Annotated in this window: 50 protein-coding genes, 1 pseudogene and 1 riboswitch (2 of these 52 cut by a window edge); of the genes and pseudogenes, 32 read left to right on the forward strand and 19 right to left on the reverse strand. The window is 34.4% G+C overall.

Annotation, left to right across the window (positions count from 1 at the left end):
* Nucleotides 1-230: the end of an AAA family ATPase gene (locus JFT89_RS30340; protein WP_242488415.1), read on the forward strand. 1339 nt of this gene lie to the left of the window's left edge; 230 of the gene's 1569 nt are visible here — the last part of the coding sequence; the start codon falls outside the window, past its left edge; the stop codon is at nucleotides 228-230.
* A gap of 94 nt (nucleotides 231-324) precedes the next feature.
* Nucleotides 325-1713, forward strand: a complete 1389-nt coding sequence (locus tag JFT89_RS30345) for a DEAD/DEAH box helicase (RefSeq protein WP_242488416.1) — start codon at nucleotides 325-327, stop codon at nucleotides 1711-1713.
* 89 nt (nucleotides 1714-1802) lie between these two features.
* On the opposite strand, the gene JFT89_RS19355 is transcribed toward JFT89_RS30345, so the two are convergent.
* Together JFT89_RS19355 and JFT89_RS19360 are read right to left on the reverse strand one after the other, a co-directional pair.
* Complete coding sequence (locus JFT89_RS19355) at nucleotides 1803-2498, reverse strand: hypothetical protein (RefSeq protein WP_002063591.1); 696 nt, start codon at nucleotides 2496-2498, stop codon at nucleotides 1803-1805.
* A 14-nt stretch (nucleotides 2499-2512) separates the two neighbouring features.
* Complete coding sequence (locus JFT89_RS19360) at nucleotides 2513-3622, reverse strand: mandelate racemase/muconate lactonizing enzyme family protein (protein ID WP_002063593.1); 1110 nt, start codon at nucleotides 3620-3622, stop codon at nucleotides 2513-2515.
* A 93-nt stretch (nucleotides 3623-3715) separates the two neighbouring features.
* On the opposite strand from JFT89_RS19360, the gene JFT89_RS19365 reads away from it, so the two are divergent.
* Nucleotides 3716-5002 carry a transcriptional regulator gene (locus JFT89_RS19365; RefSeq protein ID WP_201040464.1) on the forward strand — a complete coding sequence of 429 codons (1287 nt, stop codon included), beginning with the start codon at nucleotides 3716-3718 and terminating at the stop codon, nucleotides 5000-5002.
* Here the strand turns inward: JFT89_RS19365 and nhaC are convergent.
* Nucleotides 4999-6420 carry a Na+/H+ antiporter NhaC gene (gene nhaC, locus JFT89_RS19370; RefSeq protein ID WP_002063594.1) on the reverse strand — a complete coding sequence of 474 codons (1422 nt, stop codon included), beginning with the start codon at nucleotides 6418-6420 and terminating at the stop codon, nucleotides 4999-5001. The two genes, JFT89_RS19365 and nhaC, sit on opposite strands and share 4 nt — an antisense overlap.
* Nucleotides 6421-6710: 290 nt before the next feature.
* Between nhaC and JFT89_RS19375 the strand changes: the two genes are divergently transcribed.
* Nucleotides 6711-7826, forward strand: a complete 1116-nt coding sequence (locus tag JFT89_RS19375; protein ID WP_002063595.1) for a M20 peptidase aminoacylase family protein — start codon at nucleotides 6711-6713, stop codon at nucleotides 7824-7826.
* A 151-nt stretch (nucleotides 7827-7977) separates the two neighbouring features.
* A complete protein-coding gene (locus JFT89_RS19380; protein WP_002063596.1) occupies nucleotides 7978-8586 on the forward strand; it encodes an SAM-dependent methyltransferase in 609 nt (202 codons plus the stop codon).
* 50 nt (nucleotides 8587-8636) lie between these two features.
* Here JFT89_RS19380 and ahpF read toward each other — a convergent pair whose 3' ends face one another.
* From ahpF to JFT89_RS19405, 5 genes are all read right to left on the reverse strand, one after another.
* Nucleotides 8637-10163, reverse strand: coding sequence for an alkyl hydroperoxide reductase subunit F (gene ahpF / locus JFT89_RS19385; RefSeq protein WP_002063597.1), 1527 nt, complete (start codon nucleotides 10161-10163; stop codon nucleotides 8637-8639).
* A gap of 14 nt (nucleotides 10164-10177) precedes the next feature.
* Nucleotides 10178-10741, reverse strand: a complete 564-nt coding sequence (gene ahpC / locus JFT89_RS19390) for an alkyl hydroperoxide reductase subunit C (protein WP_000924420.1) — start codon at nucleotides 10739-10741, stop codon at nucleotides 10178-10180.
* A 580-nt stretch (nucleotides 10742-11321) separates the two neighbouring features.
* Nucleotides 11322-11759: a DUF3978 family protein gene (locus tag JFT89_RS19395; RefSeq protein WP_016096989.1), complete on the reverse strand. Its 438-nt coding sequence runs from the start codon at nucleotides 11757-11759 to the stop codon at nucleotides 11322-11324.
* Nucleotides 11760-11930: 171 nt separating this feature from the next.
* Entirely contained in the window at nucleotides 11931-12698 is a 768-nt protein-coding gene (locus JFT89_RS19400) for a response regulator (RefSeq protein ID WP_016096990.1), read from the reverse strand.
* Nucleotides 12686-15634 (reverse strand): histidine kinase, encoded by a 2949-nt coding sequence (locus JFT89_RS19405; protein ID WP_016096991.1) that lies wholly within the window; start codon nucleotides 15632-15634, stop codon nucleotides 12686-12688. Before JFT89_RS19405 ends, JFT89_RS19400 begins: the two co-directional genes overlap by 13 nt.
* 448 nt (nucleotides 15635-16082) lie before the next feature.
* Between JFT89_RS19405 and mtnK the strand changes: the two genes are divergently transcribed.
* From mtnK to JFT89_RS19420, 3 genes are read left to right on the forward strand one after another with little or no spacing between them, the layout of a single operon-like run.
* On the forward strand, nucleotides 16083-17312 hold the full coding sequence (mtnK, locus tag JFT89_RS19410) for an S-methyl-5-thioribose kinase (RefSeq protein WP_201040465.1): 1230 nt from the start codon (nucleotides 16083-16085) through the stop codon (nucleotides 17310-17312).
* Nucleotides 17313-17324: 12 nt separating this feature from the next.
* Nucleotides 17325-18365: an S-methyl-5-thioribose-1-phosphate isomerase gene (gene mtnA, locus JFT89_RS19415; RefSeq protein ID WP_033706345.1), complete on the forward strand. Its 1041-nt coding sequence runs from the start codon at nucleotides 17325-17327 to the stop codon at nucleotides 18363-18365.
* Between the two features lie 51 nt (nucleotides 18366-18416).
* Nucleotides 18417-19058 (forward strand): L-fuculose-phosphate aldolase, encoded by a 642-nt coding sequence (locus tag JFT89_RS19420; RefSeq protein ID WP_002063603.1) that lies wholly within the window; start codon nucleotides 18417-18419, stop codon nucleotides 19056-19058.
* Between the two features lie 44 nt (nucleotides 19059-19102).
* On the opposite strand, the gene JFT89_RS19425 is transcribed toward JFT89_RS19420, so the two are convergent.
* From JFT89_RS19425 to JFT89_RS19435, 3 genes are read right to left on the reverse strand one after another with little or no spacing between them, the layout of a single operon-like run.
* Nucleotides 19103-20110 (reverse strand): FecCD family ABC transporter permease, encoded by a 1008-nt coding sequence (locus tag JFT89_RS19425; RefSeq protein ID WP_201040466.1) that lies wholly within the window; start codon nucleotides 20108-20110, stop codon nucleotides 19103-19105.
* Entirely contained in the window at nucleotides 20107-21147 is a 1041-nt protein-coding gene (locus JFT89_RS19430; protein ID WP_002063605.1) for a FecCD family ABC transporter permease, read from the reverse strand. Before JFT89_RS19430 ends, JFT89_RS19425 begins: the two co-directional genes overlap by 4 nt.
* A 48-nt stretch (nucleotides 21148-21195) precedes the next feature.
* The gene (locus tag JFT89_RS19435; protein ID WP_000732562.1) at nucleotides 21196-22113 is read right to left on the reverse strand and encodes an iron-hydroxamate ABC transporter substrate-binding protein; all 918 of its coding nucleotides are present in this window, start codon (nucleotides 22111-22113) and stop codon (nucleotides 21196-21198) included.
* A 330-nt stretch (nucleotides 22114-22443) separates the two neighbouring features.
* Between JFT89_RS19435 and JFT89_RS19440 the strand changes: the two genes are divergently transcribed.
* Nucleotides 22444-23493, forward strand: a complete 1050-nt coding sequence (locus JFT89_RS19440; RefSeq protein WP_016096993.1) for an NAD(P)/FAD-dependent oxidoreductase — start codon at nucleotides 22444-22446, stop codon at nucleotides 23491-23493.
* 231 nt (nucleotides 23494-23724) lie between these two features.
* Here the strand turns inward: JFT89_RS19440 and JFT89_RS19445 are convergent, their stop codons facing one another.
* Nucleotides 23725-24093 carry a hypothetical protein gene (locus JFT89_RS19445; RefSeq protein WP_002010187.1) on the reverse strand — a complete coding sequence of 123 codons (369 nt, stop codon included), beginning with the start codon at nucleotides 24091-24093 and terminating at the stop codon, nucleotides 23725-23727.
* 182 nt (nucleotides 24094-24275) lie between these two features.
* Here JFT89_RS19445 and JFT89_RS19450 point away from each other — a divergent pair, with 182 nt between their 5' ends.
* From JFT89_RS19450 to JFT89_RS19480, 7 genes are all read left to right on the forward strand, one after another.
* The gene (locus JFT89_RS19450) at nucleotides 24276-24515 is read left to right on the forward strand and encodes a helix-turn-helix domain-containing protein (protein ID WP_002010190.1); all 240 of its coding nucleotides are present in this window, start codon (nucleotides 24276-24278) and stop codon (nucleotides 24513-24515) included.
* Nucleotides 24516-24763: 248 nt separating this feature from the next.
* On the forward strand, nucleotides 24764-25267 hold the full coding sequence (locus JFT89_RS19455; RefSeq protein ID WP_002063607.1) for a hypothetical protein: 504 nt from the start codon (nucleotides 24764-24766) through the stop codon (nucleotides 25265-25267).
* Nucleotides 25268-25293: 26 nt separating this feature from the next.
* Nucleotides 25294-25743: a hypothetical protein gene (locus tag JFT89_RS19460; RefSeq protein WP_016096994.1), complete on the forward strand. Its 450-nt coding sequence runs from the start codon at nucleotides 25294-25296 to the stop codon at nucleotides 25741-25743.
* Nucleotides 25744-25921: 178 nt separating this feature from the next.
* Nucleotides 25922-26590 carry an LSm family protein gene (locus JFT89_RS19465; protein ID WP_002063608.1) on the forward strand — a complete coding sequence of 223 codons (669 nt, stop codon included), beginning with the start codon at nucleotides 25922-25924 and terminating at the stop codon, nucleotides 26588-26590.
* A gap of 233 nt (nucleotides 26591-26823) precedes the next feature.
* Entirely contained in the window at nucleotides 26824-28089 is a 1266-nt protein-coding gene (locus JFT89_RS19470; protein WP_002063609.1) for a hypothetical protein, read from the forward strand.
* Nucleotides 28090-28232: 143 nt separating this feature from the next.
* Nucleotides 28233-29459 carry an ATP-binding protein gene (locus JFT89_RS19475; protein WP_201040467.1) on the forward strand — a complete coding sequence of 409 codons (1227 nt, stop codon included), beginning with the start codon at nucleotides 28233-28235 and terminating at the stop codon, nucleotides 29457-29459.
* Between the two features lie 229 nt (nucleotides 29460-29688).
* Entirely contained in the window at nucleotides 29689-30072 is a 384-nt protein-coding gene (locus tag JFT89_RS19480) for a hypothetical protein (RefSeq protein ID WP_033706346.1), read from the forward strand.
* Nucleotides 30073-30097: 25 nt separating this feature from the next.
* Here JFT89_RS19480 and JFT89_RS19485 read toward each other — a convergent pair whose 3' ends face one another.
* Nucleotides 30098-30730, reverse strand: coding sequence for a cyclase family protein (locus JFT89_RS19485; protein ID WP_002063612.1), 633 nt, complete (start codon nucleotides 30728-30730; stop codon nucleotides 30098-30100).
* Between the two features lie 85 nt (nucleotides 30731-30815).
* Nucleotides 30816-30928: riboswitch (SAM riboswitch) on the reverse strand.
* Between the two features lie 149 nt (nucleotides 30929-31077).
* Between JFT89_RS19485 and JFT89_RS19490 the strand changes: the two genes are divergently transcribed.
* Both JFT89_RS19490 and JFT89_RS19495 read left to right on the forward strand, forming a co-directional pair.
* Nucleotides 31078-32187 carry a PRK06851 family protein gene (locus JFT89_RS19490; RefSeq protein ID WP_016096996.1) on the forward strand — a complete coding sequence of 370 codons (1110 nt, stop codon included), beginning with the start codon at nucleotides 31078-31080 and terminating at the stop codon, nucleotides 32185-32187.
* A 111-nt stretch (nucleotides 32188-32298) separates the two neighbouring features.
* Nucleotides 32299-33081 carry a nucleotidyltransferase domain-containing protein gene (locus tag JFT89_RS19495; RefSeq protein WP_016096997.1) on the forward strand — a complete coding sequence of 261 codons (783 nt, stop codon included), beginning with the start codon at nucleotides 32299-32301 and terminating at the stop codon, nucleotides 33079-33081.
* A gap of 166 nt (nucleotides 33082-33247) precedes the next feature.
* On the opposite strand, the gene JFT89_RS19500 is transcribed toward JFT89_RS19495, so the two are convergent.
* Together JFT89_RS19500 and JFT89_RS19505 are read right to left on the reverse strand one after the other, a co-directional pair.
* Nucleotides 33248-34549, reverse strand: coding sequence for an MFS transporter (locus JFT89_RS19500; protein ID WP_002016702.1), 1302 nt, complete (start codon nucleotides 34547-34549; stop codon nucleotides 33248-33250).
* 142 nt (nucleotides 34550-34691) lie between these two features.
* Nucleotides 34692-36218, reverse strand: coding sequence for an FAD-dependent oxidoreductase (locus JFT89_RS19505; RefSeq protein WP_002016701.1), 1527 nt, complete (start codon nucleotides 36216-36218; stop codon nucleotides 34692-34694).
* 579 nt (nucleotides 36219-36797) lie between these two features.
* Between JFT89_RS19505 and desB the strand changes: the two genes are divergently transcribed.
* The gene (gene desB, locus JFT89_RS19510; protein WP_016096998.1) at nucleotides 36798-37883 is read left to right on the forward strand and encodes a Delta(10) desaturase DesB; all 1086 of its coding nucleotides are present in this window, start codon (nucleotides 36798-36800) and stop codon (nucleotides 37881-37883) included.
* Nucleotides 37884-37933: 50 nt separating this feature from the next.
* Here desB and JFT89_RS19515 read toward each other — a convergent pair whose 3' ends face one another.
* From JFT89_RS19515 to JFT89_RS19525, 3 genes are all read right to left on the reverse strand, one after another.
* Nucleotides 37934-38626, reverse strand: coding sequence for an amino acid ABC transporter permease (locus tag JFT89_RS19515; RefSeq protein ID WP_002151598.1), 693 nt, complete (start codon nucleotides 38624-38626; stop codon nucleotides 37934-37936).
* Between the two features lie 93 nt (nucleotides 38627-38719).
* Entirely contained in the window at nucleotides 38720-39514 is a 795-nt protein-coding gene (locus tag JFT89_RS19520) for an ABC transporter substrate-binding protein (RefSeq protein WP_201040468.1), read from the reverse strand.
* Between the two features lie 121 nt (nucleotides 39515-39635).
* Nucleotides 39636-40358: an amino acid ABC transporter ATP-binding protein gene (locus JFT89_RS19525; RefSeq protein ID WP_002063621.1), complete on the reverse strand. Its 723-nt coding sequence runs from the start codon at nucleotides 40356-40358 to the stop codon at nucleotides 39636-39638.
* A 376-nt stretch (nucleotides 40359-40734) separates the two neighbouring features.
* Here JFT89_RS19525 and JFT89_RS30915 point away from each other — a divergent pair.
* The 9 genes and pseudogenes from JFT89_RS30915 to JFT89_RS19565 form a co-directional block, all read left to right on the forward strand.
* Nucleotides 40735-40923, forward strand: a pseudogene (locus JFT89_RS30915) (HAMP domain-containing protein); the annotation flags it as partial.
* A gap of 12 nt (nucleotides 40924-40935) precedes the next feature.
* Entirely contained in the window at nucleotides 40936-41862 is a 927-nt protein-coding gene (locus tag JFT89_RS19530; protein WP_483862147.1) for a methyl-accepting chemotaxis protein, read from the forward strand.
* A gap of 153 nt (nucleotides 41863-42015) precedes the next feature.
* On the forward strand, nucleotides 42016-42465 hold the full coding sequence (gene argR / locus JFT89_RS19535) for an arginine repressor (RefSeq protein ID WP_000711835.1): 450 nt from the start codon (nucleotides 42016-42018) through the stop codon (nucleotides 42463-42465).
* Between the two features lie 268 nt (nucleotides 42466-42733).
* Nucleotides 42734-43966 (forward strand): arginine deiminase, encoded by a 1233-nt coding sequence (arcA, locus tag JFT89_RS19540; protein WP_000682324.1) that lies wholly within the window; start codon nucleotides 42734-42736, stop codon nucleotides 43964-43966.
* A 30-nt stretch (nucleotides 43967-43996) separates the two neighbouring features.
* The gene (argF, locus tag JFT89_RS19545) at nucleotides 43997-44995 is read left to right on the forward strand and encodes an ornithine carbamoyltransferase (protein WP_000930304.1); all 999 of its coding nucleotides are present in this window, start codon (nucleotides 43997-43999) and stop codon (nucleotides 44993-44995) included.
* A 99-nt stretch (nucleotides 44996-45094) separates the two neighbouring features.
* Nucleotides 45095-46510: an arginine-ornithine antiporter gene (arcD, locus tag JFT89_RS19550; RefSeq protein ID WP_002016693.1), complete on the forward strand. Its 1416-nt coding sequence runs from the start codon at nucleotides 45095-45097 to the stop codon at nucleotides 46508-46510.
* 37 nt (nucleotides 46511-46547) lie between these two features.
* Entirely contained in the window at nucleotides 46548-47510 is a 963-nt protein-coding gene (gene arcC / locus JFT89_RS19555) for a carbamate kinase (protein ID WP_002016692.1), read from the forward strand.
* 201 nt (nucleotides 47511-47711) lie between these two features.
* Nucleotides 47712-48401, forward strand: a complete 690-nt coding sequence (locus JFT89_RS19560; protein ID WP_001081909.1) for a Crp/Fnr family transcriptional regulator — start codon at nucleotides 47712-47714, stop codon at nucleotides 48399-48401.
* 157 nt (nucleotides 48402-48558) lie between these two features.
* Nucleotides 48559-49242, forward strand: a complete 684-nt coding sequence (locus JFT89_RS19565; RefSeq protein ID WP_016097001.1) for a hypothetical protein — start codon at nucleotides 48559-48561, stop codon at nucleotides 49240-49242.
* 122 nt (nucleotides 49243-49364) lie between these two features.
* Here the strand turns inward: JFT89_RS19565 and JFT89_RS19570 are convergent, their stop codons facing one another.
* On the reverse strand, nucleotides 49365-50699 hold the full coding sequence (locus tag JFT89_RS19570) for an FAD-binding oxidoreductase (protein ID WP_033706348.1): 1335 nt from the start codon (nucleotides 50697-50699) through the stop codon (nucleotides 49365-49367).
* A 391-nt stretch (nucleotides 50700-51090) separates the two neighbouring features.
* Here JFT89_RS19570 and JFT89_RS19575 point away from each other — a divergent pair, with 391 nt between their 5' ends.
* From JFT89_RS19575 to JFT89_RS19590, 4 genes are all read left to right on the forward strand, one after another.
* The gene (locus tag JFT89_RS19575; protein WP_201040469.1) at nucleotides 51091-52755 is read left to right on the forward strand and encodes a glycoside hydrolase family 13 protein; all 1665 of its coding nucleotides are present in this window, start codon (nucleotides 51091-51093) and stop codon (nucleotides 52753-52755) included.
* A 202-nt stretch (nucleotides 52756-52957) separates the two neighbouring features.
* Nucleotides 52958-54595, forward strand: coding sequence for a PTS transporter subunit IIBC (locus JFT89_RS19580; protein WP_002063625.1), 1638 nt, complete (start codon nucleotides 52958-52960; stop codon nucleotides 54593-54595).
* A gap of 4 nt (nucleotides 54596-54599) precedes the next feature.
* Nucleotides 54600-55391 carry an endonuclease/exonuclease/phosphatase family protein gene (locus JFT89_RS19585; RefSeq protein WP_016097003.1) on the forward strand — a complete coding sequence of 264 codons (792 nt, stop codon included), beginning with the start codon at nucleotides 54600-54602 and terminating at the stop codon, nucleotides 55389-55391.
* A gap of 306 nt (nucleotides 55392-55697) precedes the next feature.
* Nucleotides 55698-57671, forward strand: partial view of a YhgE/Pip domain-containing protein gene (locus JFT89_RS19590; protein WP_201040470.1) — the 5' portion only. 1005 nt of this gene lie beyond the right edge of the window; 1974 of the gene's 2979 nt are visible here — the first part of the coding sequence; it begins with the start codon at nucleotides 55698-55700; the stop codon falls past the right edge of the window.

Raw genomic sequence — 57671 nt, forward strand, 5'->3', positions numbered from 1 at the left:
CAAAGGAGAATGGAAAAGGGTTTATACAACAACTAGAAGAAGAGAGCGAAATAATAACATTAGAAAACTGGGAAAATGCGGTTAAAGATTTTCAAAATGTTTTTGAATCGATACGTAAGAAAAAAGAAGAACTTCAAAAATTCTCTAATAATTATAAGGGGAATTTATCTTTGAGTGACTCATTAGAAAAAAGAAAGAACAAATCCTTATATTTGAAGAAGAGAAAATAAAGATAGATAACAGATGTGAGTATTTAGAAGTACAAAGAAAGCTGACAGAGCAACAAATTCAAATGGTACCTAAGCTATCTTTTTTAAAAGGCTTTTGGGCAAGAAAAACGTTAAAAAACGGGAGTTAGAAAAGGAATTAAATGATATTATTTCTGAATTAAAGGGAAAACAGGAAGAAGCTTATTTAAAAGGGGAACAAATAAAAGATAATAAGAAGATAATAGAGAAAATAAAGGTAGAGAATTCTATTTTTATAGAGCAACAAAATTATTATAAAGAACAAGGTATAGTACTACCGAGTGAAGAGTATTGGTCAAATTTAAAAGAGGCATATGAATATCGTCAACTAAATACAATTTGGCTTACTGATGAATTGAACTTTGAAAGAGGCTTGCTGTTTTTAAAGGCTATGAAAATTCATAAGTTACTACTTGCGTTCAATTTTAAAGCGATTAAATCCACTATACGCTTACTTAATAATCGCACAAAGTTAAATTTGGATGATGCGGAGAATAAAAGGTATTTAAAAAATATTTGGGAAACAATTCATTTAATTACCCCTTTAATCAGTACGACTTTTGCAAGTTTTAGTTCTATGTATAAAGGTATAGGAAAGGATAGCATTAATTATCTATTTATAGATGAAGCAGGACAGGCAAGTCCGCAACAGGCAGCTGGTGCTATGTGGAGAGCAAAGAATGTAATAGTAGTCGGGGACCCCATTCAAATTGAGCCAGTTGTCACAATCGACCAAACAATTTTAGGTGATATTAGAAAATATTTTAGTATAGATAATAGATATATTGATATGGGAAGTTCTGTTCAAACATTGGCAGATTTAGCAAATCCATATGGTACATTTAATAATTCTCGACAATGGATTGGAACACCATTATGGGTTCATAGAAGGTGTTTAGATCCAATGTTTACAATAGCTAATGAAATAGCTTACGAAAATAAAATGGTATTAGCTCAAAAAGAGCGAGGAAAGAGTGTGTGGTTTGACTGTAAAGGTTTGACTACAGATCGCCAATTTGTAGAGCAACAAGGAAAATTAGTAATAGAGCATATTGTGCGCCTATGGACAAATATTTCAAAACCGCCAAATGTATACATAATTTCTCCTTTTACTGCAGTAAAGGATAGTATGAAACAAGAGTTGGAAAGTAAATTGAAGGATATGAACATCTCTCGTACGTTAATTAAAAATTTCTTGAAAAACTCTATAGGTACTGTTCATACATTTCAAGGAAAGGAAGCAGATGTTGTTTATTTTATAACTGGAACAGATATGAATAGCGATAGTGCGGCTAATTGGTCATGTTCGAAGCCTAATTTGTTAAATGTTGCAGTTACAAGAGCCAAAAAGGAATTTTATGTGGTAGGTGATTATAAACGATTTTCTCAGAAACCGTATTATAAATCTATAGTAGATAATGTAGATGAGGTTCAGAGGGAAAATATCCATTCAATGAATAAGTAAAATTATTTATAGGTTATGGGTACATTAATTCAAATGACCAATGAAAAATAAGATGCATTGGTCATTTGTTTTTTTATAATAATAGGTGATTATTTGGAGAATTTAACGAAAAAAGTATTATCTAGTTTTAACATCTCATACCCACGATACCCCTCCGAAAGCAACGCCTGCTGTTCATCAGCATCACTCATCGGAACATCTTTAACATCCGTCCAATCTCTTTCTGTGTCCTTACGCAATTCCTTCACAAAAACATACCGCATACTCCCGCCATACTTCTCCTTCAGTGCAGCAATTTCCATACCTTGCGCAAACTTATCTTTTAAACTAGGGATGTTGAAAGGTGCAACGGTGCAACAAACATAGTCGTACTGGCTGTCTTCTTTTTGTAATTCATCCATGATGACTGTGGCTAATATTTTTTGCATGCCATTTCCTCGGCAGTTCGGATGAACGTTTGAGATTTCTTGATAGATGACGCGGTGTAGCTGACTTTCTGGTAGACCAATATCAAGCCCTAAATGTTCATCGTCGATAGGAGGGACTAGTAGGGCACGAAATGCGATGAGCTCGTTTTGTATAAACGCCCCGATCATCATGCCGTTTCCTTCTAGAATGTATTGAAATTCTTCTAGCGAGAGTGGTTGTAAACGACCTTTATCTTCTAGCGCTTCAACTATAACGTTTTGTAATGATAAAATTTGTTCGATGTGCTCTAGTGATAGTAATGTAACGTGAAATGGTTGTTCGTTTTGTTTTAATGTTCCTTCGTAAAGAATCGTCATGCGTTAGTCCTCCTTTAGCGTACAACGTCTTGAAAGACGGTTAGTTCTTGTAATGTATTTTCGTTTATTTCAATGCCGAGTCCCGGCTTTTCGTTTAAGCGAATAAATGGTACGTCGTAATGTAAGTTTCCGATGTCTTTCGTGAATTTTAATGGTCCTGTTAGCTCGACGCTAGTAATGATTTTTTTTGAGAAAGCGACATGGAATCCTGCGGAAGAGGCAACAGATGATTCGACCATGGATCCAACTTGGCATTCAATGCCTGCCATTTCAGCTTGATGAGCGAGTTTTACAGCTGGATATATGCCGCCGCATTTCATTAGTTTTATATTCACTTTATCAGCTGCGTCTAATTTAATAATTTGGCGCATTTCACGAGAGCCTTTTAGTCCTTCATCAATCATAAGCGGAAGATCTGTTTTCGAACGAATATGAGCCATTGCATCAATATCGTCTGCGACAACAGGCTGTTCAATCCAGTCGATGTTTAAATGACCTAATGAACGAAGTGCTGTTAATGTGTTTGCGCTATTTTTCCAGCCTTGGTTTACATCAACACGAATCGCGATATCATTTCCTACACGTTCACGTACAGCTTCAATTCGTTTTACATCTTCTTTTACATTCGTGCCGACTTTCATTTTGAAAGATTGGTAACCTTTCTTAATCATGGAAGCCGCTTCTTCAGCCATATTTTCTGGATCGGCGATACTTAAGACGTGAGTGACAGGAAATTCTTCATGGTAGCGTCCTCCAATTAATTGATATACAGGTTGATTTAGTTTTTTACCCAGTATATCAAAACAAGCGATATCAATCGCAGCTTTCGCAGTAGGAATACCGTAAATTGTATTGTCCATCATATCGTGTATTTTTTCGATATTCATTGGATTTTTCCCAATTAGAGCAGGAGCTAGTGTATGTTTTAAAACATGGAAAGTACTTTCCCATGATTCACCTGTAACGTGATCATCAGCAACGCCTTCACCGTAACCGATAATGCCTTCATCTGTTTCCATTTTGACGATAATAGAAGGCATATCAGAATAAGAACCATAACTAATAACAAACGGATCGCGAAGTGGTAAACGAATTGCGTAAAGATGAATAGCTGTAATTTTCATTGAATAAAGACCCCTTCCTGTTTACAATGGTTTTGTACATTTGATATAGTTGACGTTAAATAGTCGTTAATTGATGATAAGGAGTTAGAGAAAATGATGATAAAAATTGCAGTTGTCGGTTCAAAAAAGTTTATGGAGAATCTTTTACCTATTGCTCATAAACTAGAAGAGATAGAGATTGATCCATATATTTACCTTCACCCGGCAGAATCTTCCGAAATATTAAAACGTTTAAAACCTTTAAAACCTTGTGATGTTATCTTTTTCTCAGGTGCTTTACCTTATTATATGGCAAAAGAAATAAGAGAACAATTACCAATTCCAAGTGTATATTTGCAGCAAGACGAGACAACTGTCGCATCTTCACTTCTTTCTATATTATATCATCAAGGTATTCAACCTCATAAAATTTCAATTGATTTAGTAGATCGTTCGTTTATTACAAATGTGTTCCATGACATCGGTCTAAAAGAAACGCCGCAAGTGATGGATTATGAAAATATGTTATGGAGTAATGATGAAATTAAGAGAATCATTGATTTTCATTTAGCTAAATATCAATCAGGAGAGGTTGATTTAGCTTTAACTAGTATTCACGCTGTCTACGATGAACTTCAAAAAATAGGTATTCCTTCAGAGCGCATGATAGATCCGACGCAATCAATTATACATGGGTTAAAAGATGCAAAAATAAAAGCTGAGTTAGCAAAAAGCCATTCAGCTACTGTTGGTGCTTGTATTATATCCTTTATAGAGTTACAAGAAAGCTCGCTTGAACAATTAAATGTAATTTCAAAAGAATTACGTGGTTCATTTAAACAAGTTGATGAAATGACTTTTATTTTGTATACAACTCGTGGTGATATTGAATTGAGTATAAAAACAAATACGATAGCTCGTTTATTTATGAATATAGAAAGCGCAGTGTCTGTTGGATTTGGTTACGGTAAAACAGTAAATGAAGCGGAAAAAAATGCAAAAATCGCTCAAGGTTTCGCAAGGAATAATCCGATAGAACGCTGCTTTTATATACTAACAAGTGATAAAGAATTATTTGGTCCGTTCCCGAAAGAACAGAGAGTACAAAGTTTAAAAAACGATAATCCAGAATTAATGAAAATAGCGAAGGAAACGAAGCTTAGTCCTGCAAACTTATCAAAAATCATTCAATTTAGTCAATCGCATCCATCATTGAAATTTACAGCGGCCGATCTTTCTGAGTACTTACAAGTGACTCGGCGATCGACGGAAAGGCTGTTAAAGAAATTAGTTGATTACAGGTATGCCAATATTTGCGGCGAGGAAATGCCCTATCAACAAGGGCGCCCTCGCGCAATATATGAGCTGAATTTACCGTTGTATTCGTTTCAAAAATTTTAAGCTTCTAGTTGTGCTTTTTGTTTTTTCAGTAGGTCTGCTTTCTCAATATCAGATAGCTTCGTAATTGTGAAGCCAGTTATACCATAAATGATTGAGATAATAGGTACGATGAAATTCAATATAGCATAAGGAGCATATTCGAATGCACCGACTCCAAGTGTTGCGAGTATAAATACACCACATGTATTCCAAGGTACGAAAACAGAAGTTAATGTTCCACCATCTTCTAATGCTCTGGATAAGTTTTTAGAATGTAGTCCTTTTTCTGTGTACGCATTTGCATACATTCTTGAAGGAACAACAATCGAAATATATTGTTCAGAGCAAGTAAGATTCGTTGCAAAGCAAGATGCGATAGTAGAAGCGATAAGTCCTTTTGATGATGTCGCTAATTTTAAAATTTGATTTACAATTGAGCGAAGAATGCCAGTATGTTCTAGTACTCCTCCGAAAGTCATAGCGACAATTGTCATAGAAACTGTATTCATCATCGAATCTAAGCCACCGCGGTTAAATAGTTCGTCTACTAGCTTGTTTCCAGTGTCTATGACAAATCCAGTTTGGAGTGCACCGACAGATGCTGAGACAGAACCACCTTGAATAAAGACTTGTGATAAAAATCCTAAAATAATACCTACGAGAATAGCTGGTATAGCTGGTACTTTTTTAGCGACCAATACCATAACGACTACGGGTATGATTAATAGGAAAGGCGAGATAACAAAGTTTTGTTGCAATACTTGTAACGTTTGATCGATGCTTTTTGCATCAATATTGTTATCACCGAAGCTTCTTCCTAATAAAGCATAGACGATAAGAGTAATAATTAAACCTGGAATTGTAGTAAATAACATATGACGAATATGTACGAATAAATCTGTATTTGTTAATCCTGCGGCTAAGTTTGTTGTGTCTGAAAGCGGTGACATTTTATCGCCAAAATAAGAACCGGAAATTATAGCACCGGCAACCATTGGAGCTGGGATTCCCATACTTAGGCCAATTCCCATTCCAGCAACACCGATTGTTCCCATTGTAGACCAAGAGCTACCGATTGCTAATGCAACGATAGAACAAATAATTGTAATTGAAACTAAAAATAGTGATGGAGTTAAAAGTTTTAAGCCGTAATAAATCATAGTAGCGACGATTCCGCCGCCAATCCAAGCACCGATCGTTAAACCTACAAGAATAATGATAACGATAGCGGGTAATGCAAGGCGAATTCCTTTATACATCGATTCTTCAATGTCATTCCATTTGTAACCGTATCGCCAAGCGACGATCGAAGCAACGGTTGTACCGATAATAAGTGGGACGTGAGGGCTTTGTTCTAATACAACAATTGTAACCATCATAACTGCAACTGTAATGATAATAGGGATTATTGCTATGCCAAAAGGTATTTCTCTTTTCATAAACTGCCTCCTCATTATGTATGTTTGTATTTTTAGAATTGTCGCAAAATAGACGTTATTAAGTTATAATAACTAAAAATAGATGTAAGCGTCAATATACAAACAGAAAATATCGAATCTTCTATTTGTATGGATATCTTTATAAGGTGAGTTGAAAATCGGGTATTAACGGTATTAAAAAATAAATAATTGACTTTTTTCTTAAAATTCAATATGTTCATAAAAACATCTGTTTTTCATAAGTATAATTAATCTGAATGGTTTGTAATTAGGGGAAGGAGAATGAAGCTTTGAAAACATTAGAACTACAAGAGCGTTTAACTGAAATTTTTCAGCATTTACATGAAAACCCTGAAGTAAGCTGGAAGGAATATGAAACGACAGCTTATATTACTAACTTTCTAAAAGAAGAAGGAATTTCATATAAAATATTTGATGATTGCCCTGGCGTGATTGCTGAAATCGGAAGAGGGAATCCAGTTATCGCGATTCGTGCTGATATGGATGCACTATGGCAAGAAGTAGACGGAGAATTTAAAGCGAATCACTCATGCGGCCATGATGCTCATATGACAATTGTGATGGGCCTTATTTTACAATTGAAAAATATGAGATGGGATAGCGGTACTGTTAGATTTATTTTTCAGCCGGCAGAGGAAAAAGGAAATGGTTCCTTAAAGATGGTAGAGAAGGGCGCCGTGGATGATGCTGATTTCTTATTTGGTGTTCATTTAAGGCCGATTGAAGAACTGCCTTTGAAACAAGCAGCCCCATCTATTCGTCACGGAGCTGCAGCATTTTTAGAAGGGATGATTCATGGAGATGATGCACACGGGGCACGCCCACATCAAGGTATAAATGCAATTGATATCATTTCGATGATCAATATTGGATTGAAAAATATATGGTTACCGCCGCAGACGTCTTATTCTGTTAAGATGACGAGATGCCAAGCTGGTGGTGATAATCTAAATATTATTCCAGGTAACGGACATTTTAGTTTAGATGTAAGAGCAGAAAATAACATATTGCTAGATGAATTGAAGCGAAAAATAGAGCAAGTAATTCAGTCAGCTGAATCAATGGGATCTAAACTTTCTTATGAGTGGATTGATCTCGCACCAGGAGCTGAAGTGTCAGAAGAAGCTGAGCGTTTCATGCGGAAAGGCATTCTTGAAGTGTACGGGGAAGAGGGATGTACTGGACCACTGTATACGACAGGAAGCGATGATTTCCATTACTATACAGTGAAAAGACCCCATTTAAAAGCTGTCATGCTTGGACTAGGGGCGAACTTACAACCTGGATTACACCATCCGTATATGAAGTTTGATCATAGCTGTATAATGGATGGAGTAGAAATATTGAAACAAACTGTATTGAAAGTATTAGAAGACAGGGGCTAGAAAGCTCCTGTTTTTTTGGTAGGAATTTGTTGTTAAGTCGATATATTCGATTTCGCGATATTATAATTTCACGTACCAATTAATTTGATAAAAATGAGCATTCAGTACGTGGTGTATAATAATAGTAATATTTCTTAATAGGAGCAAACGAATGAACGAACAATATTACGATGCTGTATTAAATATAAAAACTGTCGGCGAGCAAAAAGGATTTAATAAGTCTATGCATTATCACCGTTATGAACCGACGCCATATAGCGGATTAGATGAGTTGTTGAATCAATATGAAATAAGAAGTAGCGATCGAGTTGTAGACTTTGGATGCGGAAAAGGACGATTAAATTTTTACATGCACCATAAGTGTGGTGCTTCAGCGGTTGGAATTGAAATGAATGAAGAGTTTTATAAAGAAGCAATGGATAATCGTGATCGTTATGCACGAAAGGTAAGAAACAGTAAAGATAAAATTCAATTTGAATGTTGTTTAGCACAGGAATATGAGATTGATCCACGTGATAACCGGTTTTATTTCTTCAATCCATTTTCTGTCCAAGTGTTTATGAATGTAGTAAATAACATTTTGCTTTCAGTAGAAGCGGTGGAGAGAGAAATTGATATTATTTTATACTACCCTTCTGAAGATTATATTTTCTTCTTGGAGAATCAGACTGCATTTGAATTGAAGAAGGAAATAAGATTACCGGGTGCTTATGAGAAAAATGGGAATGAGAGATTTTTAGTTTATACATTAGGATTATAAAAAAAGCAGGTGCCTTGGCACCTGCTTTTTTAAAACTCAGGTCTATATAATTAGTTACGGATTAAGTAATCAAATGCACCTAAAGCTGCATTCGCACCTGAACCCATAGAGATGATGATTTGTTTGTACGGATTATTTGTACAGTCACCTGCACCAAACACTCCTGGTACGTTTGTAGCGCCGTGCTTGTCTGTTACGATTTCACCGCGAACGCGTTCAACTGTTTCGCCTAACCAGTCTGTGTTTGGCACAAGACCGATTTGAACGAATACACCTTGTAATTCAACGTGATGAACTTCTTCAGTTTCACGATCGATGTAAGAAATACCGTTTACTTTATCAGTACCAGTGATTTCTTTCGTTTGAACGTTTTTCAGAACAGTTACGTTAGGTAAGCTGTTAAGACGTTCTTGTAATACAGCATCAGCTTTTAATTCTGGCATGAATTCAAGAACAGTTACGTGCTTAACAATACCTGCTAAGTCGATAGCTGCTTCAATACCAGAGTTACCACCGCCGATAACCGCTACATCTTTTCCGATGAATAATGGACCGTCACAGTGTGGGCAGTATGCTACACCTTTGTTTTTGAACTCAGCTTCACCCGGTACGCCAACATTACGCCAGCGAGCACCTGTTGAAACGATTACGCTCTTACTTTTCAGAATAGCGCCGTTTTCAAGTTCCACTTCAATAAGTTCTTTTTTCTCTAAACGTTTCGCACGTTGTAGATTTATTACATCGATGTCGTATTCTTTTACGTGCTCTTCAAGGCTTGCTACTAGCTTAGGACCTTCAGTGTGTTTCACGCTGATGAAGTTCTCAATACCCATAGTATCCATTACTTGACCACCGAAGCGCTCAGCAACGATACCAGTGCGGATGCCTTTACGTGCTGCATAAATTGCTGCACTTGCACCAGCTGGGCCGCCACCAACAACAAGAACATCGTATGGATCTTTATCAGAAAGCTCTGATGCATCTGGACCGTTACCCATTTTAGCTAAAATTTCTTCAAGTGTCATACGACCGCTTCCGAAAGATTCGCCGTTTAGGTAAACAGTTGGTACTGCCATGATGTCTTTACTTTCTACTTCCTCTTTGAATGCAGCGCCATCAATCATAGTATGTGTAATACCAGAGTTTAGAACGCTCATCACGTTAAGAGCTTGTACAACATCAGGACAGTTATGACAACTTAGGCTGATATAAGATTCAAAATGATATTCGCCTTGAATGTTTTTGATTTGATCGATTAATTTTTGTTCAACTTTTGGAGCACGTCCACTAACTTGTAGTAAAGCTAACACTAATGAAGTAAATTCGTGTCCTAATGGAATACCAGCGAATACGACACCAGTGTCTTCGCCAGGGCGATTTACGCTAAAGCTTGGTGTTCTCTCTAGTTCAACTTTTTCTACTGTAATCTTAGATGACATAGTAGCTAATTCATCTACTAGAGATAACATATCTTTAGATACGTTATCGTCTCCTGCGCTTACTTTAAGTAAAATATCGTTCTCCATTAACTGAAGGTATTGGGATAGTTGTGTTTTTATATCTGCATCTAGTATCATTTTGATCGAACTCCTTAGATTTTGCCTACAAGGTCAAGGCTTGGTTTAAGTGTTGCAGAACCCTCTTGCCATTTAGCTGGACAAACTTCACCTGGGTTGTTACGTACGTATTGAGCTGCTTTAATCTTGTTAACAAGAATACTTGCGTCACGGCCGATACCGTCAGCATTGATTTCCATAGATTGGATAACGCCGTCTGGATCGATGATGAATGTACCACGAGCAGCAAGACCTTCTTCTTCCATTAAAACGTTGAAGTTTGTAGTGATTGTGCGAGTTGGGTCACCAATCATAATGTATTCGATTTTGCCGATAGTTTCTGAGCTATCATGCCATGCTTTGTGAGTGAAGTGAGTGTCTGTAGATACAGAGTATACTTCAACGCCTAAGTCTTTTAGAGTTGCGTATTGGTTTTGTAAGTCTTCAAGTTCAGTTGGACAAACGAATGTGAAGTCTGCTGGGTAGAAACAAACTACGCTCCATTTTCCTTTTAAACTTTCGTCAGTAACTTGGATAAATTCTCCATTATGGTAAGCATTAGCTTTAAACGGTTTTACTTCTGTGCCGATTAATAACATATTAAAATTCCTCCTAAAGGTTGGTTTTGAGCATCGGAAATTAGTTTGCTCATAAAATATATTTTTTAATTAACTATAATAATTCTAATTCGATATTAATTATCATATAAAAGTGGTTATTTTGTCAAGGAGAATGTAGCACTTTATTGTAATTTTAATTAATATTTATTCTCAATTGAGATGATGAAGTAGTTTAGCAGTGATAGAAGTAGAAAATTTAGTTTTAAATGAGTGAGTATAGTCATAGGTGAAGGTATTTTACTACGTAAATTTTAATTTGAAAGTGAAATGTATAAACGATAATTAAATTTATTAGTGGAAAGATTTCTTAGTAGATTGTGTATTTGAAAAGTAACTTCTTACTTTATTGTACAAAGAATTTTGCAATAAATAAAACAAAATGAATCGGAATCTTTTTGAAAACGTGTTGTTATTTTAAGTGTTCTTTTATTTGACATAAATTGAAGCATAAAGTATTTAGCGAAGGAGTAAAGAGGTAAGAAATAACTAAGATTGTTTTGCTCAATTTAAATGTAAAGAAATAATCCATCAAGCGTAAAGGTGCTTGGTGGATTATTTTTTAATTTATTTTTAATGTATGTAGGGCGCTACGTATATTGCTATTCAATGCTTCGAAAAATGCACGTAACTTGGAGTTTAAATGATTATTTTTATGGATAAATAGTCTTTCCGTAATTAGTAGTTCACCATTTATACCAAAACATTGCATTTGTACGGATATATCTTCATTACTTTCGTGAATAGTGGGGAAAACATAATGGAATACTTTGCTTGGAATCATATACTCTTTGATCATGTAATTTTCAGAATCACAATTTGGCGTATGTTTTATATAAATCTTCACATTTTCTTTCGTGACGATAAATTCTAACATTGTGCATTTTATTAGGTTAGGATCGAAATCATTGGATTCTTGTAAATATAAATTAAAATTCGTTCTATCGGAAATGGATTCAATATTTGTAAGTACAATATTTTGGTTATTATAAGTATTCATCTTCTTCTCCTTTAGTATATGTATTAAGAAATTATTTTCATTGATGAGGGAATACTTTAAATATGGTTTATCTCCATTAATTAATTTATCAAACGTTTCTCTCAAAAATCTCTCAAGATATTTTTTATAAAATGAAAAACCTGTCTCCACATAGAGACAGGTTTTTTAAAGTTATATGCTTTGAAGTTTGTAAGCCCATAAATACCCTTTTGACTCTAATAATAGGTCGTTAGTATTATGCTTTTCTATAAATTGAATTGTTTGGTTAATATGCATTGCATAACCATCTGTTGTACGCTCGATTGTGATAGGAACATTTAGCTCACTGAATAGTTGACGTATTCGATAAATAGTATTATACAAATTTGCTAGTGCACGTTTTTCCGCTATGTTAGGCCAAATATCGTCAATAATATGCCATTTTGAAACAGCTTTTTCTTTATGGAGAAGGAAGTAATAAAAAAGCTCTTCAGTAACACGGGTAGGCCATTTTAGCGATTGATGATCTTTTTTTACAAAGGTATTACCGTATAGTTGTACTTGAAGGGTGTTTGAATTTCTTTGTTGATTCGAAACACCATAATATTTTTTGAGGCGGTAATCTAAATCTTTTACAGCATTAGGTGTCAACGGTTTTAAAATATAATCAAGAGCTTGTACCCGAAAAGCTTCTAAAGCATAGTTTGGATAAGCTGTAGAGAAAATAACCGGAACATCAATGCCTTCACTTACTAACTTTTGAGCGAGTTCAATTCCTGTCATTTTAGGCATTTCAATGTCTAATAAAATAGCGTCTAATGTGTAAAGAGGAAGCATTTTAAGTGCCTCTAATGGTGACTGGAAAGTATCAATAACTTGAAATTCACCATGTTTTATTAATAAATGATTATGTAAATCTAAAATGGGTTTTTCATCTTCTATTATTACTATTCGCCACACTGCTTTCTCTCCTTTAATGGAATTGTTACATTAATAGTTGTTCCTTTATTTTCAATAGAATAAATCTCTACAGTTCCATTGGAAAACTTTCGAACACGACGTAAAACATTTGAAAATCCAATTCCTTGATTCTTAAGAGTTCCATTTAATAAATTGTGTATAGTTGTTTCTGACATTCCTATACCGTCATCTATTACTTGTATAAATAAAATCTGTTTTATTTGTTTTATATTAATTTGTACATGACCGTTTCCTTCTTTCTCAAATAGGCCGTGGCGTATTGCATTTTCCACAAATGGTTGTACGAGTAAGTTAGGTATATATATTTCATCTAAAGATTGGACGGTATCAACTTCATATGAAAAAGAAAGACGTTCGCCAAATCGTGCCTTTTCTATTTCTACATATGCTTGAATGATAGAAAGTTCCTTTTGTAATGTAGAATAATTTGCTTCTTTTCCAGACTCAAAGATATAGCGTAAGTAGGAGCTTAACATCGTTAGGAGATGTGCAGCACGTTCACTATCTGTATAACAGAATGAAATAATATTACTCATTGCATTATATAAGAAGTGTGGTTTGATTTGGGCCTGTAGAAAGGCCATTTCATTTTCGAATGCTTGCAGTATGGCTTCTCTTGTTTGGAAAATAGTATGCAGTCTAGCTAATAGTACTTGTTTTGTACAAGGTTTAACTAAGTAATCGGTTATTCCACTTGCAAATATATTATCTACATGAGTTGGATAATCTTTTGAACTTAACATTAGAATAGGTAATTCTAATATGGATGTTTTTTTGCGTATATGTTTGGCCAACTCAATTCCTCCAATTTCGGGAAGAGTTTCATCTATAATAAGAAGCGAGAAATCTTTAGTTTTCTCTAGCAAGAAAATAGCTTCTTGAGCTGAATGGACAATGTTAATATTGTATTTTTCGGATAGTAAAGATTTTAGTACCTCTGTATGTATGACATCATCATCTACAATTAAAATTTTTGGTTGATGGCTAGTATTTACTTGGGAAACTTCTTTAAAACCATGTCGTTCCTTTAAAATAGTAGGTATTTCTTTATATTCATAAAAAGGAACTTTTATTTTAAATAGAATAGAAGTTTTATAGTATTCAATTTGTAACTGCCCATTCATGCGTTCTAGCAGTTCTTTACTTATTAATAATCCAACTTCAGTATGAGCTTCTTCATACGTAAAATTAGAACTTCTAGTAGCTTTAAAGGTTAAATGAATATTTTCTCCTATATGTTGAGTATCAATAACAATTTTTCCACTTACTGCATAGTAACAACATTCTTCTAAAATACGATAAAGTACTTGTGTTAATCGATCTTCGTCTACTAGTCCATGCAAATTCTTCGGTATGTATTCTTGATACATAATGTTTTTTCTTGAGAGGGGTAGTTCCATTAATTTATAAACGTGATTCACAACCATTTTTATATTTGTTGATTTTCCTACAAAAGAATAATCATGAAATTTAATTTTTGTGAAATCCTGTAAATCATTAGTAAGATATAGTAAACGTTCCGTAAGTTGTTCCAGTAGATGTAACTCATTAGAATGCTTTTCTTTTTTATCATTAGATTTTACAGATTTAATTAAATTAATTGCATGGTATAAAGGATTTTTTAATTCTTGGGTCGTTACTTTTAAAAAAGAATCTTTTGTTAAATGAATAGCTTCTAATTTTTTCGATAAGTGCTCAGCTTCTTCGGTACGATTAATAAAACGTGTGCCTAAAAAGACATTCATCATAATAATGAAACCTATTAGTCCAAAGCGATTAAATATGTTACGACCTGATGCAAAAAGTTGTTCTAGTGTGCCGCTAAAGAGAAACATAAATAGAGTAAGTAACATAAGGATAAAAATTAAAATTTCATTTTTATTAATAATCCACTTTTTTTGTATGATTAGCTGAGTCATTCTTAGGATAATCCACAATAACATTATATTCATATAAAAAAAGAATAGTGTTTGTAGATTAGATAGAGATCGAGCTGGAAATAAGATTATGCTTACACTATAAATAAAGAAAGGCGAAAATAATAAAAGCATTTGTTTTTTATTTATAATAGTAGGCATAGTTTTTGAAATAAACAATGGTAATAAAATTGCACTAAAAAATGTAATAGAGTCTTGTAATCGAAAATAAATTTCAAAAGGAATATTAGGAACAGCGCGAAGTAATATACGCTCCCCACGTGTCATAACAATTAGTGCAAGGCTTAGGAAATAACAACCACTATAAAAAAAGCCATCATCTTTTTTACGTAGCAAGAAGATAGTGAGATGAAAAATACTAAAAACTAATAATATGGAAACTGCTGTCCATTCAATATTTGTATCTTCCGCTACGTCTTCTCGCATCGCTTTAGCATCACCGAAATCGATTGGGAAAATTATACCTCCCCGTACATTATAAAAATTTGAAACTTGAATTGTTATGAGTAGCTCTTTTGTTTTCGGTGTTAAATAAATTTCATATGATGGGTTTTCAGGTTTTGTATTTTCTTTTGATTTTCCGATCTGGCCTACTTCAGAAACTTTTTCGTCGTTTACATAAATAGTATGGGCTGACCAAATATTTCGAATTCGAAAACCAACTTCAGAAAAATGCTTAGGTAGCAAGATCTTTAATTGATAAGCACCATATTGTGCTTTGGATTCCCACTGTCCTGGTACGAGTTGGTTTGGAGCTTGGTCTTGAAATTCGTTCGAATTTACAAATTCATTTGGGGTGAATTTCCATTCGCCTGCTAAAGATAATATTTTCGCATTTGAAGGAAGATCACTTAAATTAAGCGTACCATTTTGTGCACGTTTTTGAATGAGATTTGTATCACTATCTCGAAAGTTAATATTTATAATTAAAAGCATCATCACAGTGATGAGAAGCCAACCAATGGCTTGTTTCCACATGGGGTAATCACCTCTTCTTCAATAATATATAATAAAATTCTTAGTATTTAAATTTTATATTTTAGATATATGAATTTAATGTGTCAATGTGTTATGAAATTCGTAATTTTTAACACTTATCCCGCAATTTATGGACAATAAGATTCCCACATCGAAGTTCGAATGGAAAATAAAGAAGTTAGGGCGGAGCCGGCTGACTGTAGAGGCCCAATTGGTGCGAGTTAATAATCAATAGGGATAGACAAACCCTCGATTGATTAAAGTTTTCCTTTAGTTATAGAGAATAAACTAGGGAAATGGAGGCATTGACTCCCATCTTTAACGAGCTATAATAAAATCTAGATACATCTTTCAAAAAGAAGACATTAGTTGTAGGATAAAAAATTTCACCCTATTATTTTTTTTATAGCTTTTAGAAAACGCTTACAATTAGTGTGGAGGGGAAGCCATGTCTAAGTTCACGAAGTATTTTTTAATGGAAGCTAAAGATGTGATTGCATATGTGCAAGAGAAATTACCTAAGTTCGAACATGTAAAGGGGCTAAAGTGTAAAGAAATAGGTGATGGTAATTTAAATTATGTGTTCCGCGTTTGTGATGAACAGAAGAATATTTCTGTCATTGTAAAGCAAGCTGGGGATACAGCGCGTATTTCAGATGAGTTTAAGTTGTCGACGAATCGAATCCGTATAGAATCAGATGTTTTGCGATTAGAAGGAGAGTTAGCATCTGGACTCGTGCCAAATGTATATTTGTTTGATAGTGTGATGAATTGTTGCGTGATGGAAGATTTATCAGATCACACAATATTACGCACAGCACTCATAAATCATCAAATGTTCCCGAAGCTTGCTGATGATGTAACTACTTTTATGGTAAATACTCTTCTATTAACATCAGATGTTGTAATGAATCATAAAGAGAAGAAGGAACTCGTGAAGAATTATATAAATCCTGAGTTATGTGAGATTACAGAGGACCTCGTATATTCAGAGCCATTCACAAATCATAATAAACGCAACGAATTGTTTCAATTAAATGAAGGATGGATTAGAGAGCATATTTATAGTGATAAAGAGCTTCGTATGGAAGTAGCAAAACTTAAGTTTTCTTTTATGACGAATGCACAAGCGCTGCTTCACGGTGATTTACATACTGGTTCTGTTTTTGTAAAAAGTGATTCTACAAAGGTTATTGATCCTGAATTTGCTTTTTATGGACCTATGGGATATGACGTTGGGAATGTAATGGCAAATTTAATGTTTGCTTGGGTGAATGCAGATGCAGTGATGCAATCTGGTATTGAGAAAGATACATATATGAACTGGATAGAATCTACCATTATAGATGTAATTGATTTATTTAAGAAGAAGTTTTTAGATGCTTGGGATATTCATGTGACCGAGATTATGGCGAAGGAAGAAGGCTTTAACCGAGTTTATTTACAATCTGTATTAGAGGATACATCTGCAGTGACGGGTCTTGAGCTAATTCGTCGTATTGTTGGTCTAGCGAAGGTAAAGGATATTACTTGTATTGAGAATGATGCAGCGCGTGCTAGAGCGGAGCGAATTTGTCTTCAGGCAGCGAAGAAGTTTATTTTACAAGCGAATCAATATGAAATAGGTAGTAGCTTTGTAGAAACGTTAAAAAAACAGTCAATGCATAGTGCGAAATAAGGAGAGAAGATGATGGCAGAGCAATTAATACCAATTCAGTGGAAAGATGATGCTTTAGTGTTATTGGATCAAACGGTATTACCGAACGAAGTAGTCTATGAATCTTTTAAAACGGCTGAGGGTGTGTGGGATGCGATTCAAGTAATGAAAGTACGAGGAGCGCCGGCAATAGGTGTTTCAGTAGCCTACGGTGTGTATTTAGGAGTAAAGGAAGTTGCGGAAAGTTCGGTGGAAGAATTCATAGAGGAAGTAAAAAAGGTATGTGCATACTTAGCGACATCAAGACCGACGGCAGTAAATTTATTTTGGGCGCTTGAAAGAATGGAAAGTGTAGCGAAAGAGAATGCTCACTTATCAATCGCGCAGTTGAAAGATAGATTATTAGAAGAAGCAAAAGAGATTCATAGAGAAGATGAAGAAATTAACCGTCAAATTGGAGAACATGCATTAACATTATTCCATGATGGCATGGGGGTATTAACGCATTGTAATGCAGGTGCGTTAGCAACGACTAAGTATGGTACTGCGACAGCTCCAATGTACTTAGCGAAAGAAAGAGGATGGGACTTAAAAATCTATGCCGATGAAACACGCCCTAGATTACAAGGTTCAACGTTAACGGCATTAGAACTGCAGCGAGCGGGAATTGATGTAACGGTCATTACAGATAATATGGCAGCAATGGTCATGTCACAAGGGAAAATTGATGCGGTAATCGTTGGATGTGACCGCGTAGCAGCAAATGGGGATGTAGCAAATAAAATTGGAACATTAGGTGTTTCGATTTTGGCTAAATATTATAACATTCCGTTTTATGTAGCAGCACCAACGCCGACAATTGATTTGAAAACACCGACAGGAAAAGAAATTCCAATTGAAGAAAGAGATGCTTCTGAAGTGATCAATCGTTTCGGACAATACTCTGCTCCGCAAGAAAGTAAAGTATACAATCCGGCATTTGATGTCACGCCATATGAAAATGTAACAGCGATTATTACGGAAAAAGGGATTGTGGAAGCACCGTTTACGGAGAACTTAAAAAAGCTATTTTAGTAAGTAGATATATAGTCAGTCATCATAAGCTTCATACTTAGGGGGATGTATATGTTATTACAAAACGAAAGAGAAGAAGTTGTAGCGTACGGAAAGAAAATGATTTCTAGTGGTTTAACAAAGGGGACTGGCGGTAATATTAGTATTTTCAATCGTGAACAAGGTCTTGTTGCAATTAGCCCAAGTGGTCTAGATTATTATGAAACGACGCCTGAAGATGTAGTTATATTGAATTTAGATGGTGAAGTGATAGAAGGAGAGAGAAAACCATCAAGCGAATTAGATATGCACCTTATCTATTATAGAAATCGTGAAGATATAAATGCGCTTGTACATACACATTCTCCTTATGCGAAGACAATCGCATCATTAGGATGGGAACTTCCTGCTGTATCATATTTAATTGCTTTTGCAGGTCCGAATGTTCGCTGTGCACCATATGAAACATTTGGTACGAAGCAATTAGCAGAGGCTGCTTTTGAAGGAATGATTGATCGTCGTGCAGTTTTACTTGCGAATCATGGTTTAATGGCTGGTGCAAATAATATAAAAATGGCGTTTACTATTGCAGAAGAAATAGAGTTTTGTGCTCAAATTTATTATCAAACGAAAAGTGTCGGAGAACCGAAATTACTGCCAGAAGACGAGATGGAGAATTTGTCGAAGAAGTTTGAAGGGTATGGACAGCAGTAGAATGAAATGAAAACACCCTCAAGAAAAAATCTTGAGGGTGTTTCTTACACTTTCTTAAGCAACAAATACATAAAGTAAGGTGCACCAATTAAAGCAACGACAATACCAGCTGGAATACCGCTAGGTTCGACGATATTTCGTCCAATTGTATCCGCTAGTAGTAATAACCATCCGCCGATTAAAACGGCGATAGGGATGAATATTTGATGCCTTGGACCTACTAAAGATTTGGCGATGTGAGGAGCCATAAGTCCGATAAAGCTAATGCCTCCTGTTACGGAAACAGCAGCGGCAGCAAGTGCAACGGCTGCGATTAATAAGTATCTTCGTTCTTTTTCAATTTCAATTCCAACACCGATTGCTATTGGTTCGTTTAATGCTAGTATATTTAATCGATTTGCTTTATAGAAGACAAATGGGATTAATACGATTAGCCATGGAAGCATTGCTAAAACAAATGTCCAGTCATCTCCCCAAATGTTTCCGGCAATCCATTTAGCGATAAAGTCTACTTTCATACGATCTGCAGATGAAATAAGTACAATCATCGCGCCAGATAGTGCAAAGGAAAAACCGATGCCGGTTAATGTTAATCTTATTGGCTGAAGGCCTGTGGATTTGCTATATGAAAATACGTAAATTAGAACAGCTGTTAGAAACGCACCGATAAATCCAACGACTGGTAGTAGGTAAAGAAATGAACCTACGTCTATCGGGAAGTATAGAAAGAAAACAGAAACTGCAACACCAGCACCAGCGTTAATGCCGAGAATACCAGGTTCAGCTAAATCGTTTCGGGTAATACCTTGTAATATAGCACCTGATAAAGCGAGTGCCATACCGGCTAATAATGTAATGACGATTCTAGGTAGCCTTAAAGAATATAAAACGAATTCTTCTTTAAATGTACCTTGTCCCATAAGTGTTGGGATTAATCTGTCATAGGAGAGAGCGGCAGAACCGAGTCCCATTCCAATTACAATTGTTGTGATGGTAAGTATGAGTAATGCAAGTATGATAAGGCGTTGTTTCTTTATAATAGATTGCATCATGAGAAAGTTCTTCCTCCTTTACGAACAATGAATAGGAAGAATGGTAATCCTACAATTGCGACGATTGCAGCAACTGGTGTTTCATACGGAGCGTTAATTGTACGTCCGATTGTATCTGCGAGCAGCATAAAGGAAGCACCAGCGATCGCTGACATCGGTATAACAAAACGGTAATCTGGCCCAACGATTGGACGAACCATATGGGGTACCATAAGGCCGATAAATGCCATGTTTCCGACAAGCGCTACAGAAGCACCTGCAAGCAAGATAATAATGATAAATAAAATCGTTTTAATGACGATAATTTTTTGACCGAGTCCAACGGCAACTTCTTCACTGAAACTAAGAACTGTTAATTTCTTTGCAAGTAAGATAGCGATAAATATACTTATTGAAATAACCGGAATAATAATTTTTAATTGGCTCCAACTCGTTCCAATTACGCCCCCAGCCGTCCACATTGATACATCTTGTGAAATTTTAAAGTAAATGCCAACACCTTCTGAGATTGCAAGTAGAAATGCTGAAACAGCAGCACCAGCTAATACAATTCGAAGAGGGGAAAGTCCACCCTTTTTCACCATGCCAATTCCAAATACCATAATAGCGCCAATTGCAGCACCGATAAAGCAAGCTAGTGTTAAGTAAAGGTAGCTTATAGAAGGATTGAAGGCAAGTGTTAGTGCAAGTGCAGCATTTGCGCCACCAGTTAGGCCAAGTAATCCAGGATCGGCAAGTGGGTTTCGCGTTAATCCTTGCATAATTGCACCAGAAACAGCGAGTCCAGCTCCTACAAAAATAGCAGCAACTTCACGTGGTAAACGTATTTCACGAAGGATGGATAGCTTATCTCCTTTAGCAGAGGAAGTAAGTGCTAACCATACGTCTTTTATAGAAGTATCTGCAGCGCCTAACACCATTGCAAACGTAAAAATAAGAAAGAATGCAATGATACTCAAAATTAATTTGTATGTAAAAGCGTTGGAACGTAGGTTGTCTTGCTCTTTTTTCATCAGTTTCACATCTTTTCTTTTCATAGAATAAAGGAAGAGGAATTCTTAAATTAAGAATTCCTCATGTTTGTATTATTGACCAAGAAAGCTCTTCTTGAAGAAGTCTAGTTGGAAATCTAATGTAAGTGGATCATTGAAATAGAATTCCATCATGTTTGCTTCATATACACGATTATTTTTTACTGCTGGAATGTTTTTATATGATTCTGTCTCTTGGAATGAGTTATCAGTATCTTTATTTTTACTTACGATTAAGTAATCACCAGCAAACTCAGGTAATACCTCAGTAGATAATGCGTAGTATCCTTCTTTTAAAGCTTTTTCTTTTACTTTTTCAGGCATTTTTAATTTCATTTCTTGGTAAAGAATTTCTGTTCCACGGCCCCAGTTCTCGCCGTATACATAAAGCTGTTTGTTGAAGTTTTCAACAACAGAAACTGTTGCATCTTCACCGATCTTCGCTTTAATGTCTTTTCCAGCTGTTTGTGCGCGTTTCTTGAAATCATCAACCCAAGTTTTTGCTTCTTTTTCTTTATTTAATAATTTACCGATTTCTAAGTGTTGTGTTAAGTAATCAACTTTTCCGTAAGTGTATGTTACAGTAGGAGCGATTTTCTTTAACTTATCAACATTTTTAATATTTGATAAACCAATGATTAAATCTGGATTTAATTCTGCAATCTTTTCAACATTCTCATCTGATACTTCAGCGACATTTTTCAGTTTGCTATCAAAACGTGGGTTTTGTTTAGACCATGAATCTACCCCAACAAGATTTACACCTAATGACATTACGTTACCAGCGAATGATGATAGGACAACAACACGTTGTGGATTTGCTGGAACTTCTACTTTACCATTTTCAGATTGGTATGTAATTGTTTCTGATTTCTTACCTTTTGCGTCGTTCTTCTTGTCTGTTGACCCGTTGCTACAAGCACTCATAACAAGGACGAACAGAACTGTTAGTGAAATGAATAATTTTTTCATCGTCTTTCTCCTTTTGATAGATGATATGTGATATACAATAAATTGTTTAGCTTTGATCTTTTGAAAAGTTAGTGGTAATACAAAAGTCTTATTAACAATCTTGAACTTGAGATTTTACCATATAGTATTCACCATAGTAATAGAAGAAGATGTAATCTCGCAGTTGCTAATAATTAACAAATTGATAATGATTATCACTATTGATTCTTTAAATACTATAATTTTATATAGGTGTATTGTCAATAGTGATTTTGATTGTAAAATTTATAAAAACAAGTTATATTTTATTGAGAATGATAATCAATTATTAGTAGCTGAGGAGTGACACGAATGAATCAAGAAGAATTGTTTGATGTAACTGTGATAGGCGGAGGACCTGCAGGGCTTTATTCAGCTTTTTATAGTGGACTAAGAGAGATGAAAACGAAAATAATAGAATTTCAACCACAGTTAGGTGGAAAAATACATGTTTATCCGGAGAAAATGATTTGGGATATTGGCGGATTATTACCGGTTACTGGTGAGAAATTAATTGAGCAACTTGTACAACAAGGATTAACATTTCAGCCTGAAGTTGTATTGAATACAAAAATAGAATCAATTATTCGTAATCAGGATGGCATTTTTACGTTGAAAACAAGCTCTGGGGAAGAACATTTTTCAAAAACAGTGATCGTCGCAACTGGGAGTGGTATATTGAATCCACAAAAGTTATCAATTGAAGGTGCTGAGAGATTCGAAGTCTCAAATTTAAATTATACAGTTAAATCGTTAAAACGTTTCAAAGATAAAACGGTAATTATTTCAGGCGGAGGGAACTCCGCAATTGATTGGGCAAACGAATTAGAACCAATCGCGAAAAAAGTTTATTTAACATATAGAAAAGAAGAATTATCTGGTCATGAAGCACAAGTAAAACAACTTATGAACAGTTCAGCAGAATGTTTCTTTAATACATCGATTACAAAATTAATTGCTGGTGATAACCATGAAGCGATTGAATATATAGAATTAACAAATCATGAAACTGGAGAAATTTCTCATTTATCTATCGATGAAGTTATTATTAATCATGGATATGAACGCGATATAACATTATTAGAAAATAGTGAGCTAGATGTTGCTATTGTTGATAATTATTATATTGCAGGGAATGCAAATAGTGAGTCCTCGGTAGACGGATTATATGCCGCTGGAGATATTTTAAAGCATGACGGGAAATTGCATTTAATTGCAGGGGCATTCCAAGATGCTGGAAACGCTGTGAATAAAGCAAAACAATTTATTCAACCTGATGCAAGTGAGTACGGAATGGTTTCTTCCCATAATGAAGTATTTAAGAAGAGAAATCGAGAATTGATTAAGCAGATGATGAAATAATAAAGGAACAAGTATACCCCCATTTACATCTCTATTTCTATGGACGAGAGATACAAATGGGGTTTTTCCTGTTTACTATATTTTCAATCATTTTCATGACACCGTTTTCATTAGTCCATGTCATATGAATGTATTTCTATAAAAAGGGAATACAAAGACTTGAACATTTTATTTGTAAATCTTTCTAGGAAACAATGAATCTATAGTTGGTTTGTGCGGACCATTATTAAATTATGCTGTCCCTTTTTCCTGTTCATTAGGAAATGGAATATTTTGTATAGAAACAATATATTGTTTTCCATGTTGTCGAGCTAATGATTCTAATATTTGACGAACGCGTTTTGTAAGATTGCCTTGTTTTTTTATAGCTTCACAATATGCATCATAGAAAACGTATTTAGCCCAAAGGAAATCATCTTGTTGGAATAAGAAATGATTTTTGTACCATTCACCAATCGTATGATAACAATTATTTTCATGTACTGCTGCACTTTGTGAAAGAATACGATCGGATAAAGATTTAGATAGATGAGAAATTGTGTTTTCTGTTTCAACTCGTAATGTTTTTTCTAACATTGTAATGATGTGACGAGTAGCCATATGTTAACTCTCCTTTGTGTAAATGGGTAATACCATTCTATATTTAAAAAAATACTTACTATACTATTATACAATATATGGAATGCATCTACCTGCTTTTTAATTTGTATTTACAAAATCTTTTTTATTTGTTTACAAAAATAAAGTAAGATACATTATGTATATGAAAAAATAATAAAGGAATGAACACATTGTATATAACGATAGAAGAGGCTGCGGAGTATTTGAAATTACCAAAATCGTATGTTGAAGACTTAATTCAGCAAAAGAAAGTTCGTGCATTGTTTGATGGAGAGCAATATTTAATAAATAAGGAACAGTTTAATACACATTTAGAACAAATGGAGAAATATAAGCAGTTAGTGGAAGAAATATTAAATGAACCAATTCCAGAAGATATGGATGTTAAAGACGAAGATTAAATTTATAAAAAGCCCCCGTATTAAGATATGCAGAAATGTATCTTAATACGGGGGCTTTTTATATTAAGGGATGAAAAAGTCATCCGAAATCCTAGAGTTACTTTAAGGGAAAGAAGATTTTATAGGGATTAGTACTATTAGTTAAAAGCATATTTTTTCATAGCGGGGACAAACATAGCGAACATAACCTGTACAGATACATATACTATCAGTGCAAAAGCTTATAAATTAATGGAAGGGGTTTTCTCGTGAGTTTATTTCATTGTGATTTTTTGAAAGATTTAATTGGATCTTATGTAAGAGTAAACAGAGGTGGACCAGAATCTCAAAAAGGGACAATAGTATCAGTATATACGGACTACTTCGTATTAAAGAATGAAAAAGGAGAGCACTATTACTATCAGCTTCGTCATCTGAAAAGTGTTACAAAAAATACGAAAGATTGTGTAGAAGATGATTGTGGATGGTTGGAATATGATTATGCAGAAGATTTCGAAAAAATGCTTCTAAGCTTCAAATACCGTTGGGTAAAAATTAATCGTGGTGGCCCAGAGAAAGTTGAAGGGATTTTACAAGATGTTTCTTGCGATTACGTAACGTTAATTATAAAAGAAGAAGTTGTATTAATAGCACTAGCTCATATTAAAAGTGTTAGTTATAACGAACCAGTATGCGAAGAGAGCGATGAGAAAAGTGATGAAAGTAGCAATAATTCAAGTCGAGCTCGTGCACAAAGACAATCAAGAAGATAATGATAATAAGAAAGGGGGAGACAAATTTGGAGAGTGTATTATACTGTGAGCAAATTAAAAGTTTAGTTGGTGAGAATGTAAAAGTAAATCTTCGCGGACCAGAAAGTCGAGTGGGAATACTTGTATCGTTAGGGGGAGATTACCTTACACTACAACTACCTCATGGAGAATTAGTATATTACCAATTGAAACATGTGAAGAGTCTAGTTAAGAAAGTGAAAGAAAGTAAATGTGGCGATTGCTATATCTCACGTTTCTACTCTGATGATGATAATTTTGTCGATGTATTACGTGACTTGAAGTATAAGTGGGTGAAAATTAACCGTGGTGGACCAGAGTGTGTGGAAGGCTTATTAAGTGAAGTACATGATGAATGTATAACACTAGTAAATGGTGATGAAGTTATTTACGTGATTATTTATCATATTAAGAGTGTGAGTCAAGTAGTTAAATGTAAAAAGAATGAAGAAGAATAATGTTTGATAAATAAGAGGGGCATTATGATTGGAAGTGAAGAACGATTTCATATTTTGCTTCAATAATTTCGCGGTATATGAAAAAGAATTCTTACTATTAAAAGACAGAACATTGCCCCTGATTATTTTTTTGAAATGGAAGACAGAAAAGCGCAATTTCATAGAAAGGAGGATATAGATGAATGAGTTAAACAAGAACATTGGGGAAAATATATACGTTAAATTAATCGGTGAAAGAAGGTTTAGAGGTATATTAATTGATGTAGGGAATGATATTGTTGTTCTTTACAATGGACAAGACTATGTATATATATCTTTATACCATATCCAATATTATAAATTTTTAAGAGAGCATGATGAAGAAATATTAAAGCCTGGTGTGGACTCTGTAATTAAGAGGGAATCACCTTCAATTTCTTTGAGAAAAGTATTAATCACATCTAAAGGGATTTTTACAGAAATTTATGTGGCAGGAAATGCTCCAATACATGGTTATGTTACAAGTGTTATGAACGATTATATTGTTTTTTATAGCCCTGTTTACAAAACAGTATATATATCTTTAAAGCATTTGAAATGGCTAATTCCTTATAAAGAGAACCAAGTCCCTTATTCCCTCAATAAAAATGAACTCCCCGTAAATCCATTAAATATTACTTTAGCGAGAACGTTTGAAGAACAGCTTATTAAAATGTCTGGGAAAATTATGGTGTTTGATTTAGGTGAAGAATCTAATAAAATCGGAAAGATGGCGAAAATTGATGAAGGGCATATTGAAATATTAAAAGCACGTGATGCAAAAATGTATGTAAATATTCAACATGTAAAATCTGTCCATTGTCCGTAGACTAGTTGAAAGGGCTGGCTTTTTCTTTTATATATAGGGAAGAAAAGGTCGAGCCTATTTGTTTAATTCGATTTGGATATGAGGGGGAAAATGAATTGAATATCATATAGGTATGTTAGTGTGATCTTTGAAGGGGCAATCTTGTACTAAAGGTGTACGAGCTACCTTTTGGTGTATTCAACTCACTTTTTGAGGAAGTGCTGCTCAACTACTTTATTAAAGGGGTTTTGTTTGTGGAGCAGTTTCCAAATTCGTTTTCGATTACATTACTTGGAAGTGCTGGTGGAGCAGCAAAAGCAGTGTTAGCAATTTTGAATCAAGCGGTAGTAAATGAAAAAGATCCAATTTATGAAGTGATAAAGAATGTGAACTTCCATTTGGTGGATATAAAACAAAAAGATAAAAGTTATTATGATGAGTTGTTTCCAAATTTGAAAGAGCAATTTTTTTTATATGAAATAAACCTTCAAGATGTAGTCAAATTTAAACATCATTTAAAGGAAAAAAGAACGAAGGTTGTTATTGATGTTTCAGGTGCAGATACAATTAGGGTACTGAGTTGTTGTAATGAACTTGGCATTTGTTATATTAATTCGGCTTTGGAAAATGAGGCAGTAGATCAAGACGATAGTTTACTTGGTTTTCAGCTTACGGAAAGGTATACGAGGTTTGAGAAGGAGAAAGAAACATTTACAAATACAAGAGCGATTATAGGCTCAGGTATGAATCCTGGTGTTGTTCAATGGATGGTTGTTGAGCTTATGAAAGAACGTCCAAATGAAAAGCCGCGAGCCTGCTATATTGTAGAACATGATAATTCATTTTTGAATGATAAAGAGCTTATAAAACCTCATACACTTTATGCATCATGGGCAGTTGAGCGTTTTCTTGATGAAGCGATATGGAGTTATCCTATGTATATGAGTCATCATCGTCCACTTTACTTTTATGAGGATGTATATGCTTCAGAGTATAAAGTAAAGTTAGGTGAAAAAGAATTTTATGGTTGCTTAATGCCACATGAAGAAGTTTTAATTTTAGGGAAATCTTTTAATATGGAAGTGGGTTTTCTTTATCGGATTAATGAGTATACAACAAACTTAATTAGACAGAACTTGGATAAAGTAGGGAATTTATGGAATTGGAATCGTAAAGTATTTAATCCAGCAGAAGATGATATTATAGGAGAAGATTTAGTCGGTGTGTTACTCGTTTATGAACATAATGAGACATACATGTATAATGTAATGAATAGTAGCCAAGTTTTTCAAAAATATAAAACAAATGCGACGTACTTCCAAGTAGGGTGTGGAATTTATGCTGGCTTATGTAGTTTACTGTTAGATACTTTTGGACAAGGCGCTTATTATGTAGAAGAATTATTATTAAATACTGAAAGTAAGTATGGGGAATATTTAAATTTATATATGAAGGATTTTGTAGTAGGACATAATAATTTTACAGAGGGATTGCTAAATAATAGGGTAAGATGGATATAAATTGTAACTGAAAAGGAAGGAGCTGTATCTCCTTCCTTTTAGTATTAGAAGGTTACATGTTGCCCTGAAAGCAATTTCATAATTATAATTTAAAGAGATAACACTTGAAATGTTTTTTGGTATTGATCAAGAGGAGTTTTTATATGAACAAATACAAGAGCTTGATTTATGAAGAAAGAGAAGCTTTAAAAGTATTTATATTATTATTCTATATTATATTCTTTTTATATGACGTTATCTATTATTTTGTTTATCCCGCTATGAATATTAATGAAGCAAGGGTAGGGTGGCCAGAAGGTGGTATGGGAATAGGTGTATATATATTAGTAATATCTTTATTTCCTATTTCAATATATCTTCAAAAACAAGGTTATGTATATTTTGTGAAATACTTATTTTTAATTGGGTACATGCTTATTGATCTTATTAATAACTTAATGATTTATTTACACAGTGATCGTGTTTTTGAAAATGGAAATATGGTTGAAATATTTTTAATTCTATTTGCACCGATTTTCGTGAACAGAAAATATTTTTATTTCGTTTCCTGTAGTGTAATTGGAAAATATGTATTTTTTACTTTGATATTACAAGATGTAAAAGTTGTGATTCCGCTTGTATTATGTATATTCTTTTTCATCATTTCGCATTCTTTATTAAAGAGATTTCAATCTTATGTAAGGACAGTTGTTGAGATGATGAACAGTATGAAAGAGACAGAAAATTTAGCGGTTATTGGGACTATGTCTACAACAATCGCTCATGAAATTCGAAATCCATTAACAGCTTTAAAAGGATTTACACAAATTCAAAAAGAAAGAAATCCTGAAGATACGATGAGCTATGAGATTATGCTGCAAGAAATTGAGAGAATTAATGGGTTTGTTAGTGAATTGATGTTATTAGGAAAACCGAAACCAACAAATTATGAATGGTGTAATATAGGGGAAATCCTTTTATATGTTGTACAGTTAATGGAAAGCTATGCGACTCAATATAAAGTGAAATTTCATTTGCAAGTAGATGGAAATTTACCCGTTATAAATGGTGATGATAAGCAATTAAAACAAGTGTTGTTAAACATCATCAAAAATGGAATTGAATCGATGCCAGGAGGCGGGAATATTCAGATTATGGCATATGAAAAAGCTGGAGATAACTTGTGTATTTCTGTTGAAGATCAAGGTATTGGGATAGAAAATGAGAAAATAGAAAAGATCGGAAAAGCTTTTTATACAACAAAAGAGAATGGTACAGGTCTTGGATTAATGATTACATATAAAATTATTGAAGAACATCAAGGGAGTATCGCGATTGAAAGTAGTATGGGGATAGGAACGAAAGTGGAAATTTATTTACCAACAGTGTAGTGCATTAGACGAAATTACTTTTCAGAAAAGTGTTCTTGTTGTGTAAATATAAACATTTTATAAAATGTTTCAAGAAGGGTTTTTTTTATAAAAAACTTCGTTTATAATGGAGGAAAATATCGACATAGAGCCTTTAGCTCATGTAACGGTTCAGTAGTGTTATGAAAAGAAAAGAAGGGGTGCACGCGCATCCTTTTTTCTATGCAGATATGATGAAAGGGGTGGTATGATGGAATTAACATTAAATTCGACTGTATGTTTACACACGATTCAATTTCGAAAAGAGCAAAAGAACTATATTGTAAAAGATACGATTACAGGAGAGACATATGAAATGCCGCCACTTTGGATTGATGCACTAGCAATGATGCGTGACGGTTTTTTATTGGGAGAAATTGAGGAGAAATTAAAAGAAGAGTATCCAGCAGAAGAAGTAAATATGGTAGCATTTACGAGGCAACTGTTAGAGCTAGAACTTGTCGAAATGGTAGATGGAGAAGAGATAGTTTGTACAAAGAAGAAAGATAAAGATTATTTAGCTTGGATACGCCCAAGGGTGGAACAATTCTTTTTTAACTTAAATAAAAAATATAAAAGCAAAGGTCAAAAGTGATCTTTGCTTTTTTTGTAGACCATGTTTAAAAAATAACAGCGAATGCCCTTGCGAAAGCACCGTCACTATTTTTAATTTTTAAAGGTGCTGCTGAGAAAAAGAATCGTTTCGCTTTAATGGCATCTAAGTTTGTTAAGTTTTCAATTAAGTAAATATTATTTCCTAACAGTATGTGATGAATCGGTGATGTTTCTGTCGTTACCTCATCAGGAGAAATAAAATCTAAACCGACAGATTTTACTTTTAATTGAACTAGTTCTTCAGCTAATTCTTCGGAAAGATAAAACGCTTCTTTCTCATAAGCTTCGGTATTCCATTTATTAGATAGATTGGAATGGAAAATGACAATATCGCCTTCTTTTATGTCGACAGTACGTAATACTTCCTTAGGTAATTTTCGCTCTTGAACATGAGTCACATCGATAAGAACAGCTTCGCCTACAAATTGATTTAGGGGTAATTGATCAATAGTGGTTGCGCCTGAAATGAAATGAGCAGGCGCATCACAATGCGTACCAACATGAACGACAGAATGAAAATTCGTAACTTGATAACCTGTTTCTTCAACGCTTGTAATGGCTTCTAGTTGGATTTTTGGTGTTCCAGGAAATTGAGACATATTATTTTCAAACGTTTGTGATAGATCAATTACTTTCATTTTACATACCTCCAATATATTTTTTTCAAATAATAAAAAGCCCATCCTTCATAATCAAGAAAGATGAGCTTTACATACTAGTTGAGTTTTATCTTCCAAAATGCAATGCATTTTGCAGGAATTAGCACCTATTCAGTTTGCATAAACTGAGGTTGCTGGGCTTCAAAGGACCGGTCCCTCTGCCTCTCTTGATAAAGGTTTATTCGGTTTTAAATTCGGAATATTCGTGATATTTAAATTGTAATTCATTTCCTTTTTCCGCGCAATACAAAATAGGTATTCACCCAAATAAAGATTTTCGCATATTGTAGCTTATGTAAGTAGAATGCTGCGAAGGAGTGAGTGCAGTGACAGGGAATGTATTGAATTATTATGCCGGTGGAAATACAGCTAGAGGATTTCACAGCTTATACGAAGAGAATTTGAAGGGGCTAGACAGGTTGTTTATTTTAAAGGGTGGTCCAGGAACGGGAAAATCTTCTTTAATTAAGGCAATAGGTCGTGAATGGGTTGAAAAAGGATATGATATTGAACTTTTGCATTGTTCTTCTGATAATAAGTCAGTTGATGGGGTGATTATTCCGAAACTAAAAGTAGGAATTGTGGATGGAACATCACCGCATGTTATTGAGCCGAAAATGCCAGGAGTTATTGAAGAGTATATAAATTTAGGAGTTGCTTGGGACTCAAAGAAATTAAGAAAGCAGAAGTTAGAAATTGAACGGTTTGTATTAGAAGCGGGCAAGGCTTTCAAATCTGCTTACGGATGTTTTAAAGAGGCGTTAGTTATACATGATGAGTGGGAGAAAATATATATTAATAACATTGATTTTAATAAAGCAAATGAATTAACAGAACAGCTAATTCAGAAATTATTTGCAGATAAAAAGGGAAAACAATCGATTGTGAAACATCGTTTTTTAGGAGCTGCTACACCGAAAGGAGCAGTTGATTTTGTTCCTAATTTAACAGAAGGATTACCACATCGTTATTTTATAAAAGGACGCCCGGGCTCTGGAAAATCAACAATGCTCAAAAAGTTATCAAAGGCAGCAGAAGAAAAAGGTTTTGATGTTGAAGTATATCATTGTGGATTTGACCCGAATAGCCTTGATATGGTTATTGTAAGAGAATTAGGATTTGCAATTTTTGATAGTACCGCACCACATGAATATTTTCCAAGTCGCGAAGGTGATGAGATTATAGATATGTATGCTCTTATTGTTAAACCAGGGACGGATGAGAAGTATGCTACAGAAATTCGTGACGTTTCCATTCAATATAAAGCAAAAATGAATGAGGCGATGTCTTTCTTAGCAAAAGCAAAATCAGTTCGTGATAAATTAGAACGAATTTATATTGCTGCTATGGATTTTTCAAAAGTAGATGCATATAAAGAGGAAATTCAAAAAGAGTTTGAACGAATTACCGCTACTGTAATTGAAAAGAAAAAATAGGTTTTGTTAAACTGTCAGAAAAATTCTGGCAGTTATTTTAGTGTGTAGTAAAATTAGTAGTATATTTGTCGAATTTCCAAGGAAATAATCAAAAAATGGGGATGGTATGAAATGAGAGGGAAAATTGAATTAGAGTTAGAAAGAATTGAAAAAGAGAATGATGTGAAAATTTTATTTGCAGTGGAATCAGGGAGTCGTGCTTGGGGATTTCCATCGAAAGATAGCGATTATGATGTTAGGTTTGTTTATATACATCCAGTAGAATGGTATTTATCAATTCATGATAAACGTGATGTAATTGAATATCCGATTAGCGATGACTTAGATATAAGTGGCTGGGATATTAAAAAGGCATTGCAACTATTCGCGAAGTCAAATCCAGCTTTACTTGAGTGGATTCGATCACCAATTTTTTATTCGAAAAACTCTAACTTTCCAGAGCAGCTTCAGCAAATGAGTGAAAAGAATTTTGATCCAAAAGCAACGATATATCATTACTTACATATGGCTTCAAAAAATTATCGTGAATTTTTGCAAGGCGAGAATGTAAAGTTGAAAAAGTACTTTTATGTATTACGTCCTATTTTAGCTTGTCAGTGGCTAGAAGAGAAAGGGACATTACCTCCAGTAGAATTTGACCGATTGATTACAGAATTAAAATTAGAACGTAGCGTATTAGATGAAATTGAAAAGTTGTTAATAAAGAAAAAAGCAGGTACTGAATTAGATGTTGGATTGAAAATTCAGGTGTTAAATCAATTTTTAGAAGAACAAATTGATTATTATCAGCAATACGTGAAAGGGATTGAAAAGGGATTAGGAATTGATATTGAGAGTTTGAATACATTATTTAGAAACATGTTGTTTGAAGTATATGAAAAAGAGCACAAGTGAGTTTGTGCTCTTTTTTATCCCGCATTAACGGGCAGTAAGACTCCCACCTCAAGATTCGGCTGGAGCGAAGAAGTTAGGTGGGAGGTCAACTGCCCGTAAACGCCCGATTGGTGAGGGCTAATAATCAGTGGGGGATGAACACCCCCCCACTGATTAAAGTTTCACTTTATTTTGTAGGAATAAAGAAAACAGATATAGCTGCGATAAGACCTGCAAAGGAGAATAAGTAAAAATTCCACGCCAAGTCATATTGCATTGTCATAATAATACCGACAAGAATAGGGCCAGCAATCGCACCAACTCGGCCAAGTCCAAGTCCCCAGCCTAAGGAGGTAGCTCGTATATGTGATGGGAAGTATTGTGTTACATAAGCATTTAATATTTGAGTAATACCGACTGATCCAATTCCAGCAAGACCAATTAAAAGATAAATGATTGTAACAGATGGTTTAATTGTTAATAGTCCAATACATATGGCTGCCATAAGATAGGAGATACTAATAACAATTTTTGCTCCTATACGATCGGCAATCGCCCCAGCAAATAATGCACCGATAGCTGCAGTAATATTTAGTATAAGTAGAAATGATAAACTAGATCCAAGAGGGTATCCTGCCTGGCGCATCATCTGTGGTAGCCAAGTATTTAAACCGTATATTAAAAACATTCCCATTATATAAGTGAGCCAAAAAAGTAGTGTTGCTTTTATGTAATCTTTTGAGAATAACGTAAGAAATCCATTTTTCTTTTGTATATTAGATGGTGTTTCAGGAATTTCATCTTTTACATGGAATTCAATTTGAAAGCGATTAAGAATTTTATTCACTTCTTCTTGTCGATTTCGCGATAATAAAAATTGAATGGACTCAGGTAAATAACGAATAATGAAAGGAATGAGGAGTAGCGGAATCATTCCGATGCCAAACATAATTCTCCATCCGAAATCTTCTAGCATAAACATGGATAAAATAGCGCCTAACACGATACCTAAAGGATAGCCGGTAAACATAAGAGCATAAATAAAAGATTGCCGTTTTTTTGGTGAATATTCAACAGTAAGTGCTGAAGCCGTTGGGATAACACCGCCTAATCCGATTCCTCCGATAAATCGAGATAACCCAAATAATTCAGGAGAAGGAGCAATTGCAGCTAAGCCCATTGTGATAGAAAAAAGGGCTAAACAGCATATAAGTGTCCATTTTCGTCCAATTAGATCTGTAATGGTTCCAACTAGAATAGCACCAATAAACATCCCAAATAAAGCATAGCTGGCAATTGTTCCAGCGTGGGCTGGTGATAGTGCCCAGCTTTTGTCTTCTAGGAGCTTTGGCAGAACGGCGCCGTAAATACCTAAATCATATCCGTCAGCTAGAATGGCTAGCCAACAAATAAAAACAACAAGTTTTGTAATAGAACTTGAAAAGATAGTTTCTGTAGATTCTAGATGAGGTGGAGCAGAAGGTTGCATAGTATTCACTCCTTTTATTTGTAGATGAATATATTATTTTATTTAATGTTAATATTTCCCTGCGTATGTCGAAATTTATATGAAAAGGTGTCATGAAAAATAAAAAAGTTCAACAGGATTCCCGTTGAACTTCTTTGTTTTTTTATTCGTTATCAACTCGCTTTAATGGTTGATCTGCTGGACCTTCCATAACATCCCCATCAATTGAAAAACGGGAACCGTGACAAGGGCAATCCCAAGTACAATCACCGCTATTCCATTCAACTTCACAGCCGAGGTGTGTGCAAGTTGTATCGACGATATGTAATTTTCCTTCTTTATCTTTATAAGCACCTGCTCGTTTACCGTTGACATGTACAACAGAACCCTCGCCAACTTCAAGATTTTCTGGCTTACGTAATGCGGTTTCAATTTTTCCTTCAATTAAGTGTTTAGCAACATCAATGTTCTGAGAGAGGAAAGTTTTTATATCCGGATTTGCATGAAAGCGTGATGGTGCAAACAGTTCTTTATATGGACTGTGGACTTTTAGAATGGAGTCCTTCAGTAAATGAGCTGCTGCAGTTCCAGTCGTCATTCCCCATTTACGATATCCAGTTGCCACAAATATATTTGGATTCCTTTCGTTAATATGTCCGATATAAGGGAGTTTATCTAGCGTGATTAAATCTTGCGCTGACCATCTATAAGGAATTTCATCTACTCCAAAAGTAGATTCAGCAAAGGAATATAGTGCATCATAATGAAGCATCGTATTAATTCCTTGGCCTGTTTTATGGCTCTCTCCGCCAATCAATATCAACTTTTCTCCATTGCTTGTCGTATAACGTATGGAGCGTTTTGGATCATCGATACTTAAATACATGCCCCCTGGATAATCCGTTTTTGCTTTTATTGCGAGGGCATAGGAGCGTTCTGCGTACATTCGCGTAAAGAAAAAGCTATTAGCATCATAAAAAGGAAAATGTGAACAAGAGACAATATATTTACAAGTGATGCGATGGTCACCCTTTGTAATAACTTGTGGATAATCTCCTTTTTCCACATCAATGGCTGTTGTTTGCTCATAAACTTTTCCGCCCATTTCCACAAACTTTTCTAAAAGTGTTTTTAAATAAAGGAGGGGATGGAATTGGGCTTGATTTTTCATCACAAGTGCAGATTGTACGGGAATAGGAATCGACAGGGATTGAACATAGTCACAAGGAATATTTAATTTTTGATAGGCTTCATATTCTTTCGTTAAATTTCGCAGGCCATTATTGGTAGTTGTATATAAATACGAATCTTCATTTGTGAAATTACAGTCGATTTTATATGTTTGTACAGTCTCGTTTATGAATTGTAGAGCTTTACTATTTGATTCGTAGTAAAGCCTGGCTTTTTCAACACCAAAATTGTTTATTAATTCATCATAAATAAGATCATGTTGAGCTGTTACTTTTGCGGTTGTATGCCCAGTTGTTCCATTTAAAACAGAACCAGAATCAATTAAAACGACTTTCATTCCTTCTTTCGCGAGTAAATAGGCGGTGGTAATGCCTGTAATACCAGCTCCGATAACAGCAACTTCTGTCTTTATATTTTCGGATAAATGAGGAAAAGTAGGAAATTGAGTAGATTCAATCCAATAGGATGATGGTAACTGTGGAAATGTGTCATCTGTCATTTTGAAAACCTCCAAATTAGAACAATTTTCCTTTTAATATTTCCATATTATATGGAATTCATGTATGTTGTTTTTGTAGCGTTCTATTTTTACTAAATGAAAGAAAAAAATATTTTAATATAATTATTTTATTGGGGAAGTATGAAGAAGTAGGATTTATATAAAGCTAAATTCAAGTGATTCCATTTGTTGATTACATAGAGAGTTCTTGAATAAGATAGAGTCTATGTTGTTTAAGTGGATATGTATATATACCTGATAAAGCCGTATGAAATCTATGCTTTTTCTTTAGTGAAATAAAGTATAATTATAAAAATATAACCAACTTTTATTACTAGGTCATAAAAGTTGTTGACAATATAGAAATTCTATTGTTATGATTCATCATGTGGAAAGGTTGATAGAGAGTAAAAAGAGAAATGTTTTTCATTGATAATAAAAGCGAAAATTAAGTGACGATAGAGTGAGTATATTTTCCTTATGATAAATGCTTTTTGGATCACGTAGTAAAATCAATCTGGAAGCAAGAATTGATATATGCAAGTTGCGCGGGGCGCGGCATAAGAAAGGGGCAAAAGGATGAAGGAGCTTCATACGTTTGGGTGGTATGCAGCACGTGTAGCACCACATTTGCCGAAAAAAGCATTTAAACCAGTTCCTAATCGATTATTTGGTGGACTGGCTTATTTACTTGTGGCATTGGCTGGTTTAATAACGATCGGTGTATTTGAATTGAATGTGTGGGCAAATCTAGGAATTGCAATTGTTCTTGGATTATGTTTTGCTTCACTTGGATTTTTAGGACATGAAATTTTACATGGAACAGTTGTAAGAAAGGCATGGCTTCGTGATTTTTTAGGTGCGATAGCATTTATGCCATTATCAACTGGCCCAAAACTTTGGAGAAAGTGGCATAATGCAACGCATCATGTTCACACACAGCATGAAGAGAATGATCCAGATGCATGGCCGACATTTGAGAAACTGAAAAAGAGTAAGTTTTTGAATTGGGTATATCGCATGCCTCTTCATGTACGTTCATTCTTTAGTTTCCTGTCACTAACAATTCAATTTACGTTACATTCGACTCGAATGTTCTTTCATTTTATAAAAGAATTTAAGTCATCCAATCAAAAATCTGTATGGCTTCAACTTCTTTTGCCCTGGACAGTTTGGATTAGTTTATTGTTTATTATGGGACCTACAAAGTGGTTCTTTGCATACGTGATTCCGTTGTTAATTGCTAACTTTATTGTAATGGCGTATATCGCAACAAATCACCGCTTAAATCCTATTGTTCCAGTAAATGATCCTTTAGCAAACTGTTTATCAGTAACAGTACCGCGCTGGGTAGACGTTTTACATTTCAATTTCTCATACCATACAGAACATCATCTGTTTCCTGCTATGAGTTCTAAATACTATCCATTAGTAAAAGATAAAATTAAAGAAATGTGGCCGGAACGCTATCACGAAATGCCGATGACAAAAGCATTGGCAGCACTTTGGAATACACCACGTGTGTATTATCACGGAAGTGAATTAGTTGATCCGCATAGGGAGCATTTCTATGGTTCTTTAGGAAATGGATTGGATCCTCATAATATTTCATATCGTGAGGAACATATAGAGGAAAAAGAGACTATAAAAAAAGCAAATCAATAATAGATATATTTTACGATGAAAAAGCAAGCTCTCTTAGAGCTTGCTTTTTGTTATAAAGAAACTTCTTTCTTGTTCTTTGTCTTGACTTGGACAGAGTTATTTTCTTTCCGTTGTAGTCGTTTCTCTAGAAGATTAACAAAATAAGTAAATAGAAGAACAAGTACGAGATAATATAAACCAACGATTATATATGTATCTAATTGTTGGAAGTTACCTGCAGCGATGGATAAACCTGATCCCCATAATTCGGACAATCCTACGTAAGCAACAAGAGAAGAATCTTTTAATCCAATAATAAATTGGTTCCCTAGAGGGGGAAGAGACAGACGAAATGCTTGTGGTAATATAATTCGGCGCATAGCTAAAGGGTAAGGCATACCTAAAGAGCGAGCAGCTTCCAATTGTCCCCGGTCAACGGACTGAATGGATCCGCGGAAAATTTCAGTAATATATGCACCGTTATGAATTGCTAAAGCAATTGCTCCTGCCCAAAAAGGGGTAAAAACAACAACGGATGTAATCCCAAAATAGAGAATCGCGATTTGAACAATTAAAGGTGTACCACGAATAATGGCGATGTATACATGAGCAATACTATTTAAAACCTTATTGTTAGAGATTCGAAAGAAAGCGACTAGTAATCCAATTAGTGAACCGAGTAATAGGGATGTTAATGTTAATTGTAATGTGACAATAGTAGCCTTTAACAGTGTGGGATAGGTAGAGATAAAAATTTCAAACATATGTGTCACCTCATATTGTATGGATTTTAGTAGGGAATGAAATACCCCACATACAAAGTGGGGCATGATTTATGAAATCTCTAAATGGCTAACTTACTTTGTTTTTGCCTCGTCTCCAAGAATATTACGCCCAAACCATTTTTTACTGATTTTTTCATACGTGCCGTCTTTAATGATTTCATCTAGCGCTTTATTTACCTTTTCGACCATGTCTTTATTGTCTTTATGAATAGCAATTCCCATTTCATCAAGGTTTAACGGTTTTCCAGCTTCTTTTATATTGGATTTACCTTCTTTAATCATACGAAGACCAACCATTTGATCAGTAATAACTGCGTCTACACGTCCTGGTTCTAAGTCCATAAGTGCAGTAATATCACTATCATATTCTGTAATTTGATCTGTATATTTTGCAACAAGGGTTTTGAAAGTACTTGCTTTTACAACACCTATTTTTTTACCTTTCAAGTCCTCTGGAGAAGAGATAGATGTATTCTTTTTAGCTACAAAAATTTGTGCACCAGAGCGATAATATGGATTTGAGAAATTCACGGCTTTTAATCGCTCTTCTGTAATAGCCATACTTCCTAATATCACATCATATTTTTTTGATTGTAGTCCTTGAATCAATGTTTCCCAAGGATTTGTAACAGGAACAGGTTTCATTCCCATCTTTTTCCCGAGAGCTTCACCTATTTCTACATCAAAACCGACAAGTTTCCCGTCATTTTCTTTATAGTTAAAAGGTTTGTATAAACCACTCATCGCATAACGAAATTCCTTTTTACTATTAGATGAAGTAGTAGAGCTTTCCTTACTACAGGCTCCTAGTATGAAGGATGTACATAATGTAATACTCGCAACAATGGTTAATAGTTTTCTTTTCATAAAACCCCTCCTATATATTGATCATACGGATGGTTTTAAGTATGTTATCGAGATATTTTATTTGGACAATTAGTTGTGCCCCGTATGAATGTATTTCTTTACGTTTGAAACAGAAGTTACCTTATAAAACGTTGCGTAAGAATTGCTTTGCCCGTTCATGTGATGGAGCGGAAAAAAATTGCTCTGGCGAAGCATCCTCTACAATTTTCCCGTCATCCATAAAGATGACGCGGTCAGCTACATCTCTTGCGAAATTCATTTCATGAGTAACAATAACCATTGTCATTCCTTCTTCAGCAAGTTCTTTCATAACTTGCAATACTTCTCCAACGAGTTCAGGGTCTAAGGCTGAGGTAGGTTCATCAAATAGCATAATTTTAGGGTTCATAGCAAGAGCTCGTGCAATCGCAACGCGTTGTTTTTGACCACCTGAAAGTAGGTGAGGAGTTACATCCGCCTTATCTTGTAGGCCGACTTTTTGTAGGAGTTGATTCCCAACATCCTTCGCGTCTGCTGTCTCCAATTTTTTTACGTGAATAGGTGCTTCTATGATGTTTTCTAGTGAGGTCATATGAGGAAAGAGGTTAAAATGTTGAAAAACCATACCGACATTTTCACGGACTTTGTTTAAATTTGAATGCTTCAGATCAATTCGTTCACCTTGTAAGTGAATTTCACCTTCATCGTATATTTCTAAAAAGTTAAGACAGCGAAGTAATGTACTTTTGCCGGAACCACTGGCACCGATTAAAACAACAACTTCTTTTTCTTTTACTTCTAAATCAATTCCTTTTAAAACATCAAGTGAGCCAAATGATTTTACTAGATTTCGAACTTGAATCATACAAAACCCCCAGTCAAAAATATATTTTACAAATGTTGCCCCTTATTTCTGTTATTAGTCATAAATTGTCAGAATCCTTTATTTTTTTCAGGGGGATTTAATATTCAAAGAAATAATGATTTTTAAAATCCCTATATCTTTCTATAACGAAAATATGGATAATAATATATAGGTAGTACTTATATTGCTTATAAGAAGGGGGAAAGAAGAGATGGGAAAAGAAAGAAAAACATTTTCCTTTGGCTTGCGTATACAGCTTATGTTATTTACTACAGTTTTAGCTTTCATTACATATTCAACAAGTTTAATTTTCATTTACGTTATATATGATTACTTTCAAAGTTATGTAAGTCAAACTGTTTATAATATTATCGTTATGTTATTAGGTGTAGTATGGTCTGGAATTTTAGCGTATGGGGCAGCAATATTTTTAATTAAACCACTGCGAAAGTTGGAAGAAGCGGCAAGGAAAGCGGCTGAAGGTGATATTCGTGAAGATGTCCCATTGCCAAAGACCGATGATGAGATTAAATCTTTAAGTGTTGCATTTAATATGATGCTAGGGAACTTAAGGGACATGGTAAAAAATATCGATACTACATTTTCGTATACAAATAATCAAGTTCAGCAAATTAGAAAACAAACAGGTGAAGCGACAAAGCAAGCACAAGGTGTGTCTGAAACTCTTGCGGAGATTTCTTACGGTGCCGAGCAATCAGCAGCATCGATTCAAGCGATCGTTTCTACTGTTGATACAACGACTTCTATTGCAAATGAAGTAGAAGGAAAAGCAAAACAGTCTGACGAGTTGTCTTCAGAAATGGTTCAAGCTTTAGGACAAAGTACACGTGTCTTTACGTCTTTAATTCAAGGTATTCAAACATTGGCGAGAGAAAATGAAGATTCGATGGAAAATGTACAGAAATTAGAAGAGAGAATGAAACAAGTTGAACACATTGTTTCTGTTGTGAGTGAGATTGCTAGCCAAACGAATTTATTAGCACTCAACGCTTCTATTGAGGCAGCTCGTGCAGGAGAGCATGGAAGGGGCTTTGCGGTTGTAGCAGAAGAAGTACGTAAACTTGCTGATGAAAGTGATCATTCCGCAAGAAACATATCGCAGTTATTACGGAATATGCAAGATGAAGTACAGCAAGTCGCATTGAAAATGACAGAGCAGGTGAAGACAGCTAAAGAAGAGGCGAAACGCGGAGAAGCTACAGAATTAATTTTAAAAGAAATGTCATCAAGTGTTATGGAAGTAGCCGATGCAACCAAGCAAATTAGTAGTTATATGAATGAACAAGTGAGTCACATTCATCAAACAGGAGCACAAACAAAGGCTGTAGCAGCAATTGCGGAAGAAACGTCAGCTGGTTCACAAGAAGTGGCACGTGTGACACTGCAACAGTCTAAAAATATGATAGCAATCGATCAATTATTAAAAGACTTAGAGAAGCAATCAGCGGATTTAAAACAAACAATTGAACGGTTTTCAATGTAAAAGAGAAGAACAGAATGCTGTTCTTCTCTTTTTTTAGCTAGATTTAATATCTACAGTTAAAAAGTATAAACTATGAACGTTTCCGCAACATTCTTTTCTATCCCTTTCGGATGAAAATTATAGCGAGCTATAATATTAAAAGGGGTGTCTTTTATGAAAAAAGAAAAAAGACAACGATTAATTAAACAATTTGTAAAGGAGTATGAAATAGAGAAGCAAGAAAGATTAGTAGAATTGTTAGCAAAAAAAGATGTGTTAGTAACACAAGCTACAGTTTCTCGAGATATTCGTGAGTTAAACTTAACGAAGGTACCTTCTCAAGAAGGATTAATGATATATAAATTTTTCTCAGAAGAGCATTTACAAACTGATATAAAGTTAAAGAAAAAATTACGAGAGGTTGTTGTAAAAATTGATTGTGTAGATCAATTAATGGTTATTAAAACATTACCCGGTAATGCACATGTTATTGGTGTTTTGTTTGATGAGTTAGATTGGAAAGAAAAAATAGGATGTATATGTGGAAATGATACATGCCTTATAATTTCTCAGTCGAAATCAGATAGGGAGATTTTAGAAGAAAGGTTAAATTTAATTATTTAGATGCAAAATCCTGTTTTTAATAAAAATTAAAAACAGGATTTTTTAAAAATACGGAAGTTAAATATTCAGCATATATGCGTAATATATGTATTTTTTTATTGAAAAAGCGGGATGGAATGTTATAAAAATACAAATTTATATGATTTTAAAAAAACAACTTGTTTAATATTTCACAATGATAATGTGGATGTTTTCACAAAGATGAAAGCGCGTAGCATTTATTATGTACTTGTAAGACATCAAACATATTTCAAAGGAGGTACAACAAATGAAGCATCCGATACATGTTACTTCAGAAATTGGGGAATTACAAACAGTTTTATTAAAACGACCTGGTAAAGAAGTGGAAAACTTAACGCCAGATTATTTGCAACAATTATTATTTGACGATATTCCATACTTACCAATTATTCAAAAAGAGCATGATTATTTTGCACAAACATTACGCAATCGGGGTGTTGAAGTTCTTTATTTAGAAAAACTAGCTGCTGAGGCATTAGTAGATAAAAAACTTCGAGAAGAATTTGTTGATCGTATTTTAGAAGAAGGACAGGCTGACGTAAATGTTGCACATCAAACTTTAAAAGAATATTTACTTTCCTTTTCAAATGAAGAATTAATTCAAAAAATTATGGGTGGTGTACGGAAAAACGAAATTGAAACAAGTAAGAAGACACATTTATACGAATTAATGGAAGATCATTATCCGTTTTACTTAGACCCAATGCCTAATTTATATTTTACTCGTGATCCAGCAGCTAGCGTGGGCGATGGTTTAACGATAAATAAGATGAGAGAACCGGCGCGTAGACGTGAATCATTATTCATGGAGTACATCATTAAATATCATCCAAGATTTGCAAATCACAATGTGCCAATTTGGCTAGATCGTGATTATAAGTTTCCGATTGAAGGTGGCGATGAGCTAATTTTAAATGAAGAAACAATTGCAATTGGAGTATCTGCCCGTACGTCAGCTAAAGCAATTGAACGTTTAGCTAAAAATCTTTTTAGCCGACAAAATAAAATTAAGAAAGTGTTAGCGATAGAAATTCCAAAATGCCGAGCATTTATGCATTTAGATACAGTGTTTACAATGGTTGATTATGACAAGTTTACAATTCACCCAGCCATTCAAGGGCCAAAAGGAAATATGAATATTTATATTTTAGAAAAAGGCCCAGATGTGGAAACTCTTAAAATTACACATCGTACTTCTTTAATGGAAGCATTAAAAGAGGTATTAGGTTTAAGTGAATTAGTTCTTATTCCTTGTGGAGGAGGAGATGCAATTGCTTCCGCTCGTGAACAATGGAATGACGGTTCTAATACATTAGCAATTGCGCCAGGTGTAGTTGTTACATATGATCGCAACTATGTATCCAATACGTTATTACGGGAACATGGTATAGAAGTCATTGAGGTGCTAAGTTCGGAATTATCTCGTGGTCGTGGGGGTCCACGTTGCATGAGTATGCCAATTGTTCGTAAAGATATTTAGTATAAATAACGGAGAAAGTAGGGATGAAGTATGTTAATGACTAGACCAAATTTAAAAGGAAGAAGCTTTCTAGCTGAAAAAGATTTTACACAAGAAGAATTATTATATTTTCTAGATTTAGCAGCAGAATTAAAAGAGAAAAAGAAAAACGGTGTCCCACATCATTATTTAGAAGGTAAAAATGTAGCGCTATTATTTGAAAAAACCTCTACTCGTACGCGATGTGCATTTACAGTAGCATGTACAGATTTGGGGGCGAACCCTGAATATTTAGGGAAAGGTGATATTCAGCTTGGGAAAAAAGAATCCGTAGAGGATACAGCAAAAGTGTTAGGACGCATGTTTGACGGAATTGAGTTTCGTGGATTTAATCATGAAACTGTAGAATCTTTAGCACAAAATTCTGGTGTGCCGGTTTGGAATGGATTAACAGATATGTGGCATCCAACACAAACACTTGCAGATTTATTAACAATTCGAGAACATGTAGGGAAATTAAAAAATGTGAAGCTCGTTTACGTTGGAGATGGACGAAATAATGTTGCTAATAGCTTACTAGTTGGTGGAGCGATCGTTGGAATGGATGTACGTATTTGTACACCGGAATCTTTATGGCCAGAGCAAGAAGTAATTGATTTAGCAAAAAAATATAATGAACAGGTAATGATAACAAGTAATGTGGAAGAAGCTGTTGCGAATGCAGATGTAATTTATACAGATGTATGGGTGTCTATGGGGGAAGAAGAAAAATTTGCTGAACGTGTCGAGTTATTGAAACCTTATCAAGTAAATATGAAAATGATTAAAGAAACAGGAAATGAAAATGTGATTTTCTTACATTGTTTACCTGCATTTCATGATGTTGAAACGATGTATGGTGAGGAAGTTTATGAAAAATATGGGTTGAGGGAAATGGAGGTAACTGACGAAGTATTCCGCAGTAAACATTCAAAAGTATTTGATCAGGCTGAAAATAGAATGCATACAATTAAAGCGGTTATGGCAGCTACTTTAGGCAACATGGAGTAAAGAAGAAAGGGAGTCTTCCTTTCTTCTTTCTCCTCCTTTAGACACTATCATTCACTATTGCTTTCGTAGTGTTATTGCAATTAAAGAGAGGTGAGTGGAATGGGTGAAGATAAGAAATTAGGGTTGTTTACATTAACGGCGCTTGTAGTGGGGTCTATGATTGGCGGTGGAGCATTTAATTTAGCAAGTGATATGGCAAAAGGTGCTGGTGCTGGAGCCATTATTATTGGTTGGGTTATAACAGGAATTGGGATGATTGCGCTTGGATTATCTTTTCAAAATCTAACTGTAAAACGGCCTGATTTAGATGGTGGTATTTTTAGCTATGCAAAAGCAGGATTTGGTAATTTTATGGGGTTTAATAGTGCGTGGGGATATTGGCTATCTGCCTGGCTTGGTAATGTAGCTTACGGCACATTATTGTTTTCTTCATTAGGGTATTTCTTCCCAATCTTTGAAGGCGGTCAAAATGTAGCATCCATTATTGGTGCAAGCGTATTATTATGGTGTGTTCACATGTTAATTTTACGTGGAGTTCAATCAGCAGCACTTGTGAATTTAGTAACTACAATCGCAAAATTAGTACCTGTATTTGTATTTATTGTCATAGGAATCTTCGCGTTTCATATTGATACATTCCTAGATGGATTTTGGGGACAAACTGGTTCTTTTTCATGGGGAGCGGTTGGCGGCCAAGTTAAAAGTACAATGCTTGTAACTTTATGGGTGTTCATTGGGGTAGAAGGGGCTGTTGTTTTATCTAGTCGAGCAAAAAATAGAAGTGATGTAGGGAAAGCAACGGTTATTGGCTTAGTTGGTACACTCATCATTTACATTTTAATTACATTACTGTCTCTTGGACTTATGCAGCAAGCAGATATTGCTAATTTAAAAAATCCGTCCATGGCTTATTTATTTGAAAGTGTTGTTGGAAAATGGGGTGCTATCTTTATTAATTTAGGTTTAGTTATCTCTGTATTAGGTGCTTGGTTAGGTTGGACTTTACTCGCATCTGAAATTCCGTATTTGGCGGCTAAAGACGGAGTATTTCCAAAATGGTTTGCAAAAGAAAATAAAAATAAGGCTCCAATAAATTCATTATGGATAACAAATGGCTTAATTCAAATGTTCTTATTAACATTCGTTGTTTCCGATCAGGCGTATAACTTTGCATTCTCGTTAGCATCTTCAGCTATTTTAATCCCATATGCTTTTTCAGCATTTTATCAACTGAAGCATAGCTTAAAGTCTGAAGAAGCGGATCGAAATAAAAATATAATAATTGGTTTGATAGCAAGTATTTATGGTGTGTGGTTAGTTTATGCAGCTGGTTTAGAGTATTTATTATTAACAATGACTTTATATGCGCCAGGTATTTTTATTTTTTACAATGTTCAAAAGCAAAAGAGTTCGAAGCAAATATTTACTCGAGTGGAATTAGCATCATCGGTAGCAATTGGTGCTTTAGCATTCTTTGCGATTTATGGATTAATTACAGGCAGTATTACTTTATAAAGCGTTGTGAAAGCGAAATCAACTGGAGGGCTGAAATATGGGACGAAGAAAAATTGTAGTTGCACTAGGGGGAAATGCGATACAGTCTGGAAAAGCTACTGCAGGGGCACAGCAAGAAGCGCTGGAAAAAACAGCGGAACAACTTGTGAAAATAATGGAAAATGATGTAGATATAGTAATTGCGCATGGAAATGGCCCACAAGTGGGAAATATTTTATTACAGCAAAAAGCTGCAGAAACGGAAAAGACACCTGCAATGCCATTAGATACTTGTGGTGCAATGAGCCAAGGGATGATTGGATATTGGATGGAAAATGCGATTGAAAAGGCATTGAAAAAACGGAATATAAAAAAAGACGTAGCAACGGTTATAACACGCGTTGTCGTGGATGAAAAAGATGAGGCATTTAAAAATCCAACTAAACCAATTGGTCCTTTTTATACAGAAGAAGAGGCCAGAAGATTAATGGAAGAAACAAAAGCAGTGTTTAAAGAAGATGCTGGCAGAGGGTGGAGACGTGTTGTTCCATCACCGAAGCCTGTAAGTATTCATGAGCATAAAGTAATTAATTCTTTAGTTGAGGATGGAAATATAGTGATAGCTGTTGGTGGTGGTGGAATTCCAGTAATTGATTCCGAAGAAGGGTTAAAAGGAACTGAAGCAGTTATTGATAAAGATTTCGCTGCGCAGAAACTAGCTGAATTAGTAGATGCCGATACGCTCGTAATTTTAACTGCAGTTGATCATGTGTATGTGAATTATAATCAACTGAATCAAAAAAAATTAGAGCATGTTACAGTGAATCAATTAGAAGAATACATTGAAGAAAAACAATTTGCTGCGGGAAGTATGCTTCCAAAAATTGAAGCTGCTATTAATTTTGTTAATACAAATCCAAAACGAAAAACAATTATTACGTCTTTAGAAAAAGTATATGAAGCACTAGAAGAAAAAGCTGGTACTATTATTTCTAAACAGGATGTATGCATGTATGTTTAAATAATTATGTAATCTACTTATTGGTAAAAAAAGAGTGAAGTTAGTAACTTCATTCTTTTTACTTATTAATATTTTTTGTACTCATTGTTCATAAAGTTTTCATGATGAAATCCGAATATATAAGTTAATTATGATAAAATTTAATTTGAATACGCTTTCTTAATTTTTCGCTCCAACATACAGCAAGAGAGAGGGAATTTTATGAACAGACGGAACGTAGTTAAAGATTTAAAGCAGTTTGAATTATTTGCTCATTTAACAGAAAAGAAATTGAAAGGTTTGACGGAGTTTGTCTATTGGCGAACTTACAAAAAGGGTCAATTTTTATTTTTAGAAGGGGATTCAAGAGAAAGAATTTACTTCATGTTAGATGGTTTTGTAAAGTTAGAGCGGGTAAATCAAAGTGGAAATTTATTATATGATGACTATGTAAAGCGGTATTCTATTTTTCCTTATGGTGGTATGTTCACAGACAGAGGATATAACTATACGGCAGAAGCGATGACAGATGTAGAAGTATATTATATTCCGACAGTAATTTTCGAAGATATGGTGAAATCTAGTAGGACGCAATTAATGTACGTTGTTCAGCAATTATCATCGATATTAAAACTAAACGAAAATCGAGTACAAAATATTACAATTCCTAATGCACAAGATCGGGTCATTCAAACATTAAATTATTTAATGCAGGATTTAGGAGAACAGAGTGGCGAAACAATTGTAATTTCATGCCCACTTACAACAATTGAAATCTCGAAAATATCTGGTACGTCTCGAGAGACGGTTAGCGGCGTATTAAAACAATTAAAAAATGATAGTATTGTTACAATTCTGGATAAAAAAATTACAATACATAACCCAACATATTTTGAGGAAATCTCTATGTGAAAATTGCATATTGATTTTCTAATTCATATTGTATATTAATAAGGTTCTTTATATATTTATAAGGAACTTTTTTACATTATCCTCTATAAAATGATTGTATAGTATGGTAATAATAGCTAAAATCGATAATAAAAAAGCAAAGGGAAGGGGAGAAGGAATGATTCGAATTGAGTATGATCGATTAGTAGCTATTTGTTACAGTATAGGGGTTTTGTTATTATTAAAAATTCCAAACGATAATGAATTAATTGGGGAAAAACTATTCAATTTCTATAAGGTTCCGGTATATACATATATTTATATGGATTATAAGGTTTCAAATATATTATTTGTTTCTTTCGTACTACATGTAATCGCATTTATATTATTTGTAAAATGGCTAGTAAAAAAGAAATCTAGTACATTTAGAACAATGAATAAGATAAAAGTAGTAGGCATTAGTATTTTGATTTTAATGATGCCGTTTATTCTAAATAACATCCTCCATACATTGAATAAAACATGGTACTACGCAGGAAAAACAGGGGTAGAGGCGATAGAATATAAAAAAGAAGATAGTCAGTGTAGAATGGAGAAAAATGGAGAGGATATCGAACAAAAGTGCATTGTGACTTTAAAAAATTATCGTAATCATTCACAGGCATTAAAAGTTGTTTTATATGATAATGTAAACGAGAATTCAAAAGGTTATCCAGTACCGAAACCAGTCTATTTACAAAAACATGAGACAAAGCAATTCGAATTTCAAATTCCTGGTGCTTATAATAGTGGTATTGAAAAAGATAAAGTACCAAATATTAAATTACATTCATTGCATAAAAATGATGAGAAATACAATTAATCCGTAATTGAAAGTTTATGAGTAGGAGCAATAATTTGAAACGATATAGAAAATCAACTTGAATCATCCAACATGCTGTGAGGTAACGGCATATTGGATGATTTTTTATTTTATCCCCTTTTTTACGTATGAAAGGGTGGGATACTTTGTTGAAAACGAAAAACATTACAAGGATCATATGCTGTCTTCACTTTACGCAACCTTTGAAAATTAGAGCCATAATAACTAGTTTGCCAATTTTTTATGTCGATATCGGGCCAATTGACATAGTCTCCTAGTGTGTAAGGATCTAAGCTTTCCCGTAAATCTTTAACCCAGCGTATATTTCGGTTTTCTTCATCATCGCATTTCCAAGAGGTAATATATTCTTGAGCAATAATTGCCTTGCGGTGGAAATAAGCTGTTTCATTAGGGGAAATGTTTTCTACAGCACCTACGAGTGATTGGTGCCAAATACTCGCATCTTTATTTGGTGCATGAGAAAGAAAATGTTGCATGATTTGAATGCCTTTAAGGGGAATCGTTTTATATACATAGGAACCAGAGCGCTTAAATTTTTCAGGGATATTACCGCTATTAAAGAATTGAACAGCCTTTATATAAGGAACTTCATCTATAAAGAGAGAGGGGTTACCAGTTTCAAGAAGAGGAGATAATAGAGGATAGAGTTCAGAGGGAGAGCCAACAAATTCACCCTTCACCTCAATTTTATTTCGTTGTTTGGAGAATAATTCAATTGATGAAGTGAGACGTTCATCTATATAAGGTGCCCAGTTTTGCCAAGCTTGAAATGCAGCAATAAAGTCTTCCCATTCCCATGTAATCGAGAAAATTGAGACATTTTTTATAGGATGGACACGAAAAGTTAAGGAAGTAACAATCCCGAAATTCCCACCCCCACCGCCGCGGCATGCCCAAAATAGGTTAGGGTTTTCTTGTTCATTTGCACGAATGAGTTTTGCACCAAATTTTCCGCACGCTTGTACCATTTCGACTTCTACTAATTGATCACATGTTAGTCCAAATAAGCGTGAAAGCATGCCGATGCCACCGCCAAGTGTTAATCCAACGATACCAACACTTGCACTTGTGCCAGCTGGTATTGTAACACCGTGTTTCCAAAGTTCTTTATAAACAGTGCCAAGATTTGCACCCGCTTCAATTGTTGCTGTTAATTTCCCTGTATTAACCGTAATTTGCTTCATTTCACTCACATCAATAATAAGTCCTCGATTTAAAAGAGAGAAATTTTCATAGTTATGACGTCCGCTTCTTAAGCGAAATGGTACATGATGCTCACGTGCCCACTTTAAGGCGTTACACACATCATTTTTATTTTGACAAAAAACAATAATACAAGGGAGTTTTGGAATACTTAAATTTAAATTCATTCGGGCTATGTCATACCCGGGATCCGAAGGAACGACGATACGACCAGTTAATTTTGTTTGTTTCAATTTGTATCTCCTTTCTGAAATAATATGAGTTTGTATTAGTATATGAAGAGTGTGTTTAACGCGTATGGACAAGAAGCAGAGAAGTGTTAGATTTATCCTGCTAGTTGTGAGCAGTAAGACCCCCACCTCAAAATCTGGCTGAAGCAAAGAAGTTAGATGAAAATCAGGACGCTCGTAAAAGTACGATTGGTGTGGGCTAATAATCAGTGGGGAATGGACACCCCCCACTGATTAAAGTTTCGTTTTACCTTTGCGAGAAATAAATAAAGCATAAGAATAAGGAATCTACATGGAGTTCAATGAAAACAGTTGCAAACTCTCCATATTTTGTTATGATAGTGTTACGAAAACGTTTGCATAAAAAATAGAGATGCAAAAGGAGAGAGTTATTATGAAGAAAACATGGTGGAAAGAAGCAGTTGCTTATCAAATTTATCCACGTAGCTTTATGGATTCAAATGGTGATGGTATTGGAGATTTACAAGGTATTATTGCAAAACTAGATTATTTAAAAGATTTAGGTATAGATGTAATTTGGATTTGTCCAATGTATAAGTCACCTAATGATGATAATGGTTATGATATTAGTGATTATCAAGACATTATGGATGAGTTTGGTACAATGGCAGATTTTGATGCTTTACTAGATGAAGTTCATAAGCGTGATATGAAGCTTATTATTGATTTGGTTATTAATCATACGAGTGATGAACATCCATGGTTTATTGAATCGCGTTCATCTAAAGACAATCCGAAGCGTGATTGGTATATTTGGCATGATGGCAAATATGGTGCGGAACCAAACAACTGGGAAAGTATTTTTAATGGTTCGGCATGGGAATACGATGAAGTAACAGGACAATATTATTTACATTTATTCTCACGTAAACAACCAGATTTAAACTGGGAGAATAAAGAAGTTCGCGAAGTGTTATACGATACGGTTAATTGGTGGCTTGATAAAGGAATTGATGGTTTCCGTGTGGATGCGATCAGTCATATTAAGAAAGAAGATGGCCTCAAGGATATGCCAAATCCAAAAGAATTAAAATATGTGCCATCTTTTGATAAACATATGAATGTGGATGGTATTCAACCTTTATTAGAAGAGTTAAAAGAAAATACATTTTCTAAGTACGATATTATGACTGTTGGTGAAGCTAATGGCGTTAAAATTGAAGATGCTGAGCTTTGGGTTGGAGAAGAGCAAGGTAAATTCAATATGGTATTCCAGTTTGAGCATTTAAGCTTATGGGATGCAGAAAAGAAGAAAGATCTTGATGTTGTAGGGTTGAAAAAGGTATTAACGAAATGGCAAAAAGGATTAGAAAATAAAGGATGGAATGCTTTATACATTGAGAATCACGATAAACCACGTATCGTTTCAACGTGGGGAGATGATAAACAATATTGGCGTGAAAGTGCAACAGCTCTAGGAGCGATGTATTTCTTTATGCACGGTACACCATTTATTTATCAAGGACAAGAAATTGGTATGACAAATGTTCAGTTACCAAATATTGAAGATTACGATGATGTAGCAATTAAAAATTTATATCGCGAGAAAATTGCAGAGGGCGTATCACATCAAGATATGATGGAAATTATATGGGCTTCTTGCCGCGATAATTCACGTACACCTATGCAGTGGAACGATGAGCTGAATGCTGGTTTCACAGCAAGTACACCTTGGTTTGGCATGAATCCAAATTACAAAGAAATTAATGTTGAAAAGCAAAAAAATGAAGAAAAGTCTATTTTCAATTTCTATAAGAAAATGATTGCCTTGAAAAAAGAGCACGATGTGTTGAACTACGGTACGTACGATTTACTTTTAGAAGATGATCCACAAATTTATGCGTATACACGTACGTTGCAGGATGAAAAAGTCATTGTAATTAGTAATATCTCAAAAGAGGAAGCTGTGTATAATGAGAGTTTATTCGCATTAGAACGCAAACGTTTGCTTTTAAATAACTATGAAGTTGCGGAACATGAACAAATAACTACAATCACGTTGAAACCTTATGAAACAAGGGTTTATCGCATTTTATAATGAAAAAGGATGCTCCTTGAGCATCTTTTTTTATGAAAAAAAATAAATTTCTATTGCAATGTGAAAACGCTTTTATTAAAATAGATTTATGAAAACGGTTGCGTAAAGATAAAAAAGTAACATAAGGAATCGTTTTCATAAGAGAAACAGAAATTATAATTTAAATCATTATGTTGTTATAAATAAAGGGGAGGAAGAACAGATGAAAATTACGTCTTTTGATTTTTGGCAAAAGTTCGGGAAAGCATTGTTAGTTGTTGTAGCTGTAATGCCAGCAGCTGGTTTAATGATTTCTATCGGTAAGTTAATTGGGATGTCTGCTGGGGATATTAACGCAGTTCATACAATTGCTCGAGTAATGGAAGACATCGGTTGGGCAATTATTACAAATTTACACATTTTATTCGCAGTAGCAATTGGGGGATCTTGGGCGAAGGATCGAGCAGGTGGTGCATTTGCAGCACTGTTAGCATTCGTCTTAACAAACAGAATTACAGGAGCTATATTTGGCGTAAACGCTCAAATGTTAGCGGATTCAAAAGCGACAGTTTCTTCATCATTAGCAGGAGATTTACTTGTAAAAGATTACTTTACTTCTGTACTTGGTGCACCAGCATTAAACATGGGAGTTTTCGTAGGGATTATCACAGGTTTCCTAGGAGCTACTTTATATAACAAATACTATAACTATAATAAACTGCCACAGGCATTAGCATTCTTTAATGGAAAACGATTCGTACCATTCGTTGTAATTGTATGGTCTACAGTTACTGCGATTGTATTATCACTTGTATGGCCATTTATCCAAAGTGGATTAAATGAATTTGGTCGCTGGATTGCAGCATCTAAAGACAGTGCACCAATTGTTGCACCGTTTGTATACGGAACGTTAGAACGTTTATTATTACCGTTTGGATTACATCATATGTTAACGATTCCGATGAACTACACAGAGCTAGGCGGAACATATACGATGTTAACTGGTTCAAAAGTTGGACAAGTTGTAGCAGGACAAGATCCATTATGGCTTGCATGGATTACAGATTTAAATAACTTATTAGCAAATGGAGATACGAAAGCATATAACGATTTATTAAATAACGTTGTACCAGCTCGTTTCAAAGCTGGACAAGTTATCGGCTCAACAGCAGCGTTAATGGGGATTGCGTTTGCGATGTTCCGTAATGTTGATAAAGAAAAACGTGCAAAATATAAACCAATGTTCTTATCAGCTGCATTAGCAGTATTCTTAACAGGTGTAACAGAACCAATTGAATTCATGTTCATGTTTATTGCGCCAGTATTATATGTTGTGTATGCAATTACAACAGGACTTGCATTCGCATTAGTAGATTTAATTGATTTACGTGTTCATGCATTTGGATTTATTGAGTTAATTACACGTACACCAATGATGGTCAATGCAGGATTAACAAGAGATTTAATTAACTTTGTCATTGTTTCATTAGTGTTCTTCGGTCTTAACTTTACGTTATTCAATTTCTTAATTAAAAAATTCAATTTACCAACACCAGGACGTGCAGGTAACTATATTGATAATGAAGATGAGGCATCAGAAGGAACAGGAAATGTACAAGACGGTTCATTAGCAACAAAAGTTATTGATTTATTGGGCGGAAAAGATAATATTGCTGACGTAGATGCTTGTATGACACGTTTACGTATAACAGTAAAAGATTTAGATGTTGTTGCACCAGAAGCACAATGGAAACAAAATGGTGCTTTAGGACTTATTGTTAAAGATAAAGGTGTACAAGCCGTATATGGCCCGAAAGCTGACGTATTAAAGTCGGACATTCAAGATATGTTAGGTGCGTAATAATATGAAATTGCTAACTTTAAATTGTCACTCTTGGCAAGAAGAGAATCAAATTGAAAAAATAAAGTATCTTGCTAAAGTAATTCAAGAAGAAGATTATGATGTGATCGCATTGCAAGAAGTAAGTCAGTCTATACAAGCTGAAAATGTATGCGGTAACAAGAAAAAAGATAATTTTGGGCTTTTACTGCTAGAAGAGTTAAGAGCATTAAATGTAAAAGAATACAATATTATTTGGGATTTCTCTCATATTGGATATGATGTGTACGAAGAAGGATTAGCAATTATAACAAAGCACAACATTGTAAAGGAAGATACGTTCTTTGTCTCAGAAAATAAGGATACAACGTATTGGAAAACACGCAAAATTGTAAGTGCAACAATTGCTTATAATGATAAGAATATAACGTTTTATTCTTGCCATCTCGGTTGGTGGAATGATGAAGAAGAATCATTCAAAGACCAAGTTGATCGTTTAATGGAGCGTGTAAATAGCAGTGAACTTTCCTTCTTAATGGGTGATTTTAATAACAATGCTCGTTTAGAAGGAGAGGGCTATGAGTATACGATGCAAAAAGGTTTATATGACACATATGAACTAGCGATAGAGAAGGATGAAGGAACAACTGTCCAAGGGGAAATTGCTGGTTGGGATGAAAATAAACAAAACTTACGAATCGACCTAATATTAAGCAATCAAAGTAAAACAGTTAATTCTTCAAAAGTCATTTTTAATGGAACAAATCGAAATGTAATTTCTGACCATTTCGGTGTAGAAGTACAATTAGATATATAATAGAAGAAATCCTCACAGATAATGAAAAGCTGGGAGGGTTTTTTTGATAAATACAAGTATTTCCAAGAGAAAATACTTGTATTTTTTATGACATTTCCTATATATTTGTTATTATTGAATGTAAAACTAATTTGGTCATTTTGTATGCATACTTTTTTTATTTCGTTATATAATGAAGTAAGTGAAATATTTAATGGGAAAAATAGTATGTTTTCGTTTAATCCACGATGTAGAAAGTGATATAATTGCAAAATGTATGTATCATTTTCTAAAGAAGGAAAAATATATAATTAGGTGATTGCTTATATGAAACAGATTTGGCGTATTTATAAGACAGATTTACGGAATGTAGCCAAACATTGGGCTGCAATTGTTATTGTTTTAGGGTTAATGATTTTACCATCGTTATATGCATGGTTTAACATTAAAGCTTCTTGGGATCCTTATGGAAATACGAAAGGAATCCAGATTGCAGTTTCTAACCAAGATGTTGGATCAAATTTAAGAGGGAAAGATATTAACATCGGGAAAGAAATTGTAGATTCACTTAAGAAGGACAAAAATTTCGGATGGAAGTTTGTCGATGAAAAGCAAGCAATTTATGGAGTAGAGCGTGGAGATTATTCCGCAAGTATTACTATCCCAAAAGATTTTTCTGAAAAGATTGCAACAGTCTTGAATGAAAACCCACAGAAACCAGAACTTGATTACTATGTAAATGAAAAAGTAAATGCGATTGCACCGAAAATTACAGCTAAAGGTGCATCGGGTCTTACAGAAGAGGTTAGTAAAAACTTTGTTAAAACAGCAAACGGTGAGATTTTTGAAATCTTCAATGACCTTGGAATCGATTTAGAAACTAACTTACCAAGTATCGAAAAGGTAAAAGATCTTGTATTTAAGTTAGAAGCACAGTTCCCAGAAATGAATACACTTGTGGATAAGGCATTAGATGATGCGACTCGGGCAGAAGATGTTGTGAAAGTAGCACAGAAAGAGTTGCCAGTTGTAGAAAGTGTTATTAATGATGGGCAAGATACACTCAAGAGTTTAGATGCATTTTTTGCAAGAAATGACGAAACGTTAAAACGTGCACCAGGAACTATTAAGAACAATTTAACCGTAATGAAACAGGGGATGGATGGTGCAGCTAAAATCACGGATTATTTAAAAAATCCGGCATTTGATTTTAATATGAATCTTCCGGATGCATCACAGTTACCTAATCTTCCGGAACTGTCTAACAATTTCACTATCCCACAGATACCAGAAATTCCAGCACTTCCACAAATCAACGGTGAAGGTTATAAAAATATTGCTACAAATATTGATCAAACTGTAAACAATGTTTTCAATTCTACTCGTGTTGGAACGGCATATGTGAAAAGTGTTATGGATGGGCTTCAAAATAAGGGTGTGGACCCAGCTGTAGCTCAGAAAAACGTTCAGGATGCTTCAAAACTTCTCCAAGACCGTATTGATAGTGTTTCATATTTAATTGATTTCTTTACAACTTTTAAAGAATCAGCTTCAACGGACTTTGGTAAGCAGTTCTTTGGAAACAGAGCGGAAAGTCTAAAAGTGCTTAAAAATTCTATGGTGGATGTTAATAACAGAGTTAAGCATGTAGGAGATTTAATTAGTTCGGGACAAGAAGTTAAACAAGATGTGCGAGATGGTATTAATCAAAAACTAGACACAGTGAATAATTTAGTTAGTCAGGCTGAGAAGGACTATAACGCAACATTTGTAGCTGATTTTGAAAAAGCAGTAAGCACAGCTGATCAATTGAAAAATAAAGCTGAAAATTTACATGGAGATGCGCAGCAACTTCAAACAAACTTGAATCAAGATATACAAAAGGCTAATAGTGGAATACAAAAAGGTAGAGATGCATACGAACAGTTTAAAGGTAAATATGATACAGCGAAAAATGATTATGACAGAATAAAAGCAGAGCTTCAAAAGGCACAAGAAGATTTGAGTAATAAAGGCGTTAATGGATTAGATTCTACAAAAGTAGCCTTAAATGATTTAAATGGACAGTTCCAAGCAGGTTGGAATTTAGTTAATGATATGATTCCGGTTATGGAAAATACAAATAAAGTTTTAACCGATGTGAATAGTGGCAAAAATCTTAATGGCACAATTGCTAAGTTAAATAAAGTAAAAGATGGTTTGCAAAAAGGAATCGATTTAACTGATAAAGGAATTGACGCTATTAATAAAGGTCAAAAACCAGCAGCAGATGTTATTGAAAGTATTAATGAAGTATCTAAA

Source organism: Bacillus sp. TH25 (genome assembly GCF_016650935.1).
In the GTDB taxonomy this organism is placed as follows: Bacteria; Bacillota; Bacilli; order Bacillales; family Bacillaceae_G; genus Bacillus_A; species Bacillus_A mycoides.

Bases quoted from the DNA above. Each gene is read 5' to 3' on its own strand.
- JFT89_RS19355 (WP_002063591.1), bottom strand. From the start codon at position 2,498: ATGACGATTCTTTACGAAGGAACATTAAAACAAAACGAACAACCATTT.
- JFT89_RS19525 (WP_002063621.1), bottom strand. From the start codon at position 40,358: ATGATTCAAGTTCGAAATCTAGTAAAATCATTTGGCTCACTTGATGTT.
- JFT89_RS19565 (WP_016097001.1), top strand. From the start codon at position 48,559: ATGATTCGAATTGAGTATGATCGATTAGTAGCTATTTGTTACAGTATA.
- mtnK (WP_201040465.1), top strand. From the start codon at position 16,083: ATGTCTAAGTTCACGAAGTATTTTTTAATGGAAGCTAAAGATGTGATT.
- JFT89_RS19365 (WP_201040464.1), top strand. From the start codon at position 3,716: ATGATGATAAAAATTGCAGTTGTCGGTTCAAAAAAGTTTATGGAGAAT.
- JFT89_RS19560 (WP_001081909.1), top strand. From the start codon at position 47,712: ATGAACAGACGGAACGTAGTTAAAGATTTAAAGCAGTTTGAATTATTT.
- JFT89_RS19480 (WP_033706346.1), top strand. From the start codon at position 29,689: ATGGAATTAACATTAAATTCGACTGTATGTTTACACACGATTCAATTT.
- JFT89_RS19420 (WP_002063603.1), top strand. From the start codon at position 18,417: ATGTTATTACAAAACGAAAGAGAAGAAGTTGTAGCGTACGGAAAGAAA.
- nhaC (WP_002063594.1), bottom strand. From the start codon at position 6,420: ATGAAAAGAGAAATACCTTTTGGCATAGCAATAATCCCTATTATCATT.
- arcA (WP_000682324.1), top strand. From the start codon at position 42,734: ATGAAGCATCCGATACATGTTACTTCAGAAATTGGGGAATTACAAACA.
- argF (WP_000930304.1), top strand. From the start codon at position 43,997: ATGTTAATGACTAGACCAAATTTAAAAGGAAGAAGCTTTCTAGCTGAA.
- JFT89_RS19435 (WP_000732562.1), bottom strand. From the start codon at position 22,113: ATGAAAAAATTATTCATTTCACTAACAGTTCTGTTCGTCCTTGTTATG.
- JFT89_RS19360 (WP_002063593.1), bottom strand. From the start codon at position 3,622: ATGAAAATTACAGCTATTCATCTTTACGCAATTCGTTTACCACTTCGC.
- JFT89_RS19395 (WP_016096989.1), bottom strand. From the start codon at position 11,759: ATGAATACTTATAATAACCAAAATATTGTACTTACAAATATTGAATCC.
- JFT89_RS19500 (WP_002016702.1), bottom strand. From the start codon at position 34,549: ATGCAACCTTCTGCTCCACCTCATCTAGAATCTACAGAAACTATCTTT.
- JFT89_RS19425 (WP_201040466.1), bottom strand. From the start codon at position 20,110: ATGATGCAATCTATTATAAAGAAACAACGCCTTATCATACTTGCATTA.
- JFT89_RS19575 (WP_201040469.1), top strand. From the start codon at position 51,091: ATGAAGAAAACATGGTGGAAAGAAGCAGTTGCTTATCAAATTTATCCA.
- JFT89_RS19495 (WP_016096997.1), top strand. From the start codon at position 32,299: ATGAGAGGGAAAATTGAATTAGAGTTAGAAAGAATTGAAAAAGAGAAT.
- JFT89_RS19465 (WP_002063608.1), top strand. From the start codon at position 25,922: ATGAATGAGTTAAACAAGAACATTGGGGAAAATATATACGTTAAATTA.
- argR (WP_000711835.1), top strand. From the start codon at position 42,016: ATGAAAAAAGAAAAAAGACAACGATTAATTAAACAATTTGTAAAGGAG.
- mtnA (WP_033706345.1), top strand. From the start codon at position 17,325: ATGGCAGAGCAATTAATACCAATTCAGTGGAAAGATGATGCTTTAGTG.
- JFT89_RS19405 (WP_016096991.1), bottom strand. From the start codon at position 15,634: ATGTGGAAACAAGCCATTGGTTGGCTTCTCATCACTGTGATGATGCTT.
- JFT89_RS19530 (WP_483862147.1), top strand. From the start codon at position 40,936: ATGGTAAAAAATATCGATACTACATTTTCGTATACAAATAATCAAGTT.
- JFT89_RS19585 (WP_016097003.1), top strand. From the start codon at position 54,600: ATGAAATTGCTAACTTTAAATTGTCACTCTTGGCAAGAAGAGAATCAA.
- JFT89_RS19450 (WP_002010190.1), top strand. From the start codon at position 24,276: ATGAACACATTGTATATAACGATAGAAGAGGCTGCGGAGTATTTGAAA.
- JFT89_RS19430 (WP_002063605.1), bottom strand. From the start codon at position 21,147: ATGAAAAGAAAAGATGTGAAACTGATGAAAAAAGAGCAAGACAACCTA.
- JFT89_RS19475 (WP_201040467.1), top strand. From the start codon at position 28,233: ATGAACAAATACAAGAGCTTGATTTATGAAGAAAGAGAAGCTTTAAAA.
- JFT89_RS19485 (WP_002063612.1), bottom strand. From the start codon at position 30,730: ATGAAAGTAATTGATCTATCACAAACGTTTGAAAATAATATGTCTCAA.
- JFT89_RS19515 (WP_002151598.1), bottom strand. From the start codon at position 38,626: ATGTTTGAAATTTTTATCTCTACCTATCCCACACTGTTAAAGGCTACT.
- JFT89_RS19440 (WP_016096993.1), top strand. From the start codon at position 22,444: ATGAATCAAGAAGAATTGTTTGATGTAACTGTGATAGGCGGAGGACCT.
- ahpC (WP_000924420.1), bottom strand. From the start codon at position 10,741: ATGTTATTAATCGGCACAGAAGTAAAACCGTTTAAAGCTAATGCTTAC.
- JFT89_RS19505 (WP_002016701.1), bottom strand. From the start codon at position 36,218: ATGACAGATGACACATTTCCACAGTTACCATCATCCTATTGGATTGAA.
- JFT89_RS19445 (WP_002010187.1), bottom strand. From the start codon at position 24,093: ATGGCTACTCGTCACATCATTACAATGTTAGAAAAAACATTACGAGTT.
- JFT89_RS19580 (WP_002063625.1), top strand. From the start codon at position 52,958: ATGAAAATTACGTCTTTTGATTTTTGGCAAAAGTTCGGGAAAGCATTG.
- arcC (WP_002016692.1), top strand. From the start codon at position 46,548: ATGGGACGAAGAAAAATTGTAGTTGCACTAGGGGGAAATGCGATACAG.
- JFT89_RS19380 (WP_002063596.1), top strand. From the start codon at position 7,978: ATGAACGAACAATATTACGATGCTGTATTAAATATAAAAACTGTCGGC.
- ahpF (WP_002063597.1), bottom strand. From the start codon at position 10,163: ATGATACTAGATGCAGATATAAAAACACAACTATCCCAATACCTTCAG.
- desB (WP_016096998.1), top strand. From the start codon at position 36,798: ATGAAGGAGCTTCATACGTTTGGGTGGTATGCAGCACGTGTAGCACCA.
- JFT89_RS19520 (WP_201040468.1), bottom strand. From the start codon at position 39,514: ATGAAAAGAAAACTATTAACCATTGTTGCGAGTATTACATTATGTACA.
- arcD (WP_002016693.1), top strand. From the start codon at position 45,095: ATGGGTGAAGATAAGAAATTAGGGTTGTTTACATTAACGGCGCTTGTA.